The sequence below is a fragment of the Bacillus massiliigorillae genome, from assembly GCF_000380245.2.
In the GTDB taxonomy this organism is placed as follows: domain Bacteria; phylum Bacillota; class Bacilli; order Bacillales; family DSM-1321; genus Bacillus_AD; species Bacillus_AD massiliigorillae.
The window spans coordinates 84,607-142,277 of sequence record NZ_HG428745.1; the positions used below are offsets into that span (position 1 = coordinate 84,607).

Here is a 57,671-nt window from a genome sequence, read left to right on the forward strand (position 1 = left end):
CTTCCTTTTTCTTTTTTTACTAATCATATTCAAAAATTTGAAAGTTTGTCGATAAATACTAAAAAATTGATTTTTTTAGATATATTACCATTGAAATATTTGATACACACTTAAAAATTTATTGATTTCTTGGAGGAGGATACTAATGCCGGGTCATATTGCAATCTTAGGCGGAGGGATTGGGGGACTCAGTGCGGCAATTGCATTACAAAAAACCGGATATGATGTCACCATTTACGAAAAGCATCATGATTTAATAGAAGTTGGAGCGGGAATCATTCTAGGAGCTAACGCATTAACATCACTTGATTTCTTAGATGTTGGAGATGATATACGTAAAATCGGTTATGCAGAAAACATATGTACTATTCGCTCAGATCGAGGTAAAAAACTTACAGAGCTAACATATGATGGGTCTCAAACTACGAACTATACATTTTTACTACGGTCTGAATTAACTCATATACTTGCATCAAGCTTAAAACCCAATACGATTGTTTTTAATAAAAAACTGAAAGATTTCAAACAGCATGAAGACTCTATCACACTTTATTTTGAAGATGGGACAATCTCTACAGCTAGTCATCTCATTGCTAGTGACGGGATTTTTTCAACTGTTAGACAAAAGCTTCTTCCAGATAAACAACTACGCTTTGCTGGATATACCTGTTGGCGTGGAATAGCTGAAAACTGCCCAAATTATATTGAGAAGAGATTTACAGAAACTTGGGGACCAAAAGGAAGAATTGGCATTGTTCCATTATCTAATAATCGGATGTATTGGTATGCTTTAAAAAATTGTCTGGCTGACGACTTAGAATTTAAGCAATGGAAAAGCTCCGATTTATTTTATAATTTCATTAATTATCATGATCCAATCCCAACGATACTTGAACGAACATCAGATGAGTTTATTAATCATCGTGATATTTATGATTTAGAACCAATCTATCAGTTCGCCTTTAACCGCATCTTACTGTTAGGAGATGCGGCTCATGCTACAACACCAAACATGGGCCAAGGCGCTGGACAAGCAATTGAAGACGCCTTATTTTTAGCTCTTTGCCTAAAAGATGCAAGCGACATAACACAAGCTTTTAAAAACTATGAAGAGCAAAGATTGGAACGTACGAGGAAGGTCGTTAAAGATTCCTGGATGTTCGGAAAAGTAGCTCAAATCGATACACCTCTCCTCTGTTCAATACGTAATAAAGTAATTGAAATAGCTCCAAACAAAGTACATCATAAGAAAATCAAAGAATTATTCGATATCACTAAAACATTAAAAGTATAATAATCTACATCATAGCTTTGTTCGGTGATAACGAAGCACCACCGAGCAAAGCTTTCGTTTATAAATCAATAACAGCCATCGTACATCTTGATACACAAACTAGTTTTTCTTCTTCATCCACTATTTTTATATCCCATACCATTGTTTTTCTTCCTTGATGTAAAACTGTTGCAATCGCTGTAACAACACCTTCTTTTTTACCGCGTATATGATTGGCGTTAATTTCTAAACCTACTACAGCTTGCTTTTCTTGATCAATAAGCTGAAAGGCACCAACACTAGCCACTGTTTCAGCCAACGCTACTGATGCTCCTCCATGTAAAAGTCCAAACGGTTGTCTAGTTCTGTCATCCACAGGCATTGTAGCAATAACTTTTCCTGCTTCCAATGTTGTTATTTCCATTCCAAGTGTTTCAATTAATGTACCTTTTAAATCCATTAATAAATCCCCCTATAGTTTATTTCTCATGTCTTTTTTCTTGATTCTAAATATGTGAATTCATCTCTTCAACAGGATAGCCGAGAGCATAATTATTTTTGTACGTCATATCATGTTTATAGCTCTTTTATTCTTTAAACTTCATGAAAAGATGGATTTATGAAAAGAAGGTGATAATACGTGCACAAACTACCCTATATTAATTATACTCCCTACAATCCTTATATTCCTGCCTACTACATCATTCCTCAACAGCAACCGCTCTATTATCCAGCAAATTTCGAGCATCGAGTCATGTATCCTCCAGTTGACCCTACTATATTTATGAAATCGGCGCATCAATCTCAGGACTTACTAAATGATGCTCAAAAATTATCGAATCAATTATCAAATTCTACAAGCTTCTCTAAAGAAATAATCGAAGCTGCTCAACAATCGAAAACAGAGAAAGTCAAGCAAATGATAAATACATTAGCCCTAAAAAACCACTCAGATATCTACTATAATCCAAATGGAATCACCATTACATTGAAGCCAAAAGAACAACATAATAACTGCTGTACAGTCACATTATCAATGAAGTGGCAAAATATCTGAAAACAAGAGGTGCCCTAAAGTAATAGGGCACCTCTTGTTTTTGATTATTTCTTAAAATCTTGAACTAACTGAGCTAATGTTTTTGTCATTACACCAGTTCCACCATATGTTTGTAATTCACTTGGTTTCTTCACTGTTGCAGTACCCGCTATATCTAAATGCACCCATGGTGTGTCTTCAGCAAACTCACCAACAAAAGCGGCTCCCATAATGGCATGACCATCTCTACCTGGCGAATTATTCAAATCAGCGATTTTACTGCTCTTCACTCGATCACGATCTTTTGCCGTAATCGGAAGCTGCCACATTGGTTCTCCAGTTTTTTCGGAAGCATCTTGTACTTGCTTGAGAAAGCTTTGATTATTCGTAAATACACCCGTCATCTCATTTCCTAGCGCTACTACTACACCACCTGTTAAAGTCGCTATATCGACTAAATACGAAGCTCCATGATGCTTCGCATATGTAACAGCATCGGCTAGTACAAGTCGTCCCTCAGCATCTGTATTTAATACTTCAATCGTCTTCCCACTTAAAGAAGTAATAACATCATCTGGTTTCATTGCAGTCGCACTGACCATATTATCAGTCGATGCAATTACTGCTACTACGTTTTGTTCTGGCTTTAGTTCACCAATAATCTCCATTGCACCAAGAACTGCTGCTGCTCCTCCCATATCGGACTTCATCCCTACCATACTTTCACGAGGTTTAAGTGAATATCCTCCAGTATCATACGTTATTCCCTTTCCTACTAACCCAATAACATCTTTCCATTCTGGCTTTCCTTGATACTTCAGAACAATCATTGCTGGCGGTTCAACTGACCCTTGATTAACAGCTAATAATGCTCCCATACCTAAATTTTGCATTTCTTCTTTATTTAGAACTTCCAATTCAAATCCATATCGTTTACTTAAATCTTCTGCATACTGCGAAAGTGTTGTGGCCGTTAAAATATTAGGTGGTAAATTTACTAGTGTACGAGCAAAGTTCGTCGCTTTTCCGTATACGAAACCTTTTTTTAGTTGATTATGTATTTCTTGATGATTCTCATTCGAAATAATATTGAACTGATCAATACTACTTGATGATTTCTTATTGCTTTGCTTATAGCCGTCAAATGTATAAAGAGACAGCATATACACTTCACCTAAAAGTGCCGCAGCTCTTTCAAATGTAATCGAACTTCCTGTTAAAGAATCTATATCAACTGTAATAGATGACAATCGTAAATCCTTCACCTTACGAAAAGCCCTAGCTACTCCTTCCTTCCAGCTTTCTTCCGTTAACTGCGATTCTCTACCTAATCCAACAAAAATAATCCGCTTCGTTTTTACTTTTCCAAGTGTGGGAATGGTTGTGATGGCTTTCTTAGTAGTAGAAATATCTCCACTTTTTATTAGCTCTATTAAATCATCATTCATCGCGGCATTACAAGCTGGCAGAATGCCCTTTAACATTGTACTTGGATGATAGACTCCAACAATCAAACATTCAATCTCCGACTCTGAATTCCATTGATTTTGCATAGAAAACATGAATATTCCTCCAATAACTAGTTATTTCACTAAAAAATATCAATATACAGAATTTTTTATACGTTCTTTTCTGTATGTTTACTTCTTTACTCAAGTACATATGCTCAATCATTAATCTTACGCTTAAAATTATTATAAAACAAAAAATTTTAGATGGTATGGTTGGATCTACTTCCTTTAACAAAATTCGGAAAACAAATTCATATTTTTTACAAAACAAGTTATGTAACTTCATACAATTTCTTTATACTAATGAAATACACAAAATATGTTTTATATAAAGACATAATGTCTATATATTTAAACAACCTAATATAATAATGCCTTCCATATATATAAAACATTCCATAAGCATTATAATTAAAATAAAGAAGGTGAAGACTTATGAGCGCAGTATGGAATTTTCCAATAATCGCATCTCTCACTGCTATTTTTTTCGCACAGTTTGTAAAAGTACCAATAGGTTACATTGCTACTCGTCGATTTGATTGGTCATTATTAACAAGTACTGGTGGTATGCCAAGTTCTCATTCAGCTGCTGTCACGGCTCTTGCTACAGCAGTCGCTATAGAAACAGGCTTAGACTCTCCTATCTTTGCAGTAGCAACCATATTCGCAATTATCACCATGTTTGATGCAACCGGTGTTCGAAGACAGGCTGGTGAACAAGCTGCCGTATTAAATAAACTAGTTCATGACTTTCAAACTTTCGTTCAAGAAGCAAAACATTGGCAAGAACAAGCCGTACAAGAAAAGCAGAAGAAGTTGAAAGAATTGCTTGGACATAAGCCCATAGAAGTTTTTTTCGGTGCTTTAACAGGAATTTTCATCGCTCTGTTACTTCATTATTTACTATATTAAATGAAGGAGTATACCATGAAAGTCATTTCTTTATGCCCTAGCAATACAGAATTATGTGCAACTTTACAAATTGAAAATCTACTAATAGGCGTTGATGATTATTCAGACTATCCCGAATCCATACAATCACTTCCACGACTAGGACCAGATTTATCAATTAATATGGATCAAGTCGAAGCATTACAACCCGATTTGGTTCTTGCTTCATTAAGTGTACCTGGAATGGAAAAGAATGTAGCGGAATTAGAAAGACGAGGTATTCCACATCTTGTTCTTAATCCAAATTCCCTTCAAGAGATTGCAGAAGATTTAATCATCGTCGGCGAAGCATTGGGAATAGCCGACAAAGCTAAAGAACAAGCTTCTTTATTTCTAGCGGAAATAGAGAAATATCGAAGCATATCTAATTCAATAATGGATAAGAAAAAACTGTATTGGGAGTGGTGGCCAAATCCTTTATTCACACCTGGTGGTAAGAATTGGTTAACCGAAATCAGTGAATTAGCAGGTGGTCGAAATATCTTTGATACAATCGATGTAGCAAGTGCGCAAGTACAGCATTCTGATGTAATCCAGCGTAATCCAGATTATATCCTCCTTGCTTGGGTAGGAGTAGCTCAGCATCGTGTTAAACCAGAACTTGTATTAAAGAGAGAAGGCTGGGAACAAATTACCGCTATTCAAACTGGAAACATCAACATAATGGAGGAACATTTATATTGCAGACCATCACCACGATTACTTGAAGGATTAAAAAAACTCGCTAACTTATTACATCCAGATCAATTTAGTGATTCTTAAGAGCTGACTAAATAAATGAAGTTATTTACTATAACTGGTTGTCATTACAAAGCAAAAAGGCTGTCCTCTAGACTTATAGGACGGCCTCTTTCATATCATTATTTCTTTTGCTTATTTGTAATCTGTTGACGAAAAACTTGGACTTCTTCTTTCTCATTTAAAGCCGTCAATTCATCTTCAGTTAATGACCCTGTACCTCTTTGAATAATATATACTTCTACTTCTCGTTTACCCCATTCATCATATACATCTTGTACTGTCTCATAATATAAATCAAGACGATTACCTTTTATTGCTCCTCCCTTATCTGCAACAACTCCATATCCGTAGTCAGGAATCCAAAGAATTGTGCCTATAGGATACACATTTAAATCAGCCGCTATCGTTGAATATACATCTCTTTTGACCTTAACACCTGAATAGGTAATACCATATGACGGATGATTAACAGTCTTTCCAGTGGATTCAACACCAGCCGTATAACCTGTAGCAACGACGCTAGCTTTCTCGTACTGCTTTAAATCTAAACCTAAATATTCTTCCAAAGTCTTAGGCATTTCAATAGTAGAAGCCTTAACAGCTGTACTCACTACTGCATGCTTCTCTTCACTGGATTTCGAATTCACACTCAAAACATGATTCTGTAAATACTGAATCACATTCGTTGCACTCACTCCAGAAATGTAAGTATATGTTGATTGTAGAGCTAACAGCAAAAGTACTATTAAGATGATTGTCTTAAAAATAATTCTCCTATGTGTCATGAATTATTTCCTTCACTCCTCTCAGAAATATTTGTTTCCTAAAAGAAAAGAAAATATTCATAGAAAAGCGAAAGCATCCGTTTTGCGACGTATAGATTGGAGTACTTCGACTGAGATAAAGGAAACACGAAGAGCTGATAAGCGATTCGATGTTGACTTATCGTAGGGAGATGCGCGAAGTACACTAGTCGCTGGGCGCTGGAGCTAGACAATTAGAAAAGCCGGCACCGATTCTTTTAGCACATAGAAAAAAGCACAGTTCCTACTACACTGTGCTTCATTAAAACATTTGATATCCTTTTTTACGTAAATACTTCATTGTAACCCCTGCTCCTACAGCACCTAAGAAACCACTGGATAAAATAATGATATCCGCTGTTGCAATCCCCGTTACTTTTTCTCCCATATGTCCAAAAGTAGTACTTGGGTCTTTAAAATAGTTAATGAGCTTTGCATTATTAATAATATATAATGCGATTATTGGAAACAATAATGCCATAATCCATGAAGCTCGGAATAACATATTTAATAAAAATCCAATACCAAAAAATAAAATAAAAAATAAGACAATTGAAATTATCAATGATGGTATAGTTAATTGCATTTAGTACTAGCCCCCTTTGAAACATCATAATTAAGTGTACTGAACGAATTGTTTTCAGTCAATTATAAAATTACAAAAGAAACCATATGTACAATATTTTTGAAACTTTAACTTGATTTACTAAAAATATTAAACAAACAATTTATAAGATAAATATCCAAAATGATTTCCTGGATTCACACCATTTATTACTTCTTTAATATCATTTGTATCAAAATGACGAAACTGCTCTAGTAAAACCGATCGATTCTCATCTTTCATTAATTGCTCTGGGTGCATAAAACGAGCCTCGTACAATTCTTCAGTTTGCGTAACAATTTCACTGCTCACAGGCTTACATAAGAAAATTAGCATATTATCGCTACATCCGATAGACAGAACCCCACTTCTTACACCGATTAAGCCTAATACTTCTATATCGATTCCTGTTTCTTCCTTAATTTCTCGAATAACAGCTTCATCAACCGTTTCATCACTTTTAACAAACCCTGCTGGAAAAGACCATTTTCCTTTTAAACCACCATACTTTTTCTTTACGATTAACCATTCTCCTTGTTCATTAATAACCATACCGGAAACAGCTAACCACACATCTTTACATCTCTCTCGCACACAAATCTCCCCCTTTATCTATAAAAAAACGCCCTACCTTCATGGTAAGACGTTTTCATAAAAGATGCTATATTATAGGAATTTAAATTTTCCTTTTTTCATTACTAATCCTGGACCACCAACTATGAATAATGATCGATTATCAATTACTTTCTTCATAAATGCAGCAGGAGTTCCTTTTAATCGCTTGCCGAATACAAGGCCAATCGCATCATTGTGACCTAATGAGCAAACCATACCTTTAATATCTGCTTTAAAATTTTCTAACTGACCTTGATCACGTACTAATGCAGTAATATTTTTCGCGCAAGTAACAGCTTGCTGCATCGCAATCTGAGCAGTTGGAGGATATGGACGATTAACTGCTTCATCAATCATTAATGAACCATCACCAATAATAAAGATATTCTCTTCACCTGGTACACGAAGATCTAAATTAACCTTTACTCGACCGCGCATTGTTTCAATACCCATGTTCTCAACAATTGGATTTCCTCTTACGCCCGCTGCCCAAATAACAGTTAAAGATTTAATCTCTTCAATCTCGTCACCTTTTTTCACAAGGATTCCTTCAGGAGTACATTCCGTAATTGCTGTTTGAATTTTAAATTCTACACCTTTTTTCTCTAATTTTGATACTGCGTAATCTACTAGGTCTTTATCAAAACCAGGTAATACAGTTGGTGCAGCTTCCACACAAATGATTTTTACATTTTGGATGTTTACATTGTATTTTTTACATAGCTCAGGAACTCTTTGTACTAATTCACCTAAGAATTCAACACCAGTAAATCCAGCACCACCGACAACAAATGTTAAACGTTCAGCTTTCGGCTCCGCTTCTTTACTATAAATAGCAAACTGCTCTTCAATATGCTCACGGATTTTTCCAGCTGTATGCATATTCGTAATTGTAAATGCATGTTCTGCTAAACCTTGAATACCGAAAGTTTCCGGTACTGCTCCAATACCAATAACAAGATAATCATATGTTAACTCGCCATTTTCTAGAATTACTTTCTTATTCTCTTTATCAATCTCTACTACAGTATCTTGAACAAACTGAACTTTATTTGAATCAATAATATTATCAATTTGGTAACAAACACGATTCGGATCAATCGTACCAGCAGAAGCCTCGTGTAACCAAGTAGTTTCATAGTGATAATCATTTTTATTAACTAATACGATATCAGCTTCGTTTGCACCTAATAACTTTTGTAAACGTACTATTGTTGTTAAACCAGCATAGCCAGCCCCTAAAATAACGATTTTCTTCTTTGCCAAAATATTCACTTCCATCTTTCAATTATGATAATAAATCTATAGTTGTTTATACTAACAAAGGATTTTCAACATATAATTGAGAAATAAAACGAATAAGCAGAGAAGCTTCTAACAGTTTTATTTATAATTATTTCTTATATGTTTACCAAAAAATCACTTTACTAGTATTGTATTTTTTGGAAATTGACTTTTATATGTGAAACCATTCACTAACTCAGTCAAAAAAATATTAAAAATTGGTCACAAAAAATTAACATTATCCTCAAATAGATAATAGCTTTTTTTAAATGCTTTTTCAAGCACATATCTTGCAAAAAATAATAAAGTAAAAATTCACAATTATCATTCATAAAAATCGAATAAATAGTTAAAAGCAACAGCTCTCCCATGTAACATTTCCATTTTTCTATTGAATGTAATATTTTAATAAAACATTATAACTTTTTACACAAAAAGATATATTTAGACCATTAAATATTATTAGTATTTTATGCACTTTCTTATGTTAAAATGTATCGTATATTGAGAAATTTCAAATAAGGGGGAATTGGAGTGAGTGTAGAACCAAAAGTATATGATATTACAATTATCGGTGGCGGACCGACTGGATTATTTACTGCTTTTTATGGTGGAATGAGACAAGCATCAGTCAAAATCATCGAAAGTCTCCCTCAGTTGGGCGGACAACTTTCTGCGCTTTATCCCGAAAAGTATATTTATGATGTTGCGGGCTTTCCAAAAGTACGGGCTCAAGAACTTATAGATAATTTAAAAGATCAAATGGAGAAATTTGATCCAACAATTGTTCTAGAAGAAGCCGTTGAACAGCTTGAAAAACAAGTCGATGGAACATTCAAGCTAACAACTAATAAAGATGTTCATTATACCAAAACAGTCATTATCACGGCTGGAAATGGAGCATTCCAACCTAGACGCCTTGAACTTGACGGAGCAACAATTTATGAAAAGTCTAACCTCCATTATTTCATCAATGATTTAAATCAATTCGCAAGTCAAAAAGTTGTTATTTGTGGTGGTGGAGATTCCGCTGTTGACTGGGCTTTAATGCTTGAAAATATCGCTGAAAAAGTATATATTGTCCACCGTCGTGATAAATTCCGTGCACACGAGCATAGTGTCGAAAACTTAAACAACTCTGACGTAATCATCAAAACACCTCATATACCAGCTGAAATTATTGGCGATGGAGAGAAAATCTCTCAAATAGTCCTTGAACATGCTGAAAACGGCACAAAAGAAGTCATCGATCTCGATGCGCTTATTGTTAACTTCGGTTTCATTTCCTCATTAGGCCCTATTAAAGATTGGGGATTAGAAATTGAAAAGAACTCCATCATAGTAAACTCAAAAATGGAAACAAATATACCAGGCATCTATGCTGCAGGTGATATCTGTACATATGACGGCAAAGTTAAACTAATTGCGTGTGGATTTGGTGAAGCTCCTACAGCTGTCAACAATGCAAAATCACTTATCGATCCAAAAGCAAGAGTTCAACCAATGCATAGCTCTTCTATGTTTAAATAATTATGAATTGGCTATTCATATTTTAAAATATGAATAGCCAATTTTAATTAAACAATGAAAAGCCTCCTCAAATAGTTATACATTAACTACCGAGAAGGCCTATAATTCATATTCTCTATGTTAATAAGAGAAATTCCCTTAACACTCTTCAGGCTTACCAGCATTCTGCGCTGTACGGAATGAAGAACCACAGCCACATGATGCAATGGCGTTTGGATTATCGATAGTAAATCCTCCACCCATCATTGATTGCTTATAGTCAATTACAGTTCCTTTTAGTACTCCAGCACTTTCCTGATCAACTAAAACTGCTATATCATGCAAATTCATTTCAATATCATTTTCATTTGCTTCTTGTGTAAATCCCATTCCATAAGAAAGACCGCTACAACCGCCACCATGAACGGCAACACGAAGGAAATTACCTTCTTCATTATTCTTCATCATATCTTTTATTTGTAATGCTGCTGCATCAGTAATTGTTATAATTTGTTCCATATTATAAACCTCCTATTTATAAATTGGGGAAGCTACTTGCTATTACAAGTATATACAAAAAAGCGAATTTGGCTCAAGTCTTTGGTTTCTTCTAGCAAAGTTCATAAATATTCTGACTTTCCCCTTCTGATTCTTTATTCATATAGTATAATGGAACATAAGAAAATATTACCATGAAAAGAGAGGATTAAGATGGAAAATATAGAACCATTATATGATAAAAAACTTCAATGCCCGATTTGTAGTGCAAACTTCACATCAAAGAAAGTCCGTTCTAAATTTATTAAAGTAAATACTTACGATACAGACTTTTGTCCTGTTTACGAAGAGGGAAGTATAAACGGGCTACTTTATAATGTGTTTGTATGCCCTGATTGCGGATATTCTTATTCTGAAGATTTTTCAAAATATTTTCCACCACCTACTAAAGAAAACATCCAAGAGAAAATTCAATCTCATTGGACTCCACATAATTTTAGTCAAGAAAGAACTATACCAGCTGCCCTTCAAACCTATAAATTAGCTGCATATGTAGCTTCATTGAAGAAAGAAAAACATATTGTAATCGCTGGATTACATTTACGTACAGCTTGGCTATATCGCATGATAAATAAAATAGAGAAAGAACAACGTTTTATGAAGATGGCAATCGAGGAATATTCTCAATCTTACTCAAATGAGGACTATAAAGGCACACAGGTTTCAGATGTACGTATCCTCTATTTATTAGGTGAATTATCGAGAAGAACGAATCAATATGACGAAGCAATTAAATATTTCTCAATGGTTATTGAAAGAAGAAAGAGAAGCATTGAAACAAAGTTAATAGAGATGGCTCTTGAAAGATACCATGAAATGAAAGAATCTAAAAAACAAGATAAATGTAACTAGTTTGTGAAAAAAACAGAAGTACCCTAAAAAGAGGATGTGTAGAGTAAATCTACTAACACCCTCTTTCAATTTATCATTCATTATATTAAAACATTGGATTTTCTTCTAAATATTCATAGATATTTTCTACTAATTCATCAGGACTATCTCCTGTTACCATATCTCCGTTTACTAAGGCATACATATAGTGATCGCATTTTCCGCAATAATTAAGACATCCATATTCTATTATATCTAAATTAGGATCTTTTTCGAGTTTCTCTAAAGCTTCTTGTGCCCCTTGAGCCAAGTTACTTACACAGAATTCAATAATTGGCTTTATCACTTTCTTCACCTCTCTACCTTCTGCTATGCTACCGCCTTTTTATGTAACAGTCAAATTTTTGAAACTTATTTTTGGTTATATATTACTTAAAAATGAACCAATACTCTCCTAAATCCACCCTCTGAATAGTCAGAAATCTTTCTGATTCTTTAGTAGGAGTGAAAGCTTTTCACTTCATTCAATTATGCTCATTGTTTCACTTTATAGATTTTTCGCAATATTGTTGTAGTTTTGTCACAATTTCGATATACTACATTATGAATGGCTATGGGGAGAAATAATGGGACATAGTGAAGTGAAGACGTTTTCATGCCTTCTATACTATTTTCCATTTAATATAGAAGTGATATATATGGGTATTTATAAATTACTTCCAGTACAAATAACAAACAAGCATAACAACAAAGGGGATTTTGCGATGAGAAAACTAGTTATACTTGGCGGAGGATACGGCGGCATGAAGCTGTTACAACGTTTCCTTCCAAATCAGCTACCTGAAGATGTTACTATTACTTTAATAGACCGTAATCCATATCATAGTTTAAAAACAGAATTTTACGCCTTAGCTGCTGGGACAATTCCAGATCAGCATATCCGTGTTCCTTTTCCTGAACATCCACAGCTTTCATATGTTAGTGGAAGTGTAAAAGAAATCGTGTTAAATGATAACGCTATTATCCTAGATAATGATGAAACTATTACGTATGATGATCTGGTAATTGGCTTAGGTTGCGAGGATAAGTATCATAATGTACCAGGTGCAGATCAATTTACGTATAGTATCCAAACCATCGATAAATCTAGAACAACATATCAAACTTTGAATGGTCTTACTAAGGGAGCAACAGTATCTATTGTTGGAGCAGGACTAAGCGGAGTAGAATTAGCAAGTGAACTTATTGAAAGTCGACCAGATCTAAAGATTAAATTATTCGATCGTGGCAAACATATTTTATCTTCCTTCTCACCACGCCTTAGTGCTTATGTAGAAGGCTGGTTTGATGCGCACAATGTTGAAATTATTAATCAATCTAATATTACTAAAGTTGAAGAACAAGCTCTTTACAATCACGATGAAAAAATTCAAAGTGACGTAATTGTTTGGACAGCGGGTATTCAACCTAGCAAAATTGTCCGCGATTTAGATGTTGAAAAAGATAAACAAGGTCGTGTAAAGTTAACTCCTCAACATCTTATTCCGAATTACGATAACGCATTTGTTGTAGGAGATTGCGCTAGTCTTGACCATGCTCCAAGTGCTCAACTAGCAGAAAGTCAAGCGGAGCAAATTTCTACTGTACTGACAAAAAAATGGAATGGTGAACCACTGCCAGAGAGTTTCCCTAAAATGAAATTGAATGGTGTACTAGGTTCGCTAGGTAAGAAACAAGGGTTTGGTTTAGTATCAAATCGTGCAATAACCGGAAGAGTAGCGCGTATGCTAAAGTCTGGTGTACTTTGGCTGCATAAATACCATAATGGTTAATAAATGGAAGAAGAGGCTGTCCTTAATATAGACAACCTCTTCTTTCTTATTGTTCAGCAATACGATAACCGTGCTGTTCCATCGCTTGAACAATCTTTTTAAGTTGGATAATCCCTTCTCCAACAATTTCATCTTCTATAACAACTACTGGATAAAACAAATCATCCTCTATAATTTGTTGGCAAAAATCTTTGTGTGCCTCCACATGCTGTTCTTTAAAAATGTCGACATAAGTCATCTGAAATGGTTGCTCTGGAAATTTCCTAGATAAAGCTGCATCTAACCACTCATATGTATCTCTAGATGAAGGCGCATTTACACAGCTGGCACAAACTTGATCAGCGCCATATACAATAATTTCTATTCTTTCTTTTCCCAATGAAATCCCTCACTTTACCTTTGATATTATTAATTTCATTGTAGTGCAAACCATTCTTTTCCGAAAGTAAGAATACTCAATGGATTTTTTAGATGGTAGTGATTATAATATGATTAGATAAGGAAAGGAGTCGATAGAATGTCTGAGCAAACAATGACAGAACAAGTTCAAGAAGTTCTAGATAAATTACGTCCATTTTTATTACGCGATGGAGGAGACTGTGAACTTGTTGATATTGAAGATGGAATTGTAAAACTTCGTTTACTTGGCGCTTGTGGAAGCTGCCCAAGTTCTACAATTACACTAAAAGCAGGCATCGAGCGTGCTCTTCTTGAAGAAGTACCTGGTGTTGTAGAAGTAGAACAAGTTTTTTAATAAAATACGAAAATCGTCACCAGTCCATACTCGGTTATAAGTCGAGCATGGCAGGTGGAAGGTTAGACAACACAAAAAATAAGAGGGTGTCCTAAAATTAGGACACCCTCTTTACTTTTATGAATTCTGCACTAAATCTGCTTTACTTAGTACAACACAACCATCTTGATCAATATACAAATGTTTTACCGTACAATCTTCAAATCGTTCTGAAAGTGCTTGTATTAAGTCTGGCATATCCTTAGCTTCCGCGAAGCAAACAACTGTTGGACCTGCACCGCTCAATGCTACTCCAAATGCACCTGCTGTTTCCGCAATTTCTTCCACTTCCGTTAGAAGAGGCACAAGTTTACGTCGGTAAGGTTGATGGAAACGATCACGTTTCATCATTTCACCAGCTACCTGGTAGTTACCAGATAATAATGCAGCTATGAAAGTGTTCGCAATGGCGCTTGCCTTCACACTGTCACTATAAGAGAAGGTGGAAGGTAATACATTTCTTGAATCACTTGTTAACAACTCATAGTTTGGAATAACAGCTGCCACTTCTACATTGGCTAAAGGAAGCGATAATAATTGTGTAGCACTCTCTTCATGCTCGCCCACTACTAAGCCACCAGTGACAGATGCACCAGCATTATCTGGATGTCCTTCTTCTAATGACGCTAAATGTACTTTCTCCTCAACTGAAAGTCCAAGCTTACCAAGAGTATCTGCCAATTGAATGCCGGCAACAATCGCAGAAGCACTACTTCCTAAGCCTCTAGCTAATGGTATCTCGCTATGAACCGCTAAGCGACATGGTGGTAATGTAACACCATATTTTTTAGCAGTTTGTTGTGCTATTTTTACAATATAATGATCTTCATTCGTTGGAAAAGCTTTCATCTCTTCTGTTAATGGTTCAACGACCCATTTATCACTTGGATAAACATGAACAGTTAAATATAGTGAAAGCGCAAGCCCGATTGAATCAAATCCTGGTCCCAAGTTAGCTGTGCTAGCTGGAACCCGAATCGTGCACATCATATCGTCGCTCATACTGTTGACACACCTTTAATATGGTCAATGATTGCCGCTTCATTTGTTGGTAAAACAGCTGGCTTAATCTCACTATAATCTACAGCTGTAGTTGGATCTTTCAAGCCATTACCAGTTAAGATAGCAACAACTTGACTACCTTGCTTAATTTCGCCTGTTTCCACTTGCTTAATTAAACCAGCAATACTTGCACAAGAACCTGGCTCAGCGAAGATACCTTCTGTGCGTGCTAAACGCTTGTATGCAGCAAGAATTTGCTCATCTGTTACTTCATCGATTTTACCTTTTGATTCATTCGCTGCGTTAACTGCAAACTCCCAGCTTGCAGGATTTCCGATACGAATTGCAGTTGCAATTGTTTCAGGGTTCTTAATCACTTCACCACGTACAATCGCTGCTGCACCCTCAGCTTCAAAACCATGCATTTCAGGAAGCTTTGTACCTTTTTTCTCATGGTATTCTTTAAAGCCTTTCCAGTATGCTGTAATATTACCAGCGTTACCAACTGGAATTGCAAGTACGTCTGGGGCGTCTCCTAATACATCGCAAATTTCGAAAGCAGCTGTTTTTTGTCCTTCGATACGATATGGATTTACTGAGTTAACTAGAGCAATTGGTGATTTCTCACTAATGCTACGAACGATTTCTAACGCATCGTCGAAGTTACCATCGATTGCAACGATCTCAGCACCATACATAACTGCTTGAGCTAATTTACCCATCGCAATTTTTCCATCTGGAATAATTACGATACAGCGAATTCCTAAACGTGCTGCATATGCTGCCGCAGCTGCTGAAGTATTACCAGTAGATGCACAAATAATTGTGTCGGCACCTTCTTCTACAGCTTTTGCAACTGCCATAACCATACCGCGGTCTTTAAATGACCCTGTTGGATTTGCTCCTTCATATTTAACATACAGCTCCACACCTAATTCTTTAGAAAGGTTATCACACTTCAATAATGGTGTATTACCTTCTTGGAGTGTTAATAGTGGTGTATTCTCTGTTACTGGTAAAAATTCTTTATATTCTTGAATTAAGCCTTTCCAACCCATTATGCTTCGTCTCCTTCTACTCGATACGTACTTTTCACATCATGAACTAATTCATTATCACGTAGTTTTTGTAATACATCTTCTAAATCTTTCTTCGATGCTTTATGTGTAACTAAAACAATTTCAGATTGATCTTTATCTTTTAATGGTAATTGCATGATTTTCTCAAAACTAATTTTATGTTGTGAGAATAATGTTGTAATCGATGCAAATACCCCTAACTCGTCTTTCACATGTAAACGAAGGAAGTATTTTGATAGAATCTCTTCATCAGACTTTAAGATCTTCTCATATTGAGGAGCTGCTGCGCTACGACCATTAACTCCTAATCTCATATTCTTCATAACTGCTACTAAATCTGAAACGATTGATGTAGCTGTTGGTAAACTTCCTGCACCTGGACCATAGAACATTGTCTCTCCAACCGCTTCTCCATATACATATACAGCATTATATTCATCATTAACACCAGCTAGAGGGTGAGATTCAGAAAGTAAAGTTGGTTGTACGCTTACTTCGACTTTCTCACCGACGCGGTCAGCGATACCAATTAGCTTAATTGTATAGCCAAGACGCTTACTGTAAACTAGATCTTCTTCTGTGATACTTGTAATACCCTTCACACTTACATCTGCCAAATCAATATTCATTGAGAATCCTAGAGTAGCTAAGATTGCCATTTTACGAGCTGCATCTAAGCCTTCTACGTCAGCAGTTGGATCACTTTCAGCATAGCCTAGCTCTTGAGCTTCTTTCAGTACTTCAGCATATGGACTTCCAAACTTACTCATCTTCGTAAGAATGAAGTTTGTTGTTCCGTTGACAATACCCATCATTTTCGTAATTCGATCAGATGCCAAACCATCTACTAAACCACGTAAAATCGGGATACCACCGGCAACACTTGCTTCATAAAACAAGTCACAATTATTTCTAGTTGCTTCTGCTAATAATTCTGGTCCGTGCAATGCCATTAAGTCTTTATTAGCTGTTACAACATGCTTTTTATTGCGAACTGCTCGCAATAAATAATTGCGTGTTTCTTCAACTCCACCCATTACTTCAATTACCACATCAATTTCTGGATCATCTAAAATATCATCTGCTGAGTCTGTTAACATACTCTTGTTAACAATAACTCCTCTGTCCTTCTGTAAATTCTTCACAAGAATTTTTTTAATTTTAACAGGACAACCAATTTGGTGCATTAGTTTATCCTGATGGTTTTCAATAATTTGAACTACCCCAGAACCAACCGTACCAAGACCCAATAAACCAATCGAAATAGCTTTCATATTGTATACTCCCCTTCTGTTGTTCTTTCTGAATACACATTTGTTTCCATATAAAAGACATTATATGCTTTCTATTCGTTATTTTCAATAGTCAAAAATAACAGAAAAGTTTGTACACGTTTATTGTAACAAGAAATGTACAATAAGTAGAAGAATTATATGTGTTTTTATTCCTTATAACCAATCGACTTTTGGTATGCGAAGATTTTGAATAGGAACTTCATTTACTTCGTAAAAGTAACGCAAAAATTCTTCATGATGATGAGATTGTTCTAGCATTTCTTCCAAATTCTCTTCCAGCTTTCTTTGATCCCCCATCTTCCTCGAACTAAAATAGCTTTCAACAGCCTCTAAATAATGAACAGGAAAAAGTAATCTTGCATACAATAATCGCCAAGAAAATCCGCTCAATGGTAAATTACTTTGATATTCATTCATGAATTGTACCATAGTAGGTTGAAAGGTTTGTGGTAAACGATGATAATGTTGCCTAATCCATTCACCTATATCACGGCTTTGATGGTCAAATACCCAATCAAACGGGTTCTTAAGCAAGTATTCTCCGTTCCACATATCATTGTAAAAACGCTCATGACAAACTGTTCCAGCATCCAAATTAGTAGGATTTTCATCGATTTCACAATCAACCAAATATTGAATTGCATTTTCACCCAAGCCTACATAATAAGGAAAGGATTCAACAAACAGCTTTTCAAAATCATTGATGGGATGAGCTTGTAGCTTTTCACGCCAAACCGCTTCAAGCGTATCAATTCGATTTTCCCAAAGCTCTTTCCACTTTCCTATACGATTACAAACCTTAATTGGTTCCGCAAAGGTACGTCCACGGCTATGGAACTTCGATAATTTACTACCCATTTTTATAGGTCGAGGTTCTTCGAGAAGTGTATTTTCCATTAATATAAATAGATTTCCTTCATTTTGGGACAAGTATGTATTCTCCCTCGACATTACGAAGCTGGATACATACTGATCACCTTGCTGCTGCATGAAATGAGACATCTTCAATCTTTCCATTAATTCGTCTTCATTAACTTCAGCAATGGGAACAATGGTAAATAAAGCATGCCCTGAAAAAAAACGCTGATATGCCCCCTCCATTCGTTGTCTTTCCATAGTCAATCCATAGTTCTCATAAATCACATCTTCCAGCATATGAATACTCCCCTTTTTTTCTTTCGTGTAAAATACTTTTATTCGGATACTCTATAATATATATGTGCTTTTTAACCACTCTTTTCATATAAAGTGAAAGTTTAATCGGTCGGGTTTTATTCATCTTCCACCGATTATGAGAGAAAATTTTGACATACATATCAATCTTCACCATATATTTATAGTTACAAGGTACAAGAGTGAATGCATAACATACTAATAAAGAAGAAAAGGTGAGCTAATTATGGACTCTAAACGAATTAATTTATCTGAACAAACCGCTCGCAAATGGTTAAAAGAAAGAGGCGTAACGACACAAGATATCGCTGAACTAGTTATGTATTTACAAAGCGCCTATCACGAAAATCTTTCCATAGATGAATGTCTTCATAATGTTGAAAGGGTATTATCAAAGCGAGAAGTACAAAATGCTATTCTTACTGGAATTCAGCTTGATATGCTGGCAGAAAAAAAGATGCTAGAAGAACCTTTACAATCTATCATCTCAACAGATGAAGGACTATACGGCGTGGATGAAATATTAGCATTTTCAATTGTAAATGTATATGGCTCAATAGGCTTTACAAACTATGGCTTTATCGATAAACAAAAGCCTGGCATTTTACAAAAGCTTAATGATAAATCTTCAGGAGAATGTCATACATTCTTAGACGATATCGTAGGTGCAATTGCAGCTGCTGCCTCAAGTAGACTAGCTCATAGGGCAGTGAATGCAGAATGAATAAGAAAAGCAACTCAAAAAGAACGGCAACTATTCAGCTGCCGTTCTTTTATATTTTATTGAAAAACTTCCTCTTCAATTGCTTGGAAAGTCTCATCTAATATATCAATCATTTTTTCAATTTCTTGCTTCGTAATCACCAATGGAGGAGCAAATACAAGCGTATCTTGGTCAAATACAACGGCACGTATAATTAATCCTCGTTTAGCTGCTTCATTCACAATTCTTGGTGCTAGCGGTGCATCAAAGCCTTCTCCTGTTTGTTGGTCCTTCACAATTTGAATACCACCAATTAAGCCAAGCGCCCTTACATGCCCAATAATTTTGTGCTTACTTTGGAGTTTTTTGAAGCCTTTTAATAATTCTTCTCCTCTAAGCTTCGAATTTTCTACTAAATTTTCTCTCTCAATAATTTCGATGTTTTTTAAACCCACTGCACATGCCATTGCATGTCCACTATATGTGTATCCATGTAACAATGTATCTTTGGATAATGCGATGAAATCTTGATGAATTGGCTCAGACATAATGACACCACCAAGTTGTGCATATCCACTCGTAACACCTTTTGCAAAGCATAGCATATCAGGTACTACCCCGAAATGTTCCATTCCAAAAAATGTTCCTGTACGTCCAAATCCAGTAATAACTTCATCTGCAATCATTAATATCCCATATTCGTCACAAATATCTCTTACTTCTTGGAAATACCCTTCAGGTGCAATATTAACACCACCTGCTCCTTGAACAGGCTCTGTAATAAAAGCTGCAATTGTTTCTGGCCCTTCCTTCTCAATTGTTTCACGAAGAGCAGCTGAAGACATTCCTTCTGTATAATAAAAATCAGGTGCATTTGAATTAGTGAAATCTCTAAATGGTTTTAAACCAGTTGCACTAGTCGCTCCCATCGCTACACCATGATAAGATTTCGTTCTTGAAATTATTTTCTTTCGATTCGGCTGGCCTTTTAAAATCCAATAATGACGAGCTAATTTAAAGGCCGTATCATTCGATTCAGAACCACCAGATGTAAAGAACACCGCATTTAAATTTCCCGGTGCCAAAGAGGCGATCTTTGTCGCTAAGCGAATAGCTGGTTCATTACTATATGTAGAAAAACTAGATGTGAACGCTAATTTAGACATTTGCTGCTTCGCTGCTTCTCCTAATTCTTCTCTTCCATGTCCAACATTTACATTCCATAAAGATGACATACCGTCAATGACCGTTTTTCCATTCACATCTGTCAAATGAATTCCATTACCTTCAGTAAAGATAAAAGCAGGTCCATTCGCTTGTTGTTGTGAAATGGCAGTTGTTGGGTGGATAAAGTGCTTCTTATCTAATTCTGCTAGTTCTTGACCAACTGTTGATTCTTTTAACATGAACAATACATCTCCTTTAATATTGAATATTTAGAAAATTTAATATATAAACCTCCACATAGTGTAACATCTTTTACCAATTTTTTAAATACTATTAGAAAAGCGCAAGCGCCCGTTAAGCGATGTATAGATTGGAGCACTTCGACCGAGATAAAGGAAAAAACGAAATGTGAAGAACGCCCGTTTATCGGTGACAAGCATAAGGCAAGCTGGCTAGAAGGTCGCTTTTAACCTTCTGGACTGATTGACTTATGACCTCGAGCCGATGGCGTTCAGAACTAGACAACACGAAGAGGCGGTAGCTGATTCGATGTTGACTTATCGTAGGGAGATGGGCGAAATCTACTAGTCGCTGGGCGCTGGAGCTAGACAATAAGAAAAACCGTCACCGGTCTTTTTGATTGTTATTTATTCTCCTTGATTTACTCCCAATCAAAAACGAGCGACGCGGAAATAAAGAAATGCTGAGGCGACCCGTTTAGCCCCGACAAGCATAAGACAAATTGCTTAAGAAATATGCTATTCATTGAGATGGCTTATGAGTCGAGGGGCTGGTTGCTGAAGCTAGACAACATGTATAAAACGAGCTATTCTTGAAAACCCGATTTTGGACTTCAAAACAGAATGGCTTATTTCCGAGCATGGCAGGTGTAAAGTTAGACACCAAAAAAAATGGCGTGACGATTGGTAATTCGCCACGCTATGTATACACATTATTCAAATTTCCAATTATCTAATGAAGAAATAACATGCGTTGGTTGCTGCTCATAATTTTTCAGTAATTCAGGCGTTGTTACACCTGTATGGACAAGCAATGTATCTAAACCTGCATTCATACCTGCAAGAATATCCGTATCATAATTGTCACCAACCATCAACGTATCTTCTTTAGCTACACCTAATACTTCTAATGCTTGTTCCATAATAATACTTTCAGGCTTACCAATAAAAATTGGCTGCACACCTGTAGAAACTGTAACAACAGAAGTTAGTGATCCATTACCAGGCAATAAGCCTCTTTCGGTTGGAATAGCAATATCACCATTTGTTGAAATAAATGTTGCTCCACTTCTGACACCTAAACACGCATTTGTTAATTTATCATAATTAATCTCACGGTCAATTCCCATTACAACAAAATCTGGATTTTCCTCAACAAATGTAAAGCCCTTATCCTTCAGAGCTGTTTTAATTCCTTCTTCTCCAATCACATACACAGATGCATTTGGATTCAGATGATATATATAATTAGCTGTCGCTTGACTTGTCGTAAATACCTGCTCTTCAGTAGCTGGAATATCGAATTTTTGAAGCTTAGCTGCAACCTGTGCGGGTGTTCTAGAAGAATTATTCGTTACAAATAAGTAAGGTAAATTTCGTTTTTGTAATTCGTAAACAAATTGTCCCGCTTCTTCTATTTTCTCCGTACCTCTATACATCGTTCCATCCAAATCTATTAAAAAGCCTTTGTATTGTTTCAAAGAATTCACTCCTATATGTTCAAACTACTTTAGAATGCTGTATCCAATCAATACTGTAACATAGGAAAATTATTAGTGCAAAAGAGCTTTGAGGTCATACAAAAAGCCACTCTATTAAATAGAGTAGCTAAACCAATCACCTTTTGCTCCACCAACTTTATCATAAAATCTCTGTGCTCGATGATTATCAGTAGCTGTAATCCATGACATATAGGCATATCCATTTTCTTTCGTATAATTTTCAGCACTTGCAAACAACTGTTGAGCTACACCCGTTCCTCTCTCCTGCTCCACAGCAAAGAGGTCGTTCATTACAGCAATTTTACTAGCCTTCGTTGTACTATATGTAAAATATAAAGTAACGAAACCAACAAGTTGCCCATCTCTCTCTGCCACATATTGAAGACCTTCTTTTCCTTCTAATAGCATATGGATTATTGCATGTACATCCTCAACTGGAGGACTTGGACGTTTATAGAAGTCCACAATATATTGATACATAAGATCCGTTAACTGAGGTATATCATTTTCGCTTGAGCGTCTAATAACTAATGTCAAAACAGCCACTCCTTTAATAGAATTTTCAGTAAATTATATATCCATATTTGTACAATTTCAAGAAAAATATAACATTTTATTTTTTTACACAACTAAAAAAAAATGTCCGAAAAGAAATGAACAATCACTTTTCGGACACCCCTTATGTATCAATTATTAGTTGATAAATGCTGAAACTGGACCTAATTCATTCTCTAAGTACTGTCTAACAGCAGTTGGGAATTGCAAGAACGCCGCAATATTTTGAGTAAATGTTGCTTGCAAAGCATTGTAATCGACATCTAAATAATCTTGCACAATATTTTTTCGTAATGGTAAAACATTCTTAAATTGTTGCTCCATTTCTTTTGAGATTACCTTCTCATCAAGTAAAATATCAACAATATCCTCATAACTGCCTGGATCTCTCATAATAAAACCATCAATGATTGCATTACTTACGTCTAACACACAATCTGTCATTACGTGAATAATTCTTTCAAGAGATAATTGACCTAGATTACCTTCCCACTGCTTTGTTTCTTGATAAAGCTTACTATTTTTCTCTAAGTAAATAAGATTTTGTTCGATTTTTTGTCGGTCAACGAAGTACATACTATTTCTTCCTTTCATAAATGCTTCTATAATTTGCGTACAGTACAGATTTAATTATTACTTATTAAATATTCCTTATTATTTGATAGTATCATAGCTTCTCATTCACTATCAATTCATACAAGTTTGATTTGTCCGCAATCTACAAACGCTTCCATTTTTATGTTCAAGAAAAATTCTAAGATGTTTGTGATGACCTAAACAAAAACATCAAAAGTCTGTTAGAATAGTTGATGGAATTCGATGAATTGGAGGAATTATTTTTGGAACGTGAATTAGCATTGGAAATTGTTCGAGTTACAGAGGCAGCAGCACTTGCATCCGCACAGTGGATGGGAAGAGGAAAGAAGAACGAAGCAGATAATGCTGCGACAACAGCTATGCGTAAAATGTTTGATTCAGTTAACATGGAAGGAACCGTTGTAATCGGTGAAGGAGAACTTGATGAAGCTCCTATGCTATATATCGGTGAAAAACTAGGAACTGGTCAGGGTCCAAAAGTTGATATTGCTGTAGACCCACTTGAAGGTACTACAATTGTTGCAAAAGGAAACAGTAACGCAATGGCAGTTATTGCTGTAGCAGACAAAGGAACTCTGCTTCATGCTCCAGATATGTATATGGAAAAAATCGCAGTAGGACCTAATGCTGCTGGTTTAGTACATTTAGATGATCCAATCGAAACAACAATTGATATAGTTGCAAAAGCAAATAATAAACGTGTTCAAGATTTATGTGTTATTGTACAAGAAAGAGACCGCCATCAAGATATAATTGATCGTATTCGAGCAAAGGGTGCAAGAGTTAACTTGTTCCAAGATGGAGACGTAAGTGCTGCAATTGCAACATCATTTCCCTCTACAGGAATAGACTTATTCATCGGTATTGGTGGAGCTCCAGAAGGTGTTATTTCTGCAGCAGCCATTAAATGCCTAGGTGGAGATATGCAAGCAAGACTTATTCCTCATACGAAAGAAGAAGAAGAACGTTGTATTGAAATGGGACTAAAAAACCCAAGACAACTATTAACGTTAAATGACTTAGTATGCGGGGAAGATGCTATCTTTGCAGCTACTGGTGTTTCAAACGGAGACTTATTAGCAGGCGTACGTTTCTTAGGCGGAGATTTAGTTGAAACAGATTCAATTGTAATGCGAAGTAAAACAAAAACTGTGCGATTCGTAAAAGCACATCATCATTTAAGTCATAAGCCGCATCTTGTTTTTGTATAAGGGGGATTTGTGTGGAAGAACGCTTTTATTTATACGACGATAAGGAACAAACAACAACTCGATTTGTCAGCTTTGTGGGAGAAAGTGAACGATTTGATTTAGCCATCACATCATCTGAACGATTCTATGGAAAACAGCTTGTGCTCAATATGCAAAGCAATCGCTTCGCCATTATTGGACCAGATGATTTAGAAGAAGAAGGTTACCTTGAGCATGTATATAATCTCTCGGAAAGCCTGGCAGAAGAACTAAAGAGTTTTCTTTCAGATATTATCTGACTAAGAAAAGCGCAAGCGCCCGTTTTGCGACATATAGATTGGAGCACTCTTCTTTCGATAAAGGAAAAACCGAAATGTGGAGAACGCCCGTTTATCGGTGACAAGCATAAGGAAAGCTGGCTAGAAGGTCGCTTTTAACCTTCTGGACTGATTGACTTATGACCTCGAGCCGATGGCGTTCGGAACTAGACAATACGAAGAGGCGGTAGCTGATTCGATGTTGACTTATCGTAGAGAGATGGGCAAAATCTACTAGTCACTGGGTGCTGGAGCTAGACTATAAGAAAAACCGTCACCGGTCTTTTTCGAGTAATGCCTACGCTCCTTGATTTACTCCGAAACGAAAAAGAGCTATGCGGCAGAAATAAGACGAGCTGTTCTTGAAAACCCGCTCTTGGTTTTCCAAACAGGTTGGCTTATTTCCGAGCATAGCAGGTGTAAGGTTAGACACCGCGAAAAATATATACATTCTTATCTTGATAAAAATGAGGCATGTCAAAAGTGGTTGCAAATCACTTTTGACACAGCCTCATTTTTTATCACTCTTCAGTCTCTTTACTACAAAGTATGGACAACCAAAATTACAAAATTCATATAAATATTCAGATAACGTACTTATTTTTGTATCAAAGGAAGCTTTTTGATTTTGATCCTCAAAAAAACCTCGTAACCTTAATTGACCGTATCCCCAATCACCTACAACGAAATCGTATTTATTGAGAATATCACTATAACGCGCCTTAAACGCTTCTTCGTTAAACCCGTTACGGAAGTCTTCAACCACTTCATATTGAAGATTATTGATTGTTACCATTTTCTCACCTCGAACTCCATTCCTTGCTTCATTATACCCTATGTACGATTATTTCTAAAAGAAAAAAAGAAAAGGCTGTCCGAAAAGTGAAATTATCACTTTTCAGACAGCCTCATTCTTTTTCATTGTAGCTTCTATATCAACTTATTAATTCCCTGCAATCGCTTGCTCAGTTGCTTCTTGTTTCTTCTTTGCAGCAGCGTTTACTTGTTCGTCCGCATGATACGATGAACGTACAAGTGGACCTGATTCACAATGACTAAAGCCCTTTTGCATCGCAATTTCTTTTAACTCAGCAAACTCTTGTGGTGAATAATATTTGAGGACCGGTAAGTGCTTCTTAGAGGGTTGTAAATATTGACCAATTGTCATGATATCTACATCATGTGCTCTTAAATCATCCATAGTTTCGATAATGTCATCAAAAGTTTCACCTAAGCCTACCATCAAGCTAGATTTTGTAGGAATATCTGGTTGAAGTTCTTTTGCTTGTTGTAAGAATTTTAATGAACGATCGTATTTTGCTCTCGCTCTTACTCGATCTGAAAGTCGTCTAACTGTTTCTATATTATGATTTAAAATATCTGGTTTCGCATCCATTAACATTTTTAAGTTATCGAATTCTCCACCCATATCAGAAGGTAATACCTCAATTGAAGTAAACGGACTTTTTCTTCGAATTGCACGAACTGTTTCAGCAAAGATAGCTGCTCCGCCATCTTTTAAATCATCACGTGCAACAGCCGTTATAACCACGTGCTTCAAGTTCATTTGTGCAACCGAATCCGCTACTCGTTCTGGTTCAGCCAAATCAAGCTCAGTTGGTAAACCTGTCTTTACTGCACAGAAACGACAAGCGCGTGTACAAACCGCCCCTAAAATCATAAATGTAGCCGTACGACGGACAGCCCAACATTCATGTATATTTGGACACTTCGCCTCTTCACATACTGTATGAAGTTTTTTTTCACGCATCATTTTTTTCAAACCAGTATAGTTTTCATTTGTGTGAAGTTTAATTTTCAACCATTCAGGTTTACGAAGATATTCATTTTTTTTGTTGCTCAACCTAACTCAGCTCCAATCTTGTGAATCAAAATAGCTCACTTCTAGTCAATGTAACACAAAAAAATTATGCATTACAAGTATCTCGCACCGCTTTACCAATTATTGATAATAGTATTTATTGAATTACGTCACACACTACATTTATGGATTAAAAACCAGATTCTCAGGCAATTTACATACAAAAATATAATGAATTATTAAAATTATCAAGTGAAGGAAGGAGTCATTTTCTTGCGTTCTATTATAGCTTTATTTGCTTTTGTATCAGCACTATTCATCTTACAATACGACGTCAAAGCGGAAACAACGACTAATTCTGATGTTGAACGAATGAAACTTTTTAAAACAATTGAAAGACATTATCAAATCCCATGGTATTATATCGCTGCTATTGATCAATATGAGCATAGTTTACGCAATGCGAGAAGAGACTTACCTGACTCGGATGGTCCTATCGGTATTCTAGTACCTCCAGAGAAATGGAGCGGATTATTAAATCCAAATCCATACGATACAAATCCAATGAGTATTACTTTTTTTGATGGGATTGGAGTCGATGGAAATGGTGATGGCAAAGCAGATTCACGCTCAGATACTGATATATTAATTTCAATCGCTTCTTATCTTCTCAATTATGGGACTGATGATGATAATTTCCGGATTGCTTTATGGAATTATTATAAACGAGATAAAGCAGTTGGAATTGTTATGAGTAACGCCAAAATATACAAAAAATTTGCTCGCATTGATTTGAACAAGAAAGCTTTCCCTGTACCTATTACCTCTGATTATAGCTATAGAAGTACTTGGGGTGTTGCTAGAGGCTGGGGTGGCAGAAGAACTCATGAAGGTACTGATATCTTCGCCAATTATGGAGTACCTGTTCGTGCTACGAGCTATGGTGTCGTTGAAATCAAAGGATGGAATCGTTATGGTGGCTGGCGAATCGGCATAAGAGATTTAAATAATACGTATCATTATTTCGCTCATTTAAATGGCTTTACGAAGGGAATAAAAATCGGTACCATCGTGGAACCAGGTATGGTAATTGGTAGTGTTGGAAGTACCGGATATGGACCACCTGGAACAAGTGGTAAGTTTCCTCCTCATCTTCACTTTGGTATGTACAAAGACAATGGATTTACAGAATGGAGCTTTGACCCATATTATCATTTAACGGTATGGGAAAGAAATGAAAGACGTAATAAATAAATGGCTGGATTTTAATTAATCATCAAAAATTTCAGAAAAACACGACTTATCGCCCCTACTGGCGAAAGTCGATGTCTTTTCTTATACTTTATTCCTTTAATGAAGTTAAACTTTCTTAAGTATAAAGAAAAAGCGTCCAAATAGTGATTCAATATCACTATTTAGACACCTCTTTTATCAAGCTATTTTAGTCTCATCAGCTGCATCAGCCGCTTTATTTTTCTTTGCTAAGAATAATAGAGCACCAACCATCATGATTACTACTATTGATAATGAAAGAATTGTACTACCTGTAAACCCAAGCATTAAAAATCCTATGGCAGCTATGAAAGCTGATGTTAACGCATATGGTAACTGTGTCATTACATGATCCATATGATTACATCCTGCACCTGTTGATGAAAGAATCGTTGTATCTGAAATCGGTGAACAATGGTCTCCAAATACTGCACCAGCTAATACAGCCGCTAAAGATGGTAGCAACATACTAGAATCCATTGTTGCTACAATATCTCCTGCAAGTGGTAACAAGATACCAAAAGATCCCCACGATGTTCCTGTTGCTAGTGCCATAATCCCTGCAATTACAAACAAAATAAATGGAATGAAACCAATGCTAAGATTTGATTTCTCTACAAATCCTGCTAAGTAGCTACCCGTTTCAAGCGCACCTACTAAATCAACAATAACCCATGCAAAAATCAAAATATATACAGCCGGTAGCATTGACTTAATTCCTTCAAATAAACCTGTCGTTAGCAATGAGCTTTTCACTGCTTTCTTTGCATACACTTGACGAAGGAATAACACTAACGTTACAGCGAACCCAAACAATCCACCATAAAATAATGATGTTGGCACATCTGTATTTTCAAACATTTGAAGGATAGTTGCTCTCCCCTCAACAGCTTTACTTCCTGTCCATAGCATTGCCGAAACCGTTCCAACTACAAGCGCTGCAATTGGTATTAATAAATCTGCTACAGAGCCTTTTTTACTCATTGGTAAATCACTCTTTAATTCACCAGGAGCGATTTTATCTGGATTAGAAACAACACCCGTTGTGATTGCTCGATCTTCATGTACCTTCATAGATCCAAAATTAATATTCTTCCATGAAGATATGAAAACTAATAATAAAGATGCCCAAACATAGAAGTTCATTGGTATCATTTGAATAAATGCTGAGAATCCACTCATATCTAAAGAATTCGCAGCTAATATTGGCGCTAATATCGCAATGATATATGCTCCCCAACTTGAAACAGGTGACACAACACAAATAGGCGCTGCTGTTGAATCAATAATATACGCAAGCTTGGCTCGAGAAACGCGATTACGGTCCGTTAAAGGTCTTGAAATTTGCCCTACTGCCAAGCTATTAAAATAATCATCAATGAAAATAATTATACCTAGAACAGCAGCTGTAAGTTGTGCACCAGCTCTTGTTTTAACACGTTTTAAAGCCCACTCTCCAAATGCTCTACTTCCTCCAGAAATCGTTACAAACGCAGTAACACATCCTAGAAGTAGTAAAAATAGTAATATGTATATTTTTCCTGTATTGAGTTCTCCATCTACATAAAACAAATCCGTGAAAGCTTTTACAAGAATAGATAAAGAATCCATTACATTAAAGTCTGCAAGTAAGAATGCCGCTGTAATGCTCCCTAAACCTAAAGATAACAAAACTCTTTTTGTTAATAAAACCATAATAATAGCAACTAATGGTGGTAATAAAGAAAAAATCGTATTTTCCATGCTGAACACTCCTTCTGTAAAATCTGGAGGTAAAGATCAGAGCTTTCAACTATTTTTAGACAAAAATAAAAAAGGATAGTGATAGAGAACAACCTATCATTACCCTTTGTAATGTATGTTATCGTCCATCGCTCTGTAGCTCCCCATTATAAACTTCCATTTATAATGACAGTGTTGGCTTTATTCAAGACAACCCCAGTAACAATCATTCGACACTAAATGTTACTTCGGCAAAGTTCCCTTTCTTCTGAGTTCAACGTTGTCATCCTCACAACAGCTTACTGATGAACTTTGCATCCTCTACCCCATGCGGTGATAGTTATTTATTATATTTTATTTTTATACTATAACATTAATTTAAAATTTCGCAATATTTTATAGGGAATTACCATATTTTTTAATATTCTAAAATATATTTAACCCGTGATATCGCATCCAATAATCATGATATCTAAATGCTGCTTTAGATCTAATTCGTACGAATCCTCGATATCTTTTCCATTTTCCTTAAGAATCGTAATAACCGGACGGTCGCTCATGCCATCATTTTGTTTTGAAACAACGCCTTCTTTATTATTATTCAAAACCACATTTAAGCCTAATGGATAAATCGCAACAGCTTTTCTAAACGTTTCTACAATATTCGAATCAAATAATGTCCCAGCCCCAGCATATAAAATTTCAAGTCCCTCGTGTGGAAGCATAGCTTGCCGATACACACGATTAGAAGTAACCGCATCAAACACATCAGCAACAGCAATAATCTTACCAAATAAATGAATATCTTTATCCAGTAGCCCTCTTGGATAACCCGTTCCATCCACACGCTCATGATGTTGAAAGGCACAATGAGCAACTAATAAAGGAATAGTTGCTACTCGTTTCAAAATATGAAATCCATAATCTGTATGCTTTTGCATTTCGATATATTCACTTTGTGTTAACTTTCCTGGTTTCATTAATATATCATACGGAACATACATCTTCCCTACATCATGTAAAATAGCCCCTATTCCAAGAATTTCAAGGTCTTTTTGACTAAGTCCTAATTTTATTCCAATGGCTAATGAATATAACGTCACATTGAATGAATGGATAAAAATATATTCGTCATAAATATGCACATCTGAAAGTATAGAAAGTAGCTCCGAATGATCTTTTATTTCATCCAAAATCGTACGAATTAGCTCCATAAATTTTTTTGAGTTTTTTTCTAAAACAATTGAGCTTCCAACAATTGATTCTTTATCATGAATATCTGTAAAAGATGTTTCAATAGCTATAAGAGAATCTTTTCTTACTTTTTCAGATAATGTATTAAATGGCTGTATATGATTTGTTCTAGCATCTTTAATATAAACGTACTGAATTCCTAATTCCCTTAACCTTGTAATCATTCGTTCTGTAAGCGAAACGCCTTCATTTAATAAAATCTGTTGTTGCGTATTATAAATAGTCTTACCGAGCACTGTTTCTGGTTTCAAAAACTCCGTGGATACTAACCGCATGTTAAACTCCCAACTCATTTATCAATTTAGATTTGAAAGGCTTTAATAAATCATTATCAAAACCAATTTCATTATATAAAAAGATTATTCATCTTTAGCACAGGAATTTCCCCTATTTATCCTGAATTAATTCGTTTGACTCATATGAAGAATAAACTATGTAAATCCGACCATATGCTTACATATTGGTAATTATACCAATTTACTACATAAAACTAAATCATTTTTCTTGATTTAATCACAAAAAAACCACCTTCCAGGTGGTTTTTACATTTTTAAAAGTGCTTCTCTACCTATCGTTCCCTTTTCTATTCCTAAGCTTTCTGCGCCAAATGTAACTGATTCTAATGGTGCATCTAGCAGTTGTTCAAGCGTCTTTACCCCCACCGCTCTTCCTGCAATAATATTGCGATCCTTTAACTTCTCATTTAGCAATGCAACATCTAATGCCCCACACATTATATATCCTAATTCAGAGGATACCACTAAAAGTGTTGTCTTGGGTAATTTAACAACAACACCTAAGAATGTTCGATCCTCTATTTGAATTGGTCTTAACTCCATCATAGACGCTTCCGCCTCCTTACTTTATTCAGAGTATGAAAATCGCCTACAATAGGTGTTAATATATTTCCTTCAACTCATGAAGTAGTAAATCTCTTAGAAATTCAGGTAAGTAATACACTTTCTTCTCCGTTCTTTTAATGGCAGGGAAGAAAAAGCCAAACGTAAACATATCAGGTATTGCTAAACGATATGTTTTTTTTGCATCTAATTTTTCATTTCCAATCCATATTTCATGCCGACTATTCATTTTAATATCATTATAAACCATGGTGCCAAGTACATTTCCACGGAAGCCAAAGCCCTTTATTTGCATATGTGGCCAGCTTTTATCGGTTGATTGAATAATAACTTCTTTTAACTCTGAACCTTTTAATTCAATGACACATGGATTAATAGGATGCGGACAAATTCGATGTAAATCATGCATTGTTACTGAGCCTGCTGGTAAATCATCTAATAATAAACCGGCATTTAGAAATGCACAATCAGCATCACACCACTCTTTAAGCGCCTTACATAAAAGCGTGATTAACGGTGTTTCTTCAAACCAATCTACCGATAACGTATGTGGCAAACGGCATACTTCCTGCGACATCTTTTCTTTACCTTCACTGTATAACATAGCAACAAAGTCTTTTTCTCCTTGAACAGGATCTTCTTCATTCATATCATACAATCTAGCTTCACTTTGGATAATATGCTTATCCTTATCAACCATTAATTCAACATGCCCTACATACGTGCCACCTTTACCTGCGCCACATAATAACGTATTGTTCACATATTTACCCTCATGGAGAATATGATGTGTATGCCCACCAAAAATTAGATTTATTTCTGGCATTTCATTTGCAATTAGTTCATCATATTCTAAGCCTAAATGAGAAAGTAAAACAATCATATCTGATTGGTCTTTCACTTCATTTACTGCTTGACGAATTTCCTCAAGTGGCTCCGTAATATTCCACCCTAATGTTTCGTAAAATACGCGAAAATAAGCCGTCGCTCCAATCATGGCAATACGTGTCCCTTTTTCAGTTCTGTGAATGCTATAAGGTAATGCCCACTCTGGTCTTTGCTCATTTTTGTCATATAAATTCGCTACTACAACCTTAAATTTAGCATCATCATATAAATGATTTAATGCATCATAAGAAAATGTAACTCCTTCATTATTTCCAATCGTAGCAAATTGGCACCCCAATTTATTTAGCAGTTCCACATTACCTTTACCTAAAAGAGCTTCTGTATATGGATGAAAACGATCTGTATGATCTCCTATATCTACAACAAGTGTTTCTTCTCCAACATCAGAATGCCATGCTTTTCTTTCATGAATAAAGTGTTCGATTCGTTGCCAATGTTCAAAATGACTATGTAGATCATTAATATGATAAAAATGTATTCTTTCTTCCAACGTAATCCCCTCTTTTTTTCTCTATCTGCCGCATTCCTCATTCTTTTTCTACCCTAAAAACCTTAAACATAACAGCTTTCTAATTATGTAGCTCCAACGTTCAGAAGACCATTAAAACATTTTCTTCAACCAGTAAAGCCTTCAAAAATAAGTTTGACTCCTATTACTAAAAGCATAATTCTCAAAATACTAACGAGTGTTGAACTTTTTAACTTAGTATTAATATATGCACCGATTTTCGCCCCAAACCAAGCACCTGGAATTAAAGCAATCGCATAGGGCCATATAACGTTTCCTAATGCGATATGCGTCACAGAGTTTGTAATAGAGGACAAAAATACAAGGAACATGGAAGTAGCAATCGCCACGTGAGGAGGAAATAAGAACAACAGAATCATAGCGGGTACAATTAATGAACCTCCTCCAATTCCGAATAAGCCCGAACAAAATCCTACAATGAAGCAAATTGAAATCGCAATAATTGGACGATATCCATAAATATATTCTTTACCATTTTGATTTATAAATGTTTTCTTAACAGTTGCACTATTAATTAATTTTGATGGCTTTAATTTATCCTTAATCATTAAAACAACTGAAACAATAATAATAAATGTACCAAAAAATAAATTAAAAGAGTTTAAGTCCAGCATTTTATTCACATACGACCCAAGAATTCCACCAGGACCACTACCTATAAAAAAAATCAAACCTGTTTTATAATCAACTCTCTTATATTTAATATAAGAAAGTGTTGATGATAAACCCGTAAAAATCATCATAACTGTTGATATTCCAACAGCTTTCTGAGGTGTCAAACCATCAAGTAGCCCTAAACTATTATGAAAATATAACACTGCTGGCACAATAATAATGCCGCCACCTAAACCAACTAGAGAGCCTATAATTCCTGCGCATAAGGCTGTTACTACTAAAAGTATAATCCATTCCAATTGCGTATCCGCCTTTATAAAAAAATTTAAAGAGTAAACATCCTCCATTTATTAATTTTCTTTATAAGAAAAATATTATTCACTTCTAAAATAAATCCAGTTGCCTTGGTGCTAAATCTGCATATTCAATACCAAGCAACGCAATCATTTGCTTCGCATTATTTGCTGCGTCACCACCAGAGTTATTATTAAATACTATATAAATATCCTTTGACTGCTTCTCTAATTGAAGGATATGATTTTTCCATTGTATAAGCTCATCCTCATTGTATTGATACAAAAAGCGAACCGCTCTCCAATCATCACCTGCTGTAGCTTTATTCCAACCAAATACATTCCGTCCATGCATCCGAATTAATGTCTTACTCGATGAAGTTGGTTGAAGAATTGTTGGAATAGAACCTTCTCCTGCTTGAGGTTCATCAACAATGCAATGTATCCATCCTTCACTTTTCATAAAAGCTAGCGTTTTATCCGTAAATTTCTCTGAAAACCATGAACGATTACGAAATTCAAGCGCTACTGGAATATCCCTCATCTGCTGCTTGCACCATCGAAGATACTCAACATTCTCCTTAACACATTGAAACCAAGGGGGAAACTGAAACAATACCATCGCTAACTTATTCGCTTCTTGGTACGGAGTTAAGGAATCTATATACGCTTCGAATATTTCTTCTTTGCTCTTATAAGGTTGCTCTCCACGTTGATGACCTGTCATTCCCTGATACGCCTTGACAATAAACTTAAAAGAATCTGGAGTTTCCTTCACCCATTTCAAACTATTGCGTTTCGGTTGTATAGCATAAAATGCCGTATCAACTTCTACAATCGGAAAATGCTCAGCGTAGACCTGCAATCGATCACGAGAAGCTATCTTCGTTCCATATATGGATTCATGATCTCCCCATCCAGTCACTCCAATATATATCATCTACCATCACTCTTTACTCAAGTATTAACACTATTCTAACACAGAGAAAAGTAGTTGGCTTTTTTGAACTACTAAAAAAAGCCAATAACAAACATCGTGATTGTAATGTTGGTTAATAGCTCATAAACTACTTCAAGTTTTATATTCATACCAATAAAATATCCCTTAGTATATAAGAAAAGCCCTACTCCTTACGAGTAGGGCTCTTCTTATATCAATTGAATGGGAGGCTTAACCTATAGACCCTTCCATTTCAAATTTGATAAATGAACATTATCAAAGTGTATATTAATAGAAGAAACTAGGCTTAAAATCAATATTTAGAGGATGTGCGCTTTTTAAATATATCATTTCTTTTCAAACCGAATCGGCACGAAATCGGCACGAAAAAAATAAAAATAAAAGAGCACAACGTGTATAAGTAGTGTTGGTAGCACTCTTATACCGTCCGCCTATCACCCTAGGCAAACACTTGCTGTACTCATGTAATTATTTTACTTGATGTACGTTTCTTTAGCAATGTTTGTCAATGATGGCAGCATTGCTTTTTTGTTTCCCAAGGGAGACGGAGATCATGAAGAAACGTATTGATGTAATTGCTGGGGAAACAGCATTTAACAATTTATCATCATTTAGAGACTTAGAAGAATTAAATAAAACAGTACGAGTATATAGAGACGTTATTAGAACGTCTATTAAGCGCAGAGATGTGCAGTCTAGACTAATTGCATTACTTGAATTATTAAAACGTCATAGCTGTAAACAACTAGGTGTGAGCTATATGTGTAAAAATACGATTGCATCGTTATTAGAAGTGTCTTATAAAACCGTACAAAGATTAATGAAGAAACTAGAAGAAATGAGTATGATCAAACAGGTACCAATGAAGCGCAAAAAAGATATGAGACAAACAGCTAATGCAATCATTATCATGCCAGCAAAAGAAGAAGTGTCCGACAAGATACCACCTAAAAAGACCGATAAGTGTCCTGCCAATAAAACAACTAATATTTCTCTAAAACAAAAGATTAAAAACATACGTAATGTATCTGCAATTGTTAATAAGTCTGTGGATAGCAATAACTCAATTGAATTTTATGATTACACATATGTTTCATCTAACGTTCCAATTACTTTTATTGATGCTGTTAGACCTTTCTTTAGTGATGCTAACGAAATATATAGATTGTGGAGTAGATTAAAGTTAGCTGCAAAGAAATCTAATTTAAATGCCCGTGATCACATAGAGGACTTTATTAAATCATTTAAAGAGGCTATTTTAAATATTAAACAAAAGAAAAATCGCAAAGATGTTATAGGCTATATTTACGGAACATGGAGAAAAACGGCAAGTGTAATTGTACGTAAAAATATAGGTTTCTTTAATTGGTTACAAACGAATTAACTTCTACAGACAAAAAAAGTCACCCTAAAGGGTAACTTAATCAAATTGACTACACATACAAACAACAAAATGTGTGTATTTATCCGACTTCTCATCTGTTGCTCCAATTATTATACGTGGATCAATTAAATATTTTGTGGTTCCATAAACCGTTTGCGATAAAACAGCACCAATTCCTGTCAGTACTTCCATATAAACATCTATTGTTTCAATTTGTACATCCGGAATTAATTTATTAATATCTTCATGTGTTAAATAATGTATATCTAATGCTTTATTCGTAAAGGCATCAAATACAGTGCAATCTCCAAATGTAATATCTTTGTTTGGTTTATCTACAAGATAATAGAGTTGGTAATGAACATGAGGTATAAGCTTTAAGTAGAAATCATATACATCGCTATGGTTTACTTTGGTCTCCATACACTTGATTTTTTCAGGAAGTGCACTTAGAAATTCAGGTTTTAACTGTATTGTCATTTTATTTCCACCTTGCTTTTTTTAATCGTGGAAAGAATAACACAATCGGCCACCAACTAAAATGGTGTATTTTTCCACAACTATTCATTTATACATAAGTTCTAAAATAAGTAGGTCAAAAAAGTTCATAATGTCATCGAATAGAATTAAATGTAATTACTTCACCACGCAATTTATAATCGAGTAACCATTTTTCGAATTTACGTTTACGATCTATAGTTGTAGTAAAAATTTCAAGGCGTGGAGTATCAATGTATTTAAAGCAATCAACATAAGACTGGAGCTTTTTAAGATTGTCTTTCATATCACGTACATTATCTATTTCAACAATATGAGTATATCCATTTCTTTTATATACGGCATCAGCAACCATTTTACTTTTAGTTGCTACAGATAAGCCTTTAAAGACGATACCGTGTGCTGTAGGTTGTTCTGCCTCATATTCTAGAACAGATTCTATTTGCCAATCTATAGGACGATTAAGGTAAAGAAAAGCATCGTTTCTAAGTAATGTATGCTCTATATTGGATGATTTCTTAATGTCCCTATATGATCCAATTAGAGACCTTCCACACTTGTTTAAATAATAGACTTTCTCTTTATTGAAGAACGTTGTGGATGTATATGGTTCAAGTCTTTTAAGAGCAAAACAAGCATTGCGATATGATTTCAAATCATGGATTCCACGAAGATGTTTTATTGTTGCCATCCCTAACCGGTCTATCGTCATTAATAACTTTTCCGTTCTTGCTTGCGTTGATAATCTCATGTTCCTTCTCCTCCATTTTTGTAAACATATACTTATCGTCAATATAAGGGACCTGGACAATACGTTTCTTTTCAATTTTATAAATCGCTCGACCTGGTATGCTTGGAAGTTCTTCAGCACCGTTTTCATCTAAGATAACTCGTGAAGCAACTTGAGCAGCAGCTATAAAGGATAACCGAGCAACAATATTCATTTTGATTTGCATCGGTACAGCTTCTTTCACTGGATACTGAGTACAGAAAAGCATCCTATATCCGATACCTCCACCTATTCGAGCAATCTCTGATAGTGTGGACTGACAATAATTTGCATACTTTTTTAATCCTCCAGTAAGTAAATTAGGTGAAAGTTCTGCCCCTTCATCCACAATGATAAAAGTGCGTTTTTGAATTGGAGAATCAATTATATTTGTATATCCTTGCTGCCTAAATAGCTTTTCACGGTCCTTGAGCTCCTGGTGAATAACTGATAATAATTCAACTGATTCGAGTAGATCAGAAGCAACCCCCTTAACTTGTGGAAGGCCAATATACTTTCCGAACTCTAAGCCGCCTTTTAAATCAAGGAAGTAAAACTCTGCATGTTCTAACTGGTTCATAAGCAGAGTATAAAAAGCTTCTTTAATAAATACTGTTTTACCAAAGCGTGTAACACCACCTACAAGCATATGAGGGTACTTCTCGAAATCGTGATATAAAATGCCTTCGTGATTCTTTCCTATAGGGATTTGCCATGTTCCAGGAGTTAATAATTCATCTGTATATTTCCACTTTGTAGGTAACTTTGAATTGAATGCTTGAAGCTTAAATACTCCATCTTCAAAGGTAAAATCACAGTCTTTATTAAGACCTTCTTCTATTGCTGGAATAATGGCTTCAAATTTATTAGAGGACAAACCGAGTGGAAGTGAAAAAGTGTATGTGGAATATGTTTGTTGATGTGATTGTTTAAGTAGGATTGGGTAGTGGATCTCTTCTTCTTTTCTTATTCCTAGACCTGTATTTTCAAATACCTTCTTTATCTTATCTATGTCCTTCATGCGCCTTTTTGGTACAAGCGCTGCCCCTATCGCTAGGACTGGCAAAGCTAAGTATTCTATCATTGTAATCCTCCTTGTAATTAACAATGTAGTTTACAATCTATCTTTCACGGTAATTTTCATCAGGTGTAATTTTCATTGTAGTTTACAATCTATCTTTCACGGTAATTTTCATCAGGTGTAATTTTCATTGTAGTTTACAGTCATTGATATATAGCGTTATTACCCTTGTACCTATCATTACATTTTATCTCCGACAGATAGTTATCTACTCCCCTTTCTACCCCATCAGGTGCGCTTGCTAAATATTCAGATTTTTAAATTGTGTAACCAATTATCAGAGAAAAAGTGTACTTGCTAACTTGATAATGTATAGTAGTCCACCAAATTTAGCACATTCCATTGTGAATGATAGAAAACTATTATTGATTTTAAATCCTGCATTATCTAATAAACCTAGCGTTATCATTGTTGCACCAAAGCTTCCAATCAGTAATATTCCTTCCACAATACTTCACTCTCCTTTTCTTTGATAATTTCAATGTATGGATATTAGGCTAATTATTGCGTGTCTATCAAGAAAATTTCGGTATTATTATCATTATTTTTTCTTGAAAGGATAAAAACAGACAACAGAGAATATAGTAATAGGTGATATATATGAAACTGAAAAGTAATATAGGGAAAATAATTGACGAGTCTCCTTATAAACGAGACTACATAAGAAAGGTATTTAATCGAAGTCGCAATACTGTTTCAGCCTGGTGTACTGGAAAAAGCTATCCAACTGTAAATGAACTATTTGAACTGGCTAAATTATTAGATGTTAAAGTTGATGATTTATATGATATGGAAGAAGAAAAAAAGCCCTAGACAATTAAGTCCAGGGCTAAAACAACATATTCTATTCTTTTCCGTATTTCAATCCTGGTTTTGCTGAAAGTACAATATTATCATCATATGGACTTATTGAATAATCAATATTGCTATTCGTCGAGATTTCTTTATTTTTAAGGAAATCGGTATCTATATTAATATTTAAATCACTCATTACTTTATCCCGATTACCAATACTCATTTCAGAATCAACAATATTAAATACAGTTTGAAAAGATTTAAGCATATCACTCCTGTTGCCAGCAGCATATCCATCGAAAGTTATTCCTGATTTAACATCCACAACTTTTTTTGTATCTTTATCAATTGTTGCTTGGATTATTAATTTATTTGGTAAAACGATTGTATTAAATCCTTTTTCCTTAGAATCATCCACAACTTTTATATTTTCTTTTCCATATGCAGTTTCTACTACTTTCAATACATGATCAAAGTTAAAATCAAAAGTTTTTTGTTTTTCATCTGAACATCCTACTAATGAAAAAGTAAGAATAGCTAATAGTAATAACACCCTTTTCATAAAATAGCCCCCTTGTCTTATATATACATATTACAACATACATAGGATAATATTTCTATTTATACTATTTATTCGGATATCTATTACAAGTACAACCGCTTAAAATCGAACGAACATTCGTATATAATTATAGAAAATAAGACAAAAAGAAGGTAATGAATATGAAACTTTTATCGGATCAAGACAGAGATATAGTTGAGCAGTTTATTTATTTACCAATGATCCTTACTATTTTAGAGAATGATAAAAAGGCTATTAATACAAGTAATATAAAAATTAAAGAACCTTATTTAACCTTAATTGAAGATACTATGAAGAAGATAACAAAGGATTTAAAAGAAGTTAAAATGTATATGGGAAAGAATCGTATATCGATTAGAAAAGGTGAAAAAGATGAACTATTTACTTCATTTCATTTCAATCATGCTGGACACTGTTATGAAGCGAAATATTTTAACCCACAGATTAAGAACCGGTGCAATTATTTTTTAAATTATTATTTGAACGAAAAATAAGCCCCTCCAATTAAGGAAGGGCTTTTGTTTATTACCTATAAATAAATCAATTATTTTTCCACAATTATTTTATTGATATTGTATTAGTGAAATTTCTTTCAACATAAGAAATATCGAATACATCATATAAAAAGCCTAAAAACCTTTTGATTTATAAGAATTTTGCATGTTCACCAAATAATAATAATCTTTTCAACAAACTGACACATTATCTCTTTATATAGGATTGAAAGCTCTAATTTACTATTTTATAATAATTTTTGATGACGCTTTCACCTTTTCTAAATACTCTTTTTTAGTAAACGTTAGTATGTACAATTAAGAAAAAGCAACAATGTTCTCTCTTTCTCCCTTGCATTGTTGCTTTTTCTTTTTTATTTATTCTTCACGGATTTGAAGAGTAATATCAAACTCTTTTTCTACTTTCTCTTTAAATGCCGTTGCTGATACTTTAGTTGCAAAGGTTCCAGTGTACAAACGATAACGTTTTCCATCATCATTACTTGTAGCTTTAGTAGGTAGCTTTTTATTAGTAATAGTTTCAGCAATAGCTCTACAACACGCATCAAAGTTTTTGTGGTAAGCATCAGCATTTTCTTTAACGTCCACAAAGCATACTTCAATAAGAATGGCTGGTTGTTTCGTTCCGTTAAGAAAACCTAGGTCATTTCGCTTCTTAGCTCCACGATCACGAATACCTAATGAGTTAGAAATAGCGCTAGAAACTTTAGTTGCTATTGTTTTTTGAGCATCTGTACAATACAGTACCTCAACACCGCCAGTTACTTTTGTTCCACTGTTAAAATGTACACTAACATCCAAATCACGTTTTTTACTGTTGTGATACTTAACGATTGTATTGATATTATCCTTTTGAGTTTTAGATGTATCATCGTGAAACTCGTATACAGTAATAACTAACTCTTTCAAATACTTAGCTACTTGTGGAACAACCTTACGTGCTTCTGTTACCTCATTAAGAATACCAATTGCTCCAGATACATATTTAGCATGACCGCTTGAAATGACTACTGAATCCATATTACTTCTCCCCTTCTTTCTTTTGCTTATCATCCTCAATTTTCTTTTGGAAAATGGCTAATGCACGTTGAATCGGTTCTGGAACGTTCACACCAAGAACTGCACTATTTTCACTTAGAGAAATGATTTCATTTAAAATAAATAAGATGACAACAGCATCAGGAATTACTTGTCCAACAGTTAAACCTTGGTCAGCAAGCACAAGATAAATAAGATTAGCAATTACAATCCAAACCCACATCATGCCTTTCTTAATAATCCCTTGATAACCACGCTTGCTATTGATGTTTCCCCAGTTAGCAGCCATACCAGTTAAAAAGTCTAATACGTTCAAAATTAAAAGGACGGTCAGTAATAACGACCATCCCCCAATTAACCAGCTAAAAAAACCGCCTATTGTTGATACAAAAAACTTTTCCATAAAACACCCCTTTATTTTAGACATAAAAAATACACCTCAATTGGTGCTTACTGTACTACTATTAAATCATCTCTACCTTTTTCGAATAGATAAGCGTCAATCCCGTCTTTTAAATCAGGTCGTTTCGTTACAACATCTGTGTATTCATTTTTACCATCAATAATTCTTCCAGCCATAAAAATAGCAATAACCATTTTACATTCCTCCTAATATAATTTCAGACAATACAGCCTCTGTTGTTTCCTGGCGCTGTTTAAATGTTTCATTTTCCTTTGAAATAAAAGCAATATATTCATCTTTGCTGTACTGCTCTTCGTCATATTGCCAATAATTGTTACTTTCTTCACCCTCATCGTTAGTGTTTATAACGGTAATTCTTTCAATGTTTTTTCTAATGTAAACAGTCGTTTTGCCTACTTCTATTTCTTTAACTTCTTTTTGAGTTCCTCTAACTAACATTTTTTAGACCACCTTATAAATAAATTATTCTCGAAGCTATACTAGTTCCTGTCGTTGTAGTACTCAAATTAGATTTTAAGCAAAAAATTCCAGCTTCATCTCCAGATGAGTTATTACCTCCAAATCTGACCAACGTATTACCATTGACAGATGTGTAATCTGAGTAATAAGTCGTTGAAGACCCATTAGTTGATGTAGGGAAAAAACCTGACTTTGTAGTACTTAATGTTCCAGAAATATATCCGCTTAACCCTGTAGATTTTCCAACTTTTTCATATCCAGTTCCTTGATCATTAAAGTTATCAGTTCCAACAAACACGTTGGCGTCAGTATCTGTTCGTACTCCGTCAACAACAATATCTTTATTCCCCCACAAATCTTCAATTCCATGGCATTTAACTCCAATCAATGAAGATGTTCTATCTCCAAAATACATTCCTTTATCGTTTAAATGTCCTGTTTGGACAGACGCTCCACTAACGCGTCCCATACCTAAAGATGATTGTGAGTTCAGATTTTTAAATCTAACCAAATACAATATCTGCATTAACAAAATTTGATAATATGCAATTAAACCGTATCCGACTCCTTTATTTTTAGCCCTAGTTCTGAAAGAATCAATTGTTAATGAAACTGTCGGAGCTTCTCCTGAAGATGAACATAGTTTTAGTTTTCCGCCTCCATCATCAAATACTTTACTTAAGTAAGCGCCGATATATAAAAAATCTTTTTCAATATCACCTCTTTTATGAGCTAAACAATCATAACTGTCATCAACTTTAACACTAGAGTATCTAACGTATACATAATCTCCTTCTTTTTGTATATTCCAATAAATTTTCGGAAACTTAACCATTATATCTCCTGTCATGTATTTATCAGGGCTAGAAGGTTCTCCATTTGTTTTTTTATTGTAATCATTCTTATCTAATTCATAAACAACAGTTCCGCCCAATAATTTAACTGGTTTTATTTCATTGAAAGGGAATTTGTTGTCCCAATCACTAGAAGCCGGAATCATACCTATAGAGTTATCTATATAAGAAACTGACGTTAAAGGGTTTGAATCTTTTGTGTTTATTTTAACTCCGTAAATTAAAGTAGTAGAAGGAGTTGATGATATTTCTTGCGATACATCTTCGTTATACAAATGATTGATGGTGTAAGTGAAAAATCTAAAATAATAAGTTGTATCGTTAGTTAATCCTGTTACAGAAATTGAGTTTTCTGTAGAGTCTACAAATGTTATTCCGTCTGAGACGCTTTCAGGATATGAACCTTCTTTGTAAACACCTAAAGTTTTGTAATATACATTATCTGTTGAAGGAGGGTTATCCCACGTTAAATTTACTTTGCCGTCTTTTGGATCAGCCGAAATGTTAGTTACTGGTTTAGGAGTTTTTTTGATTTCTGTAAAAATACTACCTCCTACACCTTTAGAAATCTCTATATCTCCGAAAGTTGTGTAAATACAGAAAAATTTATAGTAATAGTTTTTCATTTGTTGTGAATCATAAATTAATCCGTTTTCTGTACCTTCGTATATTTTAGTTGCTGAACTTACGCAAGTTTCATAAGACGAGTTAACTATATTTTTAGTTTCACTCATATATAATTCAACTTTCATAAATTCAGATTGAGTAGGAACAACCCAATCCCATGAAATAGCTAAACCTGAATCTGTAGAAGATGAAGTTAAATCAGTTACTTCTGGTAGTGGTTTTGCTGGTTCAGATCCACCTCCTTTTTTACTAAATAAACCATGAGCCATTAATACATAATCAATATTCATTAAGCCACCACCTTATCTACTATGATTCCGTCTGGGTCATACACAAATGACCATGTTTTTGTTAATACTATTTCGGTACCAGCATCATTATAAAACTGCCAAGTTGCTGTTTGGTAATTACCATTACCATCAGGGTTAGACAATGTGCTCTTCATGTATAAACTACCGTCTGCTCGCTTGAAATCAACTGATAAATATACTGTTTCCACTTTATTAGAAGCAAAACTACTCAAACCACTGTCATGAGGCATATACTCTTTTTCATGTACTCCTACAGCTAAATCAATTTTTTCTTGCGCTCCTTCTGGACTTTCAAAGATTTGTCCTAAATCAACATTACCTTCACTATTAGGACCAATACCATTTACACTAGAAACCGCACCAGAGCCATCTACACCTCTTTGCGCAACTAACTGCCATGAAGCATTGCTTTTTGTAGGTAAAGTAGGAGGAGCTACACCAATCGAATCTTTTAATGCTTGGAAGCTACTTCCGTTGAATTCTACAATGTTATTTCTCTTATACTGTACAGTTGCAGAATAAGTACCTTTGTTTTCTAAACCTTGAACGTTAGGCAATAAAGAATTAATCATACTTGTAGATGATTGTGCGTCACTGGTTGCAGCATTAGCAGCAGTCGTAGCAAGTTCAGCGAGCAAAGCTTTTTCATTTGCAAGAGTTGCCTTTTCATCTGCATTTGTAGCTGCATTATTAGCAGATTGCGTAGCAGAAACAACATCTACTTTCAATTGCGAAAGGTTACTAGTTTCTTGGTTAGCATTTTGAGCAGAACTAGCAGCTTCTACAGCCTTTTCATGAGCGTAATCACCTTTTGATTGAGCATATTCACCTTTCTCCTGTGCGTAATTCCCTTGAGTTTCTGCTTCATTGCCTTTTTGCTCAGCCTCATTACCTTTAACATTAGCATTCAACGCAGCTTCTACAGCTAATTGCTTTGTCGCATTAATGGAATCAATATAATCTTGTACATTAACACCAGATAAAAATTCATCACGTTCTTTTGAGTCTTCATCCACACGTTTGATTTCTTGCAATAATTCTTGCTTAGTTGTATTTGATGAGTTATTTTGATTAACAAAATCCTGTTCGATCTGTGAGAAATTATCATTAATATCTTTCCTTGTTTGGCTATCCAGTGGATTTAATATAGTTTTATACTTACTCATTCACAGCGCTCCTTTCATTGATTTTTTGTTTAACCATTCGTAAATACCTTGTTGTCTTTTGTCTTGCTTGCAAATCAGATTTCTTTGATAAATCATTAACTGGCATTTGAGATAAACGCCTTTTCATTTTTCGATGAGTATCTATTAGTTTCTTTTCTTCAATATCAGCGAAATAAATCTCAATAGATCCATCTTCATTTTCACGAAGCATTTTAACCTTCAATTTCATCTACCTCGCTTTCGTGAGTAAGTTCTAAACGAGTAGTTTCATAACCTTTACGTTTTGCCTTAATCTCATATGCAAAATGAATATCATCTCCTTTAATTACAAAGCTATAAGGAGTCATAGAATCTAAATCAACATAGATTTGTCCAAGACCATATGGAGTAAGAAATACTTCATAATCAATATCTGTATTAACGGTTTCTTTGAAAAGAGATTCTATTTCAATAGCACATTCTCCATTTACGACTTTGCCACGACCAATATCACCAAAATAATACTCAGCTGTCTCATATGCTGAGACGTTTACATATCCGATAGAAGTTAGGACAGAAGCGTTTTTGGTTCCTTTGACATTAGAGTCACCATTAACAGTTAAAGAGCCGCCAACATCAGCATTATAACAAGACATTTTAGCGAACATCTCTACTTCATTTGCAGATAAAACTATATTGTTACCGTAACTCATAATATAAAATGCTCCAGAAGACAATTTACCTATATAACCTTTTTGACCATTTGTATTAAATGTCATCAATGGATAAGAATTATTGATATTAGTCGTATCAGATGAGTCAATTATGATACTAGAACTACCATTTTGTGATGTAAGCTTATTCTCTTGCAACAACATTCTTGGTGATGATGTAGAAGGAGATGTCGTTATTGTGAAACCAATAAGTGTACCAGCTACTAATCTATTAACATCAATAGTATTAGTTCTAATAGAACCGCCGTTAATCATCGTTGTATTAGGATATTTCCACACGTTTACAGTCTGTTCTACTTGATCCGCAGCAGCTAAAGCATTGTCTGCATTTTGTTGCGCTTGTGAAGCTTTGCTATTAGCAATAGTAGGGTCATAATTACTGTTATAAAAATTAGTACCTGGACCAACAGTAATATTATTAGCAGCCAGTTGACCGATGGCACCAGCCGATAATACAAAGCCATCTGCTGTAATTGCTTCTTTGAACGACTTACCACCATCAACACTAATTCCTATACCCTTGCTATTTAACCAAACCATTTTATCAGGGTCTGTCGGATCAACAGCAATAATTCCATTTTCGAATATTAACTCTGTTTGAGCTGATTTTAATGCTTCAGTTGCTCTAATAACTGCATCATCAAGTACGTTATAAGGTAGCTTCTGCTCACCATTTAAGATAGCATCCATGTTATCCTTAGTCTTTTGGAAATCAGCTATAGTATCAGTTAAATTGTTCCTAAAATTTTCAAATGTATATTGTGCTGATTGGTTAGATTCTGGAAAGTCCACAATCTCCATGACACGAGATGTTATATCAATATTTAAAGGCTCATAGATGACAAATACACTATCACCTAGTTCTACTTGTGATGTATTTACACCAAGCTTTAATAATTCAATCCCATCAATTTTGAATGAAACTTGCGGCTTATCTATCAACTCCGATTTTATACGGGCCAATAATTCTGATTGAATCGTATATCTCTCATCGTAAACAGGCTTTGCATGACGTTTACCGTATGTAGCCCACATAGGAGATAAATATTCAGCCATAGTTACATAACTTCCATCCTCATTCTTCTTGCCAAACCCTTTAATTACAGTGGACAAATTACTTGTATCAACATATTTCTCAATCGTTTTAACGTTATGTTTAAAACGGAATTGTATATCCGTATCTCTACCAACTTGCTGATAAAATTTAAGATGCTTCTTATTAATGGATACTTCTGCACCAAATACATTTATTGCTTTCTGTACCAAAGCAAGTGAATTATCATTCCCAAATGATTCAAAAACAGCACTAGAGAATGAGTCAACAACTTCATACGTGTATCCAGTTCCTTCTAAGGCAAAAGCTAAACAGGTAGACAGTGTTTGAGTATTAGTAATCGTTCCATACTGAAAAAAGTCCACTAAATCAAAAAAAGTGTGAAAGGCTTCAATCTGTTTAACTACAGCATTACCGACCATTTTTTCAGTCATTTTTTTAATTCGATATAGCTGACTATCATACTCAAGCAAACTTTCCTCCACAACCAAATCAAACGAATGTGTATTACGCTCCGTTTGAAACAACAAAAAAGAGAGCGAATATTCACCGTTCACCCTCCGTTTACGCTGTAATGTTGTATAATCTGTCAACATCTCACTTCGTCCATCTAAATGAGTAACAATCAATATATCACCATCCTTTATATATAGTAGAAACGGAAATCAAATGAAATTAAAAAAGAACCACTTGTACCGGATAAAGTAAAGTCGTTCCACCCTTTTTTAAGCGTTATTAATTTACGGTTTGTATCACCAAATATCGTTAAGCTATTTTTTAGCGATCTAATACCTTCAAGCTTAATAGTATCATTGGTATTAGACGTACCGCTGTATTGCCACACATCACCAGTTGTAGTATTAGTGATTTTTAGATTATTTGATGCACCTTGGTACTTAATAAGTAACGGCAATTCCCTTGGATCAATATCTATATCACTTGCGTTGTAAATACGAAAAGTTGTTGTACTATGCGCATACTTAGCTTCTGTACCAATATCAAAGCCAAGATTCTGTCCAAACTGCCACTTATCAGAATCAAAAGTTAATGGGTCCATTGTTGTACCAACCGACTCAGCATATGGAGACGAAGAAACAAATTCAATCTCAAATGTGCCAGCAACTAATGAAAGCCTTTCGGGTGTGTATGAAGCAGCAGTCTTAACAAGCCATCTCTTGCCTTTCTCTTGAGTATTTATTAAGTAAAATGGCATTTGCGAATAAAAGAGCTTAAATACTTCATTCCTTAGAAGTGAATAATCATGAAAGTCCACAGCTTGAATAAAAAACTTCACTCTCATTTTCCTACCTTCAAATGCAGTACCTAAATCTAGATATCCACTTCTTCCTTCAATTTGCTCGGTAAAATGAATTGGAGAAGGAGAATCCAATATAAAATTAAGTGGTATAATCCCTATACTTTTCGTGTTATACCTTGTGCCTTCTAATGTTTCAATGTATATCATCCCTTAACACCACTCATTCTCCTTCTCGAATTTAATCTACTGCCTAATTCAATCTCTAAAGAATCTGCCATATTTCTAACATCTTGTATAGAAGCATCACCTGTATAGGACAGATTAATAGTAATTGGACTAGAATGAGTAATACTTGTCTTACTTGTACTAGTCGTTGAAGAAGGACCAATATCAATCATCTTCTGAGCATTATCTCCTAACAGTCCATACGCATTATCTATTGCACCCATTAAATCTGGAGATGTTGACTGAATCCCCTTAATAAAACCTTCATTAGTAAATTCTCCAACCTCCATGAAAACACGTGAAGGAGATTTAATGCCTAATAATGATTTAGCTTTATTAATAACACCATCCACAACTCCTGTGATTGCCTCTATAGCTGATGATGTCATAGAAGATATTCCGTTTATCAATCCTCTGATTATGTCTTTACCTACACTAGTTAGATTAATGCCATCTAAGAAGCTTTTAGCCTTATTCCACCCAGTTTCAACCGCCGATTTCACACCATTCATAGCTGTTGTAACTGTAGATTTAAAAGAATTAAATATATTTGTAACAGTTGTTTTAATGCCATTAACAATAGTTGTAATTGATGATTGAATACTAGTCCATATTGATGTAATTGTAGATTTAATACTATTAAAAACACTAGAAGTAGTATTTTTTATACTATCCCATACGGTAGTAAACGTTGATTTTATATTATTTAAAATCGTAGTTATTGACGATTTCACTTCGTTCCATATTGATGTAGCAGAACTTTTCAAGGTGTTCCAAACATTTGTTACCGATGTTTTTATGCCATCCCAAATAGTTGTAAAGGATGTCTTTAAACCGTCTAAAGTAGTTGTGAAAAATGATTTTATACTATTCCATACGGATGTTGCTGTAGATTTCAATCCATTCCACACTGTTTCTACTACTGATTTAATTGCATTCCACACTGTAGTAAATGCCGTTTTGTAAGCATCTAATACCGTAGTAAAGTAAGACTTAATACCATCCCATACTGATGAAGCGATAGACTTTATTCCATTCCAAAGTGTGGAAAGAAAAGTCTTAATATTATTCCAAGCAGTTTCTGTACCTTGTTTAATGGAATCCCAATTTTTTGTTATAAGTGCAATTAATTGACCTAAAGGGCCTCCGAATACAGCTAATAAAGTTAAACCCCATTGACTAAAGAAATCTTTAATACCATTCCATACAGCCTCAGCAGTTGATTTTATACCATCCCATGTGGATGATAAAAAATCTTTGATCCCATTCCACGCACTTTCAAACCCTGATTTAATACCGTCCCACACTGAAGAAAGGAAATCTTTGATTCCATTCCAAATCGTAATAGCATAAGCACTAATTTCATCCCAATTCTTATATACCGCTACACCTGCTGCAATAAGTAATCCTATGGCCGCTACAACTCCTGCAATTGGTAACGCAATCGCTGCTATACTAGCCATAAGAGGTGTGGACGCTGCAATAATACCCATAAAGAGAGGTGCTAACGCCATCGCTGCACCAACTAAAATACCTATAGCTGTTCCTATCGCTACTAATGTAGCAGCTAATGTAGGATTATTTTGAACCCATTCCGCAATTTTACCGATTACTTCAGCTATTGTAGTTAGTAATGGTTCCAGAGCTACTTTTAAATCAGAAAAAGCTTGTCTCAATGCCACAGTAGGATCTGTATTAAGCTTCTCAGTGGAAGAATTAACATCATCAATTCCTTTTTTTAAATCGGCGGTTCCTTTTTCAGCATTTATCATTGTGTCTACAATTTTCATGCCTTGGTCTTCGAATTTGGTACCGAAAATTTGCACTCCTAATTCATTCCGAAGGGTAGCATCTTCCACACCAGCCAAAGCCTTTGCGACTTCAACCATGGCTTGTTTTCCGCCTTCTCCACCTTTAGCGACTGCCGCACCCCATGTCTGCATCTGTTTAGCAGAGATATCTGTTTTAGATAGTAATTCTCCCATCGCTTTAGGTATTTCTAATCCAAACTCGGAAAGACCTATCTTCCCTTCCTTCAACCCGTCAAGTAAGTTATCGATATTCCAACTTTTAGTGTCGACCGCAGCTGAGAGGATGTTTTGGACCTCTGTAGCACTGAATCCTGCAATTTTCAGCTGTTCCCCGTATTCGGAGATGATGTCTAGTTGTTCTGGAGGAAATCCTGTTTTGAGCAAAGAGTTTACAAGTCCGAGTGCTTGTTCATTCGAAATATTGAGTGCTCCACCGATTTCATTAGCTTCCTGGATCAACTCTGTAAAATCAATCCCTGAATAAGCAGCAGCGATAGTTCCTGCCATTTTAACAACAGCTGCGTTTGACTCATCACTTGCATCTTTATTAAGCGCCCACTGTCTACGTACACCTTCAAGTGCTGATTCAGCATCTACACCATAACTTGTTACAGTATTAATAGCGTCTTTAACAGATGCTTTTGAAGACTCTGGTACTTCCATTGATATTTCAATCTTTGTGTTTAAAGAAGATGTATCTAATGCAGCACTAATAGCACCAGCAATACCACCACCAGCAGCTAGACCAGCTACAGTATTTTTTAGTTCATCACCAAAGCCGTTAACAGCTTGTTCAGCTTCATTTGCTTCTTGTGATACTCTATTTAAATCCTGTCTTATCTGATCAATACTAGCTCCATTATGAACATTTGATAACGCAGCTCTTAATCTACCTAAATCTGTATCAGCTCCTAACGCAGCTTGACCAATACGTTCAATAGCTTGATTAAGTTGTGCTGATGTAGCAGTACCATTTCTAATAGCAGATGTAAGACGGCCGCCGAGAGCATTTGCAAATTGGTCTACACTTGTACCGGTTGCTTGAAACAAAGCTTGAAGTTCGCGTGTTGCATTACCAGTTCTTTGTTGTTCGTTGGCCATATTTTGAAGTTGCCCTCTAAGACCATTTAAAGTACCTTCAGTTGTTTCAATCTCACGCCTAAAAGCTCGGTATTGCTCTGCTCCAATTTGTCCGCTCTGAAATTGCGCTTCTACCTGTGCCTGCGCTTGTTTTAATGTATCTAGCTTTTCGGATGTCGCTTGAATTCTTTCGGTTAAGATTTGTTGTTTTTGTGCCAACAGCTCAATGTTACCAGGGTCAAACTTAAGAGCCCTTTCAACCTGTTTAAGTTCTGTTTGTAAACTAGTACTCTGCTTGTTTACATCCTTTAAGGCATTCTGTAAACCTGTTGTCTCTCCACCAATTTCAATAGTGATTCCTTTGATATTTCCAGCCATATTCTCACCTCGCTTCAGAACTTGTCAAAATCATTTTGAGTAGCTTTTCTAACCCGCTCTTTAGCTGGCTTTTTCATTTCCATGTATTCATCCACATAATCAAGACACATACCAATCGTCATATATTCCATATCAGCAATACTCAATTCGCATTTCTTACACAATAAAAGGTACATCTCTGTAGAGAATTGATCTCCACTAGATGTACCTTTGTTTTTAGTTATTTTTTTTTAGAGTTAAGCATCCTTGCTAAGATGTCCTGTAGTTCAGGAATAATATCAACAATAGGGAATTCATCAAATGTATCAAGCCATTCCAACGGTGAAGCAATCTCTTTATCTGCTGTTTTAGCAAGGGTCCAAGCGATATTATAGAAAGCTTCAAAATCAAGAGATTCATATGAAGCCTCTTTTGCATTAAATGCTTTTTCCATTTTGGCTAATTCTGCAAAAAAGTCTTTACCAAACTGCTGTTTATACCTTAAAGGAGTAGCACCTGTACTTTTAAATACAACATTTTTACCATCTATTACAATTGTCTTTTCCATTCTTTATGCCCTCCTATTAAGATCCTGGGCTAACTTCTTTTTGATAAACCTTTGTATACCAAGCATCATAAATAGAAGGTGAAGTAGCAGCAGTTGTTTTAGTTTTAACCATCATTTTTCCATCAATCTCAATAGGACTGGAAACTAATTTTAATTCATTAGGTGAAACTTCGGTGCCTGTCTCTTTTGTATTACCGCTGATATTTGGTCTGTTTGCTTTACAGTTAAAAAGAACATGACGAGTAGCTTTTACATCACCTTCAAATTGCCATAAAAGAGCAAACGGTTTACCTTGTGCATCTGCTAATTCATTTAATACTTTGTCTGCTTCATCAAGTTCTTCACCTAAGGCATCAATGGCAAACTGTTCTGTAATTGTTGCAATATTTAAGGTTGATTCATAACCTTGGTTACTGCTCGCAACATAGTAAAGAATGTTATCCGCATAAAACTCTGTAAGCTCCCCTTTTGGTTCAGAAGTCATACTCACAGCACCTGGAATTGGAATAGGTGTTTCAAATGTTACTTTCCCATTAGTAATTGTGTATGGCGCATAATGCACTTTACTTAAACCAAATTCAACTTTGTTTTCACTCATATATCACCACTCCTAAAATAGTTTTATTTCATAAATTCGTTGGAATAGATTCTCTGATTCTATATAGGTTTCAATAGCATCATTAGGAAGTTCATTCTCTTCAAGAATCTTTTCTAACTTTGCTTCTGCAACTAAATCTTTCTTTGCTGTATAAAGTTCGAGTTGAACAATATCCACACGCTTATATACTTTGTTATCTGCTTTAACATTGGCTGTATAAGGCGTCAAATAACAAATGTAAGGCGGAGCCGGAACAGGCTTTGTAGATGTTGCAGTGAAATGCGAATAAGCCACAGGATAACCCGTAGCATCTAATATTTTCTTTAATTTAGCTAATGTCATGATCTAACCGCATCCTCTACTAAATTAGTAAAGTTTTCGATGGCATTCTGTTCAGCAGGTCTTATATGAGCTTTACCAGGAACACGCCCACCACTTACTTTTGCATGACCTTTTTCTAAAAGATGGGTTAATTGCGGTTTTTTCTTATTAACAACAATTGTTTTTCCATCTTTTTGAACAGTTCCCCACCCCGATGCATAATCTCCTCCACCTGGACTTCTTGGACTTGTCGCTTTTAATTCAGAAACAGCTTCTTTAGCAGCTTTCTTTTCTGCATCTTTTACCTTCACCTCTACATCAGATGAATAAATAGCTAATTGTCTAGCAATCTCATCAGCTAAGTTATCAATATTAGCCACCAATTTTCACCTCACAATAAAGTTCAATTGTTTCATCTTTTCTCTCATATGTTCGATAAATATGATAGATTTTATTATTAAACTTCACTGTCACTTCATCCTGATAATCCAAACAGTGGATAATTAGAACACAACTAGCTTTAATTCCACTTTGACCGGCTTGAAAAAATTCAGATTGTGGAGATGATTTCTTTTCACAAAAGACCATTCTAGAATAATCTTCTTTTTCGGTTACTTGCCCTAACTCATCTTCGGTGCTTGTTGTAATTGGAAGGAATACTATATCGCTAAACACTATATTCACCACACAATGCCAAACTAATGACTAATGAATCAAATGACATACGATACTTTTCCGAATCCGTATTAGACAAGCCAAATTCCGATTTACAGTAAACAATAATAGCTTGTCTTATTAATGGGTCCTTGTCTTGGTATGTCTTTATCCCTTTGATCAACATTTCAGCTTTACATGAAGCTATTAAATCTTCAATCTCGCTATCTAATTCATTATGAGAAATACGCAATGCTTTTTTTACTATTTCGAGCATTAAATCACCACCAAAAAAGCATTGAAAACAACCTATTCAGTAGCCTTCAATGCTTCAATTAATTCAGCTTTATTCATAGCACTATAACCAACTATCCCTACTTCTTTTGCTAATACTTTTAGTTCAGTTACAGTCATTTCCTCATAGTTGGTAGGTACGCTAAAGGTCGTGCTTCTACCTTCAACATTAATTACTTTTTTAAGATGACAAATGCTTTTGTATCAATTACACCACCATCCACAATTGCATAAGCTACATAATCAACTTTACGAGCTTTGGCATGTTCCTCAGTTGTAATTGAAATATCTTCGTTAATATTAGCTTTGTATCCAGCACTTAAATTAGCAAAAGCGATTTCCCCATCAGCTAAAGTAGCATCTACTTTTACAGTTCGACCAAGAATACGACCAACTCCACCATTGATTACATCCGCAATAAACATTGGTCGTCCCATTTCATCAACTACATTAGCTAAAACATCCCAAACAGTAGCATTGTTCGCATAAATTGTTACACCATTTGCATACTTAGAATAAATTTTACCCATTGCTTTTGTTAGATCTTTATATACAACACCATTTGCTTCAGTATAAGTGATAATTTGCGGTGTTCCAGATTCTTTTGTTAATGCTGTTTTAAATCCTTCTGGTTCAGGTTTAAATACTTCACTAGTACCAGGCTTACCCTTACCAGCATATACCCCATAAGACAATGCTTGTCCTAATAAATCAGATAGTGTTTGTTGGATATAGGGAATAAAATCCCCGATTGCCATTGCACGGAGCTTCCAAGTAATAGTTACTGAACGTGATAATTCGCAACCAGTTAAATTCAGTTCACCAAATTTCATTTCGGTGTCTTCTGTTTCTGTTGCTTCATCATACCATTCTGTAGTAGAAGTAGCTCCTGCTCCTTTTGTATATGTTAAGTTACCTTTAATTCGTGTTGCAGAAACATCCGACCATAAAGGATAATCTTCAGCAATTTGTGTCCAAATACCAGCTGCGACAGTATCAGGAATTAAGATACCAGTATTTTCAGTAGTGTGCGTGAAAGCAGCCTTAAATTCATCATTAACACGATCAAACACTTCTTGCTCGTCATTTGTAAGTTTCATACCTTTCATATCTTTAGCCCATGCCATTAGATATTCTTTAGATGCAGAAGCCTTCTCTTCTTTCGGTTCAGTGCCAAACATATTGATTACTGTTCCAGAATGACCATCATTGATTTTAGCAGCTCTTTCTAAAAGTTTGGCTTGTGCTTCAAGTGAATGCATTTCATCGTCTTTTGCAAACATGATTTCTGCTTTTAATTCATTTTTCAACTCTTCTAGTTCAGCTTTAATCTTCTCTGCTTCATCATATTTCTTTGCCTTAACAAGCTCCTTACCTTCTTGTTCTTTAGCTTCAATTTTTGCTTGCAATTCTTTTAATTTATTCATTCTAACTTCCTCCTAAAAATCGAATAAAAATTCGTGTGTTTTATCAATACTATTTTGTTGCTTGGCGCTTATGAGACTACTTGGTGTATTTTTAAAATCTTTATACATCTCAGATATACAAGCAACAGCTTGTACTTCATCGCTAACACGAATATCAAAATATTTTGCTGCTTCCTCTCCTGTAAACCATGTTTCATCTGCAACAAACTGACGAATGGTTTCAATATCCACACTTTCATTTAGATTGTCAGCGTAAATATTCATCATGCCTTCTTCTAAAACATCTAATGTATCAGCTTGTTTACGTAGATCGTTAGCGTTTCCCCATGTACTTAGCCAAGGTTTGTGAACCATAAAGAAAGCATTAGCTGGAATAATGATTTCATCACCCGCTAACGCTATTACGGATGCTATACTTGCTGCTAGACCATCCACATATACTCTTTTATAACCCTGGTGTCGCTTCAGCATGTTGTAGATTGCAATACCAGCGAAGACAGCACCACCACCGCTATTTATATAAATGTTTAGTTCTTTTCCTTTAGCAGAATCTAAAAAGTTTTTAACATTCTCAGGGTATTGGTCCGTATCATCCCATGCTCCCCACCAACTAGAAACAATATCTCCGTAGAAATAAAGATCGGCACTAGTTTCTGTCATGTTTTTTACTTCTAAGAAACTTTTAAGATTGTCCTTTTTCAATTATTCTCACCTCCTTCAGTTGCGGTTTGCCTATCATCAGTAATAGGAACTGTATCTAAACGTCTAACATATTCATCCCCACCTTCTACAGGTGGCATATTTAATACTTTTCTTATGTCATTTGCGCTCATCACACCTCGATCCAAAAACTGCACTAGATTAATTTTTGTCTGCATGGAAGCATACTGAAGAGACGACGCTTCAAAGATAATAGAATTACCGAAACCTCGCTCACGTTTTGAAAATATTTTTCTTGTGTATTCATTACTATTTTGCATCGAATATGGTTCTACTTCAGCTTCAAAATAAGAATTCCATTCGTTTTCTGTATAGTTACTCATAACAATTTTGTCATTGGTACCAAAATAAGCGTAAACACGTTTTACCGTATCTGCAGTTTGTTTTTCATTTGGTACATACGCTTCATTTTTAACTTGTTCCAAATCATATTTAGCATCTGCCGCAGCTGCACCACCCGTTTCAGAATCAATCGAAAGATAATTTTCAGTAAAATCTATTGTTTGTTGTTTCATATCTTCTGGTCGTAGTGTACTTTTGAATTTTAATAGCCATTTTACTACAGCAGAATTTTTTATAGCTTTAATAATTCCTTGGTCAATAGTAGTTACAACATCCATTAAAGGTAACAATACATCTCTTGGAGAATCTCCAAATAAATCATTACTGTTATAATCATTACGCAAATGA

Annotated in this window: 66 protein-coding genes and 1 riboswitch (1 of these 67 running past the window's edge); of the genes, 15 read left to right on the forward strand and 51 right to left on the reverse strand. The window is 35.1% G+C overall.

Going from position 1 to position 57,671, the window contains the following annotated elements:
- Nucleotides 1-145 precede the first annotated feature (145 nt).
- A complete protein-coding gene (locus TX86_RS21895) occupies nt 146-1,294 on the forward strand; it encodes an FAD-dependent monooxygenase (RefSeq protein ID WP_042352185.1) in 1,149 nt (382 codons plus the stop codon).
- Between the two features lie 58 nt (nt 1,295-1,352).
- On the opposite strand, the gene TX86_RS21900 is transcribed toward TX86_RS21895, so the two are convergent.
- A complete protein-coding gene (locus tag TX86_RS21900; protein ID WP_042352187.1) occupies nt 1,353-1,733 on the reverse strand; it encodes a hotdog fold thioesterase in 381 nt (126 codons plus the stop codon).
- Nucleotides 1,734-1,913: 180 nt separating this feature from the next.
- Between TX86_RS21900 and TX86_RS21905 the strand changes: the two genes are divergently transcribed.
- Entirely contained in the window at nt 1,914-2,330 is a 417-nt protein-coding gene (locus tag TX86_RS21905; protein ID WP_052343832.1) for a YuzC family spore coat inner layer protein, read from the forward strand.
- A gap of 44 nt (nt 2,331-2,374) precedes the next feature.
- On the opposite strand, the gene TX86_RS21910 is transcribed toward TX86_RS21905, so the two are convergent.
- Nucleotides 2,375-3,871, reverse strand: coding sequence for a leucyl aminopeptidase (locus TX86_RS21910; protein ID WP_042352188.1), 1,497 nt, complete (start codon nt 3,869-3,871; stop codon nt 2,375-2,377).
- 384 nt (nt 3,872-4,255) lie between these two features.
- Between TX86_RS21910 and TX86_RS21915 the strand changes: the two genes are divergently transcribed.
- On the forward strand, nt 4,256-4,732 hold the full coding sequence (locus TX86_RS21915) for a divergent PAP2 family protein (protein WP_042352190.1): 477 nt from the start codon (nt 4,256-4,258) through the stop codon (nt 4,730-4,732).
- A 15-nt stretch (nt 4,733-4,747) separates the two neighbouring features.
- On the forward strand, nt 4,748-5,533 hold the full coding sequence (locus tag TX86_RS21920; protein WP_042352192.1) for a cobalamin-binding protein: 786 nt from the start codon (nt 4,748-4,750) through the stop codon (nt 5,531-5,533).
- Between the two features lie 98 nt (nt 5,534-5,631).
- On the opposite strand, the gene spsC is transcribed toward TX86_RS21920, so the two are convergent.
- From spsC to TX86_RS21940, 4 genes are all read right to left on the reverse strand, one after another.
- Nucleotides 5,632-6,297: a stationary phase survival protein SpsC gene (gene spsC / locus TX86_RS21925; protein ID WP_042352193.1), complete on the reverse strand. Its 666-nt coding sequence runs from the start codon at nt 6,295-6,297 to the stop codon at nt 5,632-5,634.
- Between the two features lie 280 nt (nt 6,298-6,577).
- Entirely contained in the window at nt 6,578-6,901 is a 324-nt protein-coding gene (locus TX86_RS21930; protein ID WP_042352195.1) for a YuiB family protein, read from the reverse strand.
- A 129-nt stretch (nt 6,902-7,030) separates the two neighbouring features.
- Complete coding sequence (locus TX86_RS21935; RefSeq protein WP_042352197.1) at nt 7,031-7,513, reverse strand: NUDIX domain-containing protein; 483 nt, start codon at nt 7,511-7,513, stop codon at nt 7,031-7,033.
- Nucleotides 7,514-7,585: 72 nt separating this feature from the next.
- On the reverse strand, nt 7,586-8,815 hold the full coding sequence (locus tag TX86_RS21940; protein ID WP_195892940.1) for an NAD(P)/FAD-dependent oxidoreductase: 1,230 nt from the start codon (nt 8,813-8,815) through the stop codon (nt 7,586-7,588).
- Nucleotides 8,816-9,352: 537 nt separating this feature from the next.
- Between TX86_RS21940 and TX86_RS21945 the strand changes: the two genes are divergently transcribed.
- The gene (locus TX86_RS21945; RefSeq protein ID WP_042352200.1) at nt 9,353-10,348 is read left to right on the forward strand and encodes an NAD(P)/FAD-dependent oxidoreductase; all 996 of its coding nucleotides are present in this window, start codon (nt 9,353-9,355) and stop codon (nt 10,346-10,348) included.
- Nucleotides 10,349-10,486: 138 nt separating this feature from the next.
- On the opposite strand, the gene TX86_RS21950 is transcribed toward TX86_RS21945, so the two are convergent.
- Nucleotides 10,487-10,846 (reverse strand): HesB/IscA family protein, encoded by a 360-nt coding sequence (locus TX86_RS21950; protein ID WP_042352202.1) that lies wholly within the window; start codon nt 10,844-10,846, stop codon nt 10,487-10,489.
- A gap of 192 nt (nt 10,847-11,038) precedes the next feature.
- On the opposite strand from TX86_RS21950, the gene TX86_RS21955 reads away from it, so the two are divergent.
- Nucleotides 11,039-11,737, forward strand: coding sequence for a DUF2225 domain-containing protein (locus tag TX86_RS21955; RefSeq protein WP_042352203.1), 699 nt, complete (start codon nt 11,039-11,041; stop codon nt 11,735-11,737).
- A gap of 85 nt (nt 11,738-11,822) precedes the next feature.
- Here the strand turns inward: TX86_RS21955 and TX86_RS21960 are convergent, their stop codons facing one another.
- The gene (locus TX86_RS21960) at nt 11,823-12,062 is read right to left on the reverse strand and encodes a YuzB family protein (RefSeq protein ID WP_042352446.1); all 240 of its coding nucleotides are present in this window, start codon (nt 12,060-12,062) and stop codon (nt 11,823-11,825) included.
- Between the two features lie 418 nt (nt 12,063-12,480).
- Between TX86_RS21960 and TX86_RS21965 the strand changes: the two genes are divergently transcribed.
- Nucleotides 12,481-13,548, forward strand: a complete 1,068-nt coding sequence (locus tag TX86_RS21965; protein WP_042352447.1) for an NAD(P)/FAD-dependent oxidoreductase — start codon at nt 12,481-12,483, stop codon at nt 13,546-13,548.
- A gap of 46 nt (nt 13,549-13,594) precedes the next feature.
- Here the strand turns inward: TX86_RS21965 and TX86_RS21970 are convergent, their stop codons facing one another.
- Entirely contained in the window at nt 13,595-13,927 is a 333-nt protein-coding gene (locus TX86_RS21970; protein ID WP_042352205.1) for a YuzD family protein, read from the reverse strand.
- Nucleotides 13,928-14,065: 138 nt separating this feature from the next.
- Between TX86_RS21970 and TX86_RS21975 the strand changes: the two genes are divergently transcribed.
- The gene (locus tag TX86_RS21975) at nt 14,066-14,302 is read left to right on the forward strand and encodes a NifU family protein (protein ID WP_042352206.1); all 237 of its coding nucleotides are present in this window, start codon (nt 14,066-14,068) and stop codon (nt 14,300-14,302) included.
- 117 nt (nt 14,303-14,419) lie between these two features.
- Here the strand turns inward: TX86_RS21975 and thrB are convergent, their stop codons facing one another.
- The 4 genes from thrB to yutH all read right to left on the reverse strand — a co-directional run bounded on the left by thrB (nt 14,420) and on the right by yutH (nt 18,872).
- Entirely contained in the window at nt 14,420-15,343 is a 924-nt protein-coding gene (gene thrB / locus TX86_RS21980) for a homoserine kinase (RefSeq protein ID WP_042352208.1), read from the reverse strand.
- Nucleotides 15,340-16,401, reverse strand: a complete 1,062-nt coding sequence (thrC, locus tag TX86_RS21985; RefSeq protein WP_042352210.1) for a threonine synthase — start codon at nt 16,399-16,401, stop codon at nt 15,340-15,342. Before thrC ends, thrB begins: the two co-directional genes overlap by 4 nt.
- Nucleotides 16,401-17,696: a homoserine dehydrogenase gene (locus TX86_RS21990; RefSeq protein WP_042352211.1), complete on the reverse strand. Its 1,296-nt coding sequence runs from the start codon at nt 17,694-17,696 to the stop codon at nt 16,401-16,403. The genes thrC and TX86_RS21990 overlap by 1 nt, the downstream gene beginning before the upstream one ends.
- Before the next feature lie 174 nt (nt 17,697-17,870).
- Nucleotides 17,871-18,872: a spore coat putative kinase YutH gene (gene yutH, locus TX86_RS21995; RefSeq protein WP_052343834.1), complete on the reverse strand. Its 1,002-nt coding sequence runs from the start codon at nt 18,870-18,872 to the stop codon at nt 17,871-17,873.
- A gap of 244 nt (nt 18,873-19,116) precedes the next feature.
- Between yutH and TX86_RS22000 the strand changes: the two genes are divergently transcribed.
- A complete protein-coding gene (locus TX86_RS22000; protein ID WP_042352213.1) occupies nt 19,117-19,614 on the forward strand; it encodes a phosphatidylglycerophosphatase A family protein in 498 nt (165 codons plus the stop codon).
- Between the two features lie 56 nt (nt 19,615-19,670).
- Here the strand turns inward: TX86_RS22000 and TX86_RS22005 are convergent, their stop codons facing one another.
- From TX86_RS22005 to TX86_RS22020, 4 genes are all read right to left on the reverse strand, one after another.
- The gene (locus tag TX86_RS22005; protein ID WP_042352215.1) at nt 19,671-20,999 is read right to left on the reverse strand and encodes an aminotransferase family protein; all 1,329 of its coding nucleotides are present in this window, start codon (nt 20,997-20,999) and stop codon (nt 19,671-19,673) included.
- Between the two features lie 713 nt (nt 21,000-21,712).
- Nucleotides 21,713-22,480, reverse strand: a complete 768-nt coding sequence (nucF, locus tag TX86_RS22010; protein ID WP_042352217.1) for a 5' nucleotidase NucF — start codon at nt 22,478-22,480, stop codon at nt 21,713-21,715.
- Between the two features lie 114 nt (nt 22,481-22,594).
- Nucleotides 22,595-23,038 carry a GNAT family N-acetyltransferase gene (locus tag TX86_RS22015; protein ID WP_081707800.1) on the reverse strand — a complete coding sequence of 148 codons (444 nt, stop codon included), beginning with the start codon at nt 23,036-23,038 and terminating at the stop codon, nt 22,595-22,597.
- Nucleotides 23,039-23,194: 156 nt separating this feature from the next.
- Nucleotides 23,195-23,632, reverse strand: coding sequence for a DUF86 domain-containing protein (locus TX86_RS22020; RefSeq protein ID WP_042352218.1), 438 nt, complete (start codon nt 23,630-23,632; stop codon nt 23,195-23,197).
- A gap of 263 nt (nt 23,633-23,895) precedes the next feature.
- Here TX86_RS22020 and glpX point away from each other — a divergent pair, with 263 nt between their 5' ends.
- Nucleotides 23,896-24,864: a class II fructose-bisphosphatase gene (gene glpX / locus TX86_RS22025; RefSeq protein WP_042352220.1), complete on the forward strand. Its 969-nt coding sequence runs from the start codon at nt 23,896-23,898 to the stop codon at nt 24,862-24,864.
- Between the two features lie 11 nt (nt 24,865-24,875).
- Nucleotides 24,876-25,142, forward strand: coding sequence for a DUF3055 domain-containing protein (locus tag TX86_RS22030; RefSeq protein ID WP_042352222.1), 267 nt, complete (start codon nt 24,876-24,878; stop codon nt 25,140-25,142).
- 529 nt (nt 25,143-25,671) lie between these two features.
- Here the strand turns inward: TX86_RS22030 and TX86_RS22035 are convergent.
- Together TX86_RS22035 and lipA are read right to left on the reverse strand one after the other, a co-directional pair.
- On the reverse strand, nt 25,672-25,956 hold the full coding sequence (locus TX86_RS22035; RefSeq protein ID WP_042352223.1) for a YutD family protein: 285 nt from the start codon (nt 25,954-25,956) through the stop codon (nt 25,672-25,674).
- 147 nt (nt 25,957-26,103) lie between these two features.
- Entirely contained in the window at nt 26,104-27,024 is a 921-nt protein-coding gene (gene lipA, locus TX86_RS22040; protein WP_042352225.1) for a lipoyl synthase, read from the reverse strand.
- A gap of 276 nt (nt 27,025-27,300) precedes the next feature.
- Here lipA and TX86_RS22045 point away from each other — a divergent pair, with 276 nt between their 5' ends.
- On the forward strand, nt 27,301-28,236 hold the full coding sequence (locus TX86_RS22045; RefSeq protein WP_042352456.1) for a M23 family metallopeptidase: 936 nt from the start codon (nt 27,301-27,303) through the stop codon (nt 28,234-28,236).
- A 177-nt stretch (nt 28,237-28,413) separates the two neighbouring features.
- Here TX86_RS22045 and TX86_RS22050 read toward each other — a convergent pair whose 3' ends face one another.
- The 6 genes from TX86_RS22050 to TX86_RS22075 all read right to left on the reverse strand — a co-directional run bounded on the left by TX86_RS22050 (nt 28,414) and on the right by TX86_RS22075 (nt 35,376).
- Complete coding sequence (locus TX86_RS22050) at nt 28,414-29,997, reverse strand: Na+/H+ antiporter NhaC family protein (RefSeq protein ID WP_042352227.1); 1,584 nt, start codon at nt 29,995-29,997, stop codon at nt 28,414-28,416.
- 128 nt (nt 29,998-30,125) lie between these two features.
- Nucleotides 30,126-30,308: riboswitch (Lysine riboswitch) on the reverse strand.
- 105 nt (nt 30,309-30,413) lie between these two features.
- On the reverse strand, nt 30,414-31,505 hold the full coding sequence (locus TX86_RS22055; protein ID WP_042352228.1) for an HD-GYP domain-containing protein: 1,092 nt from the start codon (nt 31,503-31,505) through the stop codon (nt 30,414-30,416).
- A 267-nt stretch (nt 31,506-31,772) separates the two neighbouring features.
- The gene (locus TX86_RS22060) at nt 31,773-32,072 is read right to left on the reverse strand and encodes a YunC family protein (protein WP_042352229.1); all 300 of its coding nucleotides are present in this window, start codon (nt 32,070-32,072) and stop codon (nt 31,773-31,775) included.
- A gap of 55 nt (nt 32,073-32,127) precedes the next feature.
- Nucleotides 32,128-33,489 (reverse strand): bifunctional metallophosphatase/5'-nucleotidase, encoded by a 1,362-nt coding sequence (locus TX86_RS22065; protein WP_042352230.1) that lies wholly within the window; start codon nt 33,487-33,489, stop codon nt 32,128-32,130.
- A 125-nt stretch (nt 33,490-33,614) separates the two neighbouring features.
- Entirely contained in the window at nt 33,615-34,490 is an 876-nt protein-coding gene (locus TX86_RS22070; RefSeq protein WP_195892941.1) for a sulfite exporter TauE/SafE family protein, read from the reverse strand.
- Between the two features lie 37 nt (nt 34,491-34,527).
- A complete protein-coding gene (locus tag TX86_RS22075) occupies nt 34,528-35,376 on the reverse strand; it encodes a DUF72 domain-containing protein (protein WP_042352233.1) in 849 nt (282 codons plus the stop codon).
- A 574-nt stretch (nt 35,377-35,950) separates the two neighbouring features.
- On the opposite strand from TX86_RS22075, the gene TX86_RS27350 reads away from it, so the two are divergent.
- Complete coding sequence (locus TX86_RS27350; protein ID WP_052343836.1) at nt 35,951-36,781, forward strand: hypothetical protein; 831 nt, start codon at nt 35,951-35,953, stop codon at nt 36,779-36,781.
- Nucleotides 36,782-36,817: 36 nt separating this feature from the next.
- Here the strand turns inward: TX86_RS27350 and TX86_RS22085 are convergent, their stop codons facing one another.
- The 4 genes from TX86_RS22085 to TX86_RS26865 all read right to left on the reverse strand — a co-directional run bounded on the left by TX86_RS22085 (nt 36,818) and on the right by TX86_RS26865 (nt 39,577).
- Nucleotides 36,818-37,261, reverse strand: coding sequence for a hypothetical protein (locus TX86_RS22085; protein WP_042352235.1), 444 nt, complete (start codon nt 37,259-37,261; stop codon nt 36,818-36,820).
- 133 nt (nt 37,262-37,394) lie between these two features.
- A complete protein-coding gene (locus TX86_RS22090) occupies nt 37,395-38,030 on the reverse strand; it encodes a hypothetical protein (RefSeq protein WP_154663200.1) in 636 nt (211 codons plus the stop codon).
- Nucleotides 37,936-39,132, reverse strand: a complete 1,197-nt coding sequence (locus tag TX86_RS22095) for an FtsK/SpoIIIE domain-containing protein (RefSeq protein ID WP_042352238.1) — start codon at nt 39,130-39,132, stop codon at nt 37,936-37,938. Before TX86_RS22095 ends, TX86_RS22090 begins: the two co-directional genes overlap by 95 nt.
- 274 nt (nt 39,133-39,406) lie before the next feature.
- The gene (locus TX86_RS26865; protein ID WP_154663201.1) at nt 39,407-39,577 is read right to left on the reverse strand and encodes a hypothetical protein; all 171 of its coding nucleotides are present in this window, start codon (nt 39,575-39,577) and stop codon (nt 39,407-39,409) included.
- Between the two features lie 152 nt (nt 39,578-39,729).
- On the opposite strand from TX86_RS26865, the gene TX86_RS22100 reads away from it, so the two are divergent.
- Nucleotides 39,730-39,942, forward strand: a complete 213-nt coding sequence (locus TX86_RS22100) for a helix-turn-helix transcriptional regulator (RefSeq protein WP_042352241.1) — start codon at nt 39,730-39,732, stop codon at nt 39,940-39,942.
- Between the two features lie 31 nt (nt 39,943-39,973).
- Here TX86_RS22100 and TX86_RS22105 read toward each other — a convergent pair whose 3' ends face one another.
- Entirely contained in the window at nt 39,974-40,486 is a 513-nt protein-coding gene (locus TX86_RS22105) for a hypothetical protein (protein ID WP_042352242.1), read from the reverse strand.
- A 161-nt stretch (nt 40,487-40,647) separates the two neighbouring features.
- Here TX86_RS22105 and TX86_RS22110 point away from each other — a divergent pair, with 161 nt between their 5' ends.
- Nucleotides 40,648-41,001, forward strand: coding sequence for a YhjD family protein (locus TX86_RS22110; RefSeq protein WP_042352243.1), 354 nt, complete (start codon nt 40,648-40,650; stop codon nt 40,999-41,001).
- A gap of 378 nt (nt 41,002-41,379) precedes the next feature.
- Here the strand turns inward: TX86_RS22110 and TX86_RS22115 are convergent, their stop codons facing one another.
- From TX86_RS22115 to TX86_RS22200, 21 genes are all read right to left on the reverse strand, one after another.
- Nucleotides 41,380-42,042 carry an N-acetylmuramoyl-L-alanine amidase gene (locus tag TX86_RS22115; protein ID WP_052343838.1) on the reverse strand — a complete coding sequence of 221 codons (663 nt, stop codon included), beginning with the start codon at nt 42,040-42,042 and terminating at the stop codon, nt 41,380-41,382.
- A 1-nt stretch (nt 42,043) separates the two neighbouring features.
- Nucleotides 42,044-42,463: a phage holin family protein gene (locus TX86_RS22120; RefSeq protein ID WP_042352245.1), complete on the reverse strand. Its 420-nt coding sequence runs from the start codon at nt 42,461-42,463 to the stop codon at nt 42,044-42,046.
- 47 nt (nt 42,464-42,510) lie between these two features.
- Nucleotides 42,511-42,657, reverse strand: coding sequence for a hypothetical protein (locus TX86_RS26870; protein ID WP_154663202.1), 147 nt, complete (start codon nt 42,655-42,657; stop codon nt 42,511-42,513).
- A 1-nt stretch (nt 42,658) separates the two neighbouring features.
- Nucleotides 42,659-42,922, reverse strand: coding sequence for a hypothetical protein (locus tag TX86_RS22125; RefSeq protein WP_042352246.1), 264 nt, complete (start codon nt 42,920-42,922; stop codon nt 42,659-42,661).
- 13 nt (nt 42,923-42,935) lie between these two features.
- A complete protein-coding gene (locus TX86_RS22130; RefSeq protein ID WP_042352249.1) occupies nt 42,936-44,714 on the reverse strand; it encodes a fibronectin type III domain-containing protein in 1,779 nt (592 codons plus the stop codon).
- Entirely contained in the window at nt 44,714-45,901 is a 1,188-nt protein-coding gene (locus tag TX86_RS22135; protein ID WP_042352250.1) for a hypothetical protein, read from the reverse strand. Before TX86_RS22135 ends, TX86_RS22130 begins: the two co-directional genes overlap by 1 nt.
- Nucleotides 45,894-46,124 (reverse strand): hypothetical protein, encoded by a 231-nt coding sequence (locus TX86_RS22140; RefSeq protein WP_154663203.1) that lies wholly within the window; start codon nt 46,122-46,124, stop codon nt 45,894-45,896. The genes TX86_RS22135 and TX86_RS22140 overlap by 8 nt, the downstream gene beginning before the upstream one ends.
- Nucleotides 46,114-48,297: a phage tail protein gene (locus TX86_RS25960; RefSeq protein WP_052343840.1), complete on the reverse strand. Its 2,184-nt coding sequence runs from the start codon at nt 48,295-48,297 to the stop codon at nt 46,114-46,116. Before TX86_RS25960 ends, TX86_RS22140 begins: the two co-directional genes overlap by 11 nt.
- 14 nt (nt 48,298-48,311) lie before the next feature.
- A complete protein-coding gene (locus TX86_RS22150; protein WP_042352253.1) occupies nt 48,312-49,133 on the reverse strand; it encodes a phage tail family protein in 822 nt (273 codons plus the stop codon).
- The gene (locus TX86_RS22155; protein WP_052343842.1) at nt 49,130-52,420 is read right to left on the reverse strand and encodes a hypothetical protein; all 3,291 of its coding nucleotides are present in this window, start codon (nt 52,418-52,420) and stop codon (nt 49,130-49,132) included. The genes TX86_RS22150 and TX86_RS22155 overlap by 4 nt, the downstream gene beginning before the upstream one ends.
- A gap of 14 nt (nt 52,421-52,434) precedes the next feature.
- Nucleotides 52,435-52,566 (reverse strand): hypothetical protein, encoded by a 132-nt coding sequence (locus tag TX86_RS27505; RefSeq protein WP_268258270.1) that lies wholly within the window; start codon nt 52,564-52,566, stop codon nt 52,435-52,437.
- Nucleotides 52,567-52,640: 74 nt separating this feature from the next.
- Complete coding sequence (locus TX86_RS22160; protein ID WP_042352255.1) at nt 52,641-52,967, reverse strand: hypothetical protein; 327 nt, start codon at nt 52,965-52,967, stop codon at nt 52,641-52,643.
- Nucleotides 52,968-52,983: 16 nt separating this feature from the next.
- Nucleotides 52,984-53,565 carry a major tail protein gene (locus TX86_RS22165; protein WP_042352257.1) on the reverse strand — a complete coding sequence of 194 codons (582 nt, stop codon included), beginning with the start codon at nt 53,563-53,565 and terminating at the stop codon, nt 52,984-52,986.
- Nucleotides 53,566-53,577: 12 nt separating this feature from the next.
- Nucleotides 53,578-53,907 (reverse strand): hypothetical protein, encoded by a 330-nt coding sequence (locus TX86_RS22170; RefSeq protein WP_042352260.1) that lies wholly within the window; start codon nt 53,905-53,907, stop codon nt 53,578-53,580.
- Complete coding sequence (locus tag TX86_RS22175) at nt 53,904-54,266, reverse strand: HK97 gp10 family phage protein (RefSeq protein WP_042352261.1); 363 nt, start codon at nt 54,264-54,266, stop codon at nt 53,904-53,906. Before TX86_RS22175 ends, TX86_RS22170 begins: the two co-directional genes overlap by 4 nt.
- Nucleotides 54,259-54,561: a phage head closure protein gene (locus TX86_RS22180; protein WP_439096865.1), complete on the reverse strand. Its 303-nt coding sequence runs from the start codon at nt 54,559-54,561 to the stop codon at nt 54,259-54,261. Before TX86_RS22180 ends, TX86_RS22175 begins: the two co-directional genes overlap by 8 nt.
- Nucleotides 54,554-54,817: a head-tail connector protein gene (locus TX86_RS22185; protein WP_042352262.1), complete on the reverse strand. Its 264-nt coding sequence runs from the start codon at nt 54,815-54,817 to the stop codon at nt 54,554-54,556. Before TX86_RS22185 ends, TX86_RS22180 begins: the two co-directional genes overlap by 8 nt.
- A 32-nt stretch (nt 54,818-54,849) precedes the next feature.
- The gene (locus TX86_RS26465; RefSeq protein ID WP_081707803.1) at nt 54,850-54,954 is read right to left on the reverse strand and encodes a Rho termination factor N-terminal domain-containing protein; all 105 of its coding nucleotides are present in this window, start codon (nt 54,952-54,954) and stop codon (nt 54,850-54,852) included.
- A gap of 53 nt (nt 54,955-55,007) precedes the next feature.
- Entirely contained in the window at nt 55,008-56,261 is a 1,254-nt protein-coding gene (locus TX86_RS22190) for a phage major capsid protein (protein WP_042352264.1), read from the reverse strand.
- A 12-nt stretch (nt 56,262-56,273) separates the two neighbouring features.
- A complete protein-coding gene (locus tag TX86_RS22195) occupies nt 56,274-56,963 on the reverse strand; it encodes a head maturation protease, ClpP-related (RefSeq protein WP_439096866.1) in 690 nt (229 codons plus the stop codon).
- On the reverse strand, nt 56,960-57,671 hold the 3' portion of the coding sequence (locus TX86_RS22200; RefSeq protein ID WP_042352265.1) for a phage portal protein. Its footprint extends 473 nt past the window's final position; the window shows 712 of its 1,185 coding nt (coding positions 474-1,185); its start codon lies off the right edge, out of view — the gene reads right to left on this strand; the stop codon is at nt 56,960-56,962. The genes TX86_RS22195 and TX86_RS22200 overlap by 4 nt, the downstream gene beginning before the upstream one ends.

Excerpts from the sequence above, each read along its gene's own strand:
- TX86_RS21895 (WP_042352185.1), top strand. The coding sequence starts at position 146 with ATGCCGGGTCATATTGCAATCTTAGGCGGAGGGATTGGGGGACTCAGT.
- TX86_RS21900 (WP_042352187.1), bottom strand. The coding sequence starts at position 1,733 with ATGGATTTAAAAGGTACATTAATTGAAACACTTGGAATGGAAATAACA.
- TX86_RS21910 (WP_042352188.1), bottom strand. The coding sequence starts at position 3,871 with ATGTTTTCTATGCAAAATCAATGGAATTCAGAGTCGGAGATTGAATGT.
- TX86_RS21915 (WP_042352190.1), top strand. The coding sequence starts at position 4,256 with ATGAGCGCAGTATGGAATTTTCCAATAATCGCATCTCTCACTGCTATT.
- TX86_RS21920 (WP_042352192.1), top strand. The coding sequence starts at position 4,748 with ATGAAAGTCATTTCTTTATGCCCTAGCAATACAGAATTATGTGCAACT.
- spsC (WP_042352193.1), bottom strand. The coding sequence starts at position 6,297 with ATGACACATAGGAGAATTATTTTTAAGACAATCATCTTAATAGTACTT.
- TX86_RS21930 (WP_042352195.1), bottom strand. The coding sequence starts at position 6,901 with ATGCAATTAACTATACCATCATTGATAATTTCAATTGTCTTATTTTTT.
- TX86_RS21940 (WP_195892940.1), bottom strand. The coding sequence starts at position 8,815 with ATGGAAGTGAATATTTTGGCAAAGAAGAAAATCGTTATTTTAGGGGCT.
- TX86_RS21950 (WP_042352202.1), bottom strand. The coding sequence starts at position 10,846 with ATGGAACAAATTATAACAATTACTGATGCAGCAGCATTACAAATAAAA.
- TX86_RS21955 (WP_042352203.1), top strand. The coding sequence starts at position 11,039 with ATGGAAAATATAGAACCATTATATGATAAAAAACTTCAATGCCCGATT.
- TX86_RS21965 (WP_042352447.1), top strand. The coding sequence starts at position 12,481 with ATGAGAAAACTAGTTATACTTGGCGGAGGATACGGCGGCATGAAGCTG.
- TX86_RS21975 (WP_042352206.1), top strand. The coding sequence starts at position 14,066 with ATGTCTGAGCAAACAATGACAGAACAAGTTCAAGAAGTTCTAGATAAA.
- thrB (WP_042352208.1), bottom strand. The coding sequence starts at position 15,343 with ATGAGCGACGATATGATGTGCACGATTCGGGTTCCAGCTAGCACAGCT.
- thrC (WP_042352210.1), bottom strand. The coding sequence starts at position 16,401 with ATGGGTTGGAAAGGCTTAATTCAAGAATATAAAGAATTTTTACCAGTA.
- TX86_RS21990 (WP_042352211.1), bottom strand. The coding sequence starts at position 17,696 with ATGAAAGCTATTTCGATTGGTTTATTGGGTCTTGGTACGGTTGGTTCT.
- yutH (WP_052343834.1), bottom strand. The coding sequence starts at position 18,872 with ATGCTGGAAGATGTGATTTATGAGAACTATGGATTGACTATGGAAAGA.
- TX86_RS22000 (WP_042352213.1), top strand. The coding sequence starts at position 19,117 with ATGGACTCTAAACGAATTAATTTATCTGAACAAACCGCTCGCAAATGG.
- TX86_RS22005 (WP_042352215.1), bottom strand. The coding sequence starts at position 20,999 with ATGTTAAAAGAATCAACAGTTGGTCAAGAACTAGCAGAATTAGATAAG.
- TX86_RS22020 (WP_042352218.1), bottom strand. The coding sequence starts at position 23,632 with ATGTACTTCGTTGACCGACAAAAAATCGAACAAAATCTTATTTACTTA.
- TX86_RS22035 (WP_042352223.1), bottom strand. The coding sequence starts at position 25,956 with ATGGTAACAATCAATAATCTTCAATATGAAGTGGTTGAAGACTTCCGT.
- TX86_RS22050 (WP_042352227.1), bottom strand. The coding sequence starts at position 29,997 with ATGGAAAATACGATTTTTTCTTTATTACCACCATTAGTTGCTATTATT.
- TX86_RS22055 (WP_042352228.1), bottom strand. The coding sequence starts at position 31,505 with ATGCGGTTAGTATCCACGGAGTTTTTGAAACCAGAAACAGTGCTCGGT.
- TX86_RS22060 (WP_042352229.1), bottom strand. The coding sequence starts at position 32,072 with ATGATGGAGTTAAGACCAATTCAAATAGAGGATCGAACATTCTTAGGT.
- TX86_RS22070 (WP_195892941.1), bottom strand. The coding sequence starts at position 34,490 with ATGGAGGATGTTTACTCTTTAAATTTTTTTATAAAGGCGGATACGCAA.
- TX86_RS22075 (WP_042352233.1), bottom strand. The coding sequence starts at position 35,376 with ATGATATATATTGGAGTGACTGGATGGGGAGATCATGAATCCATATAT.
- TX86_RS27350 (WP_052343836.1), top strand. The coding sequence starts at position 35,951 with ATGAAGAAACGTATTGATGTAATTGCTGGGGAAACAGCATTTAACAAT.
- TX86_RS22085 (WP_042352235.1), bottom strand. The coding sequence starts at position 37,261 with ATGACAATACAGTTAAAACCTGAATTTCTAAGTGCACTTCCTGAAAAA.
- TX86_RS22090 (WP_154663200.1), bottom strand. The coding sequence starts at position 38,030 with ATGAGATTATCAACGCAAGCAAGAACGGAAAAGTTATTAATGACGATA.
- TX86_RS22095 (WP_042352238.1), bottom strand. The coding sequence starts at position 39,132 with ATGATAGAATACTTAGCTTTGCCAGTCCTAGCGATAGGGGCAGCGCTT.
- TX86_RS22100 (WP_042352241.1), top strand. The coding sequence starts at position 39,730 with ATGAAACTGAAAAGTAATATAGGGAAAATAATTGACGAGTCTCCTTAT.
- TX86_RS22105 (WP_042352242.1), bottom strand. The coding sequence starts at position 40,486 with ATGAAAAGGGTGTTATTACTATTAGCTATTCTTACTTTTTCATTAGTA.
- TX86_RS22110 (WP_042352243.1), top strand. The coding sequence starts at position 40,648 with ATGAAACTTTTATCGGATCAAGACAGAGATATAGTTGAGCAGTTTATT.
- TX86_RS22115 (WP_052343838.1), bottom strand. The coding sequence starts at position 42,042 with ATGGATTCAGTAGTCATTTCAAGCGGTCATGCTAAATATGTATCTGGA.
- TX86_RS22120 (WP_042352245.1), bottom strand. The coding sequence starts at position 42,463 with ATGGAAAAGTTTTTTGTATCAACAATAGGCGGTTTTTTTAGCTGGTTA.
- TX86_RS26870 (WP_154663202.1), bottom strand. The coding sequence starts at position 42,657 with ATGGTTATTGCTATTTTTATGGCTGGAAGAATTATTGATGGTAAAAAT.
- TX86_RS22125 (WP_042352246.1), bottom strand. The coding sequence starts at position 42,922 with ATGTTAGTTAGAGGAACTCAAAAAGAAGTTAAAGAAATAGAAGTAGGC.
- TX86_RS22130 (WP_042352249.1), bottom strand. The coding sequence starts at position 44,714 with ATGAATATTGATTATGTATTAATGGCTCATGGTTTATTTAGTAAAAAA.
- TX86_RS22135 (WP_042352250.1), bottom strand. The coding sequence starts at position 45,901 with ATGAGTAAGTATAAAACTATATTAAATCCACTGGATAGCCAAACAAGG.
- TX86_RS22150 (WP_042352253.1), bottom strand. The coding sequence starts at position 49,133 with ATGATATACATTGAAACATTAGAAGGCACAAGGTATAACACGAAAAGT.
- TX86_RS22155 (WP_052343842.1), bottom strand. The coding sequence starts at position 52,420 with ATGGCTGGAAATATCAAAGGAATCACTATTGAAATTGGTGGAGAGACA.
- TX86_RS22160 (WP_042352255.1), bottom strand. The coding sequence starts at position 52,967 with ATGGAAAAGACAATTGTAATAGATGGTAAAAATGTTGTATTTAAAAGT.
- TX86_RS22165 (WP_042352257.1), bottom strand. The coding sequence starts at position 53,565 with ATGAGTGAAAACAAAGTTGAATTTGGTTTAAGTAAAGTGCATTATGCG.
- TX86_RS22170 (WP_042352260.1), bottom strand. The coding sequence starts at position 53,907 with ATGACATTAGCTAAATTAAAGAAAATATTAGATGCTACGGGTTATCCT.
- TX86_RS22185 (WP_042352262.1), bottom strand. The coding sequence starts at position 54,817 with ATGCTCGAAATAGTAAAAAAAGCATTGCGTATTTCTCATAATGAATTA.
- TX86_RS26465 (WP_081707803.1), bottom strand. The coding sequence starts at position 54,954 with ATGACTGTAACTGAACTAAAAGTATTAGCAAAAGAAGTAGGGATAGTT.
- TX86_RS22190 (WP_042352264.1), bottom strand. The coding sequence starts at position 56,261 with ATGAATAAATTAAAAGAATTGCAAGCAAAAATTGAAGCTAAAGAACAA.